Source organism: Rhodophyticola sp., assembly GCF_965284195.1.
In the GTDB taxonomy this organism is placed as follows: domain Bacteria; phylum Pseudomonadota; class Alphaproteobacteria; order Rhodobacterales; family Rhodobacteraceae; genus Rhodophyticola.
On sequence record NZ_CBDIRM010000001.1, the window covers coordinates 2299792 to 2355466 of the forward strand.

Genomic DNA, 55675 nt, shown 5'->3' on the forward strand with positions numbered 1-55675 from the left:
GAGAAACGGGTTCATGAAGGCACCGCAGTAATAACCGCAGGCGCCCACCCATGTGGCACCCGCATCGGTACGCCCCTCCAGAACGATGGTGTTGCGCCGTTCCAGATCGGGGAAGGCGTGACCAAGCCTGCCAAGCGCATCCTCGAAAAACGCGCCGGGCCCGTCCATCGTGCCGAACGGGTGGGCCAGATGCACGATCGCGCCGTCCTCGAACACCGACTGGGCGGCGGTCCAGTCGGTCAGGTCAAGCAAGGGGGCAAGGCCGCGTTTGAGATCCAGCATGGGGTTTTCGTCGGCCTACTCCGCCGCCTCCCGGTAAGGTGCGCCTTTTCCATAAGGCACGCTCAGCCCACCATAGCGCCGCACACGGATATTGCACTGCTCCGCATGACCAACGAACCCCTCCAGCATACACAGCCGGGAGCCGTATTCGCCCACAAGCGTCGCGGCCTCGTCACTGACGATACGCTGGTAGCTGTGTGTTTTCAGGAACTTGCCGACCCACAGACCGCCGGTGTAACGCCCGGCCTTCTTCGTCGGCAGGGTGTGGTTGGTCCCGATCACCTTGTCGCCATTGGCCACATTTGTGCGCGGGCCCAGAAAAAGCGCGCCGTAGCTGGTCATGTTTTCCAGAAACCAGTCGTCGCGATCGGTCATCACCTGGACATGCTCCGATGCGATATCCTCGGACACCGCCAGCATCTCGTCATAGCAGTCACAGAGGATGACCTCGCCGTAGTCGGTCCAGCTCACCCGCGCCGTCTCTGCCGTCGGCAGGATTTGCAGCAGCCTGTCGATCTCCGCCAGCGTCTCCTCCGCCAGTCTGCGGGAGTTGGTGATCAGCACCGCGGGGGAGTTGTAGCCGTGTTCCGCCTGCCCCAGCAGATCGGTGGCGCAGATCTCGCCATCCACGGTGTCATCGGCGATCACGCAGGTTTCCGTGGGGCCTGCGAACAGGTCGATGCCCACACGGCCGAAAAGCTGTCGCTTGGCCTCGGCCACGAAGGCATTGCCCGGCCCGACCAGCATGTCCACGGGCCTGATGCTTTCCGTGCCAAGCGCCATCGCGCCCACCGCCTGAACGCCGCCCAGCACCAGGATCTCGTCCGCCCCACCTTCATGCATCGCCGCCACGATTGCCGGGTGGGGCTTGCCGTTCACCGGCGGCGCGCTCGCCACGATGCGTTTGACGCCCGCCACCTTGGCGGTCAGCACCGACATATGCGCCGACGCGACCATCGGGAACTTGCCGCCCGGCACATAGCAGCCCACGGAATTCACCGGGATGTTCTTGTGCCCCAGGATCACGCCCGGCATCGTCTCGATCTCGATATCCGTCATCGAGGCGCGCTGCGCCTCCGCAAAACGGCGGATCTGGGTCTGGGCGAAGCGGATATCCTCCATCTCACGGGCCGAAACCTGGCTCATCGCCGCCTCGATCTCCGACGCGGTCAACCGGAAGGCCTGTGGCTCGTAGCCATCGAATTTCGCGGACAACTCCCGGACCGCCGCGTCGCCGCGCGCCTCGATCCCGGCCAGCAGCCCCTCCACCGTCTCGCGGGTCCTCGCGTCATCCTCCGCGCGCTCCGCCTCAGGCTTGCCACGCTTGAGGTACTCGGCCATCTTGATCCTCCCTCAGATCTTCGTCGATGAGGATACCGGGGACCCTGCGCATGACAAGGGGAAACTGCATACGTTTGCAGTTCCAATCGGCGGCATCGTCGATGCCGGCTGGCTAGCGCAGGGCGATCCCGTCCGCGTCGAAGAAATGCAGCTTGCGGTCCTCGAATGTCAGGCCGATGGGGTCGCCCGGTCTCAGCGAGGTTTCCCCGTCGGTGCGCACGGTCAGCTTGCCCGATGCCCCGCAATCGACGATCAGATAGGCGTCCGCGCCCAGATATTCGGTCACATCGACCGTGCCATCCACATGCCCGCCGCCGGGCGCTCCGATCCCGATCGCCTCCGGCCGGATCCCCAGTTGCGTGGCCCCCGCGGCCCCGGTGGCCGGCCCGCCCCCGCCGCCGGGCAGAGAGAATGCGTCCTCCGCCACGGTGCAGGGCAGGATGTTCATTTTCGGGCTGCCGATGAATTGCGCCACAAACAGATTGGCGGGGTGTTCGTACAGCTCCCGCGGGCTGCCGACCTGCTCGATCCGGCCCGCGCTCAAGACCACGATCCGGTCGGCCAGCGTCATCGCCTCCACCTGATCATGGGTCACGTAGATCATCGTGGCATCCAGCGCCTGATGCAGCTTCGCGATCTCATAGCGCATCTCGACGCGCAGCGAGGCATCGAGATTGGACAGCGGTTCATCGAACAGAAACGCGGTCGGGTCGCGCACGATGGAGCGCCCGATCGCCACGCGCTGGCGCTGCCCGCCGCTGAGATCCTTCGGGCGGCGGTCCAGATACTCCTCCAGCCGCAGGGCGCGGGCGGCCTCGGCCACCTTCTCCTCCTGCTCCGCCTTGGGCGCCCCCGCGGTTTTCAGGGAGAACCCCATATTGTCCCTGACCGACATGTGCGGATAAAGCGCGTAGGACTGGAACACCATCGCCAGACCGCGCTTGCTCGGCGGTTCCGCCGTCGCGTCGCGCCCGTCGATTATGACCTGCCCGCGCGAGGTTTCCTCCAGCCCCGCGATCATCCGCAACAAGGTGGATTTCCCGCAGCCAGAGGGGCCGACGAAAATCACGAATTCGCTGTCGTCGATGGTCAGGTCGACACCCTTTATCACCTGCGCCTCGCCATACCATTTCTCGACCGCTTTCAGCTCGATCTTGCCCATGTCCTACACCTCCCCGGCGGATGGCGATGCCCAGGCCAACCAGATCGCCGCCGTCCATGTGAATGTCGCGCCCCCCGCGGGCGTGCCGTCTTCCGGGCTGAAATACTCCGCAAATCCGTTTTCCGTGATCAGCGCGGCGGTATCGGCACGGATGCGCGCCGCCTCCGCGCTCAGCCCCTGTTCGGCCAGCCCGATGGCGGCCATCATGTTCATCACGCCCCAGACTGGGCCGCGCCAGTAGCGGAGCGGATCGAACTTGGGATGGGCGGGGTCGAAACTGGGCAGGGCAAAACGCGCCGTGTCCAGAATGCGCGCCAGCGTGGGACGCGACCGGCGATCGTCCAGCCCGCCCCACCAGCACAGGAAGGACGCGTTGGAAACGGCGCCGGCCAGTTGCCCGCTGCGCAGGTCGTAGCTGTCATAGGCGCCGGTTTCGGGGTTCCACAACGTCTCGGCCCCGGCCTCAAGACGGGCGATCCAACCGTCGATTTCCGCGCACTCCTCGCCCAGCACCCCGGCGGCAAGACGCAGATCGCGACAGGCCCGCATCAGCGTGAAGGTCAGCGTCGGCTCGGCCACGCGAAACGGGCTTTCCGCGGCAATGGCCGCATCGTCCCAGCCGCGCTCGCGCCCGAACTGGACCAGCCAGATATAGCGGTCGTAATCTTCCTTGGTCGGGCGCATCCGCGGGTTCACATGGCCCGTATCGCGGCGGGTATAGGGCGCCACGCCCTCGGGCGAGATCCGGGCCATCGCCGCATCCCAATCCGGCGCGTTATCGCGGCCCGCCTCCCAGGGATGGGTGATCGCCACGGCGCCGCTTTCGGCGCGGGCCGCCATGAACCAGCGGTGAAACGCCATCAGGCCGGGAAACATCCGGCGCAACCGCTCGGCCCCGGCCTCGGGGTCGCGCTGATAGATGCGCCACGCAAAGCTGGCCGCGACCGGCGGCTGGCTGATCCCCGAAGAGGCCACACGGCCCGCCCCCTTGCCCGCCGCATCCTGCGTGCCCCAGATATCCGCACCTGGGAAATAGCCCGGATCCGGCCGGTGGAACAGAATATGGGGCACCATGCCGTTTTCCCACTGCCCCGACATCAGCGTTTCCAGCTCGCTCCACGCCCGGTCAACGTCGAAACAGGCAAAGCCCAACCCGGCAAAGGCGCTGTCCCAGTTCCACTGGTAGGGGTAGAGCCCCGCCGTCGGCACCGTATAGCCGCCCTTGTCGTTCAGCCGCAGAATGCGGCGCGCCTCGCCATCGAGGTGGGAAAGATCCGCCGTCATCATCGTCATCCCTTGACCGATCCCGCTGTCAGACCGCGCGTCATGAATTTCTCCAGCCCGAGGAACAGCGCCATCACCGGTACCGTCGCGATCACCGCGCCCGCCATCAGATGCTGGCGCGGGATCTCCGAGGAGTTGAGCGAGGCGATCCCCCGCGTCAGCGTGAATTTCGATGGATCGTCCAGCAGCATGAAGGCGAGCAGGAACTCGTTCCAGGCGATCATGAAGACGTAAAGCGAAACGCTGGCCAGCGCCGGCAGGCTGAGCGGCAGGGTGATCTTCCAGATCACCTGCAACCGGCTCAGGCCATCCATCAGACCGGCCTCCTCCACCTCCGCCGGAAGTCCCCGGAAATAGCCCTGAAGCATGTAAAGCGCGACCGGGATCGTGGTGACCGGATAGATCATCACGATCCCCGCGATGGAGTTTCTGAGCCCCGTCATCGAGAACGCGATATAGATCGGCAGGGCCAGAACGATCATCGGCACCATGTAGATCAGCAGGATCGAGCGGGAGAGCGCCTTTTGCCCCTTGAAGCGCAGCCGCGCCACCGCGTAGGCGCCCGGGATCGAAAAGGCGAGCGTGATCAGCACCGTCAGGATCGAGATATAGAAGCTGGTCCAGAGATAGCTGCCGAAATTGAAGTTCCGGAACAGCTCGTCGTAACTCCGGAACAACTCCCACCCACGGCTCAGGTCGATGGTGAAGTCCAGCGGATTGGCAATCAGTTCGCCCTGCGTTTTCAGGCTGGTCATCACCATCACGTAAAACGGGATCGCGACCGCGGCGGTAAAGAAGATGTACCCGAACCCGGTCAGAAAGCGGATCACCGCTTCCTCCCATTCATGCCGCGTCAGCGGCCCCCTCGGGCAGCCATGCAGGATCACCGACATCGGCCAGCCAAGCGCCAGGGCGAAGCCGATGCCCGCCATCAGATGCGCCCCGAGATCGGCATCACCCGAGACATGGATCGGGCTGATCCCGGTATAGCTGAGCGCGACCGCCAGCGCCGACAGACCGGCCACCAGCATCCAGCCCGCCCGGATCTCCAGCGCTGCAAGCCCGGCCAGCGCGCCCAGTATCAGGCATCCGCTCAATCCGGGCCGAAACGCCGCGCCGGTGACGAAGGATAACAACACCGCCACGGCGGTCGCCACGATCAGGGCCCAGAACACGCCCAGAAGCGGCCCGGTAATGAAACTGTTCCAGAAAACCTTCATGTCCCCGCCTCCCTCTTGACGTCGCCCCTAGGGCGGGCCGCTACGGGGGCCGCGCGCCGGGCGGCACAACGCCAGATCACAGCCCCTCCTCCTTCGACATGAACCGGAAGAAAAACCACGAGAAACACAAAAGGCAGATCAGGATCACCACGGCCACCGCCGCGCCCGCCCCGATATTGCTGAGCGCGAAGGCCTGCTCGTAGACATTCACCGTCAGCGTCCGCGTGCCCGCATTGCCGCCGGTCAGAAGGAAGATGTCGTCGAACTTGTTGAAGGTCCAGATGAAGCGCAACAGGAACAGAACGCTCAGGATGCCCATCAGCATCGGCAGGCTCAGATAGCGGAATTTCTGGAACGGCGATGCGCCATCCACATCCGCAGCCTCGTACATGTCCGTATCGATGGATTGCATCCGCGCAAGGATGAACAGGAAGGAGAGCGGGAAATAGCGCCAGATCTCGAAGACCGTGACCATGATCAGCGCCAGCGGGCGCTCTCCGAAGAAATTGATCGCGTCGTCGGTGACGCCCATCTGGATCAGCAGCGCGTTGACGCTACCCGAAAACGGATCGAAGAGGATGATCCAGGAAAACGCCACCGCGATCACAGGGGCCACATAGGGAAACAGATACAGCCCCCTGAGCACGCCCTGCCCGCGAAACTCCTTGTTCAGAAGCAGCGCTGCGAACAGCCCCACGATCAGCGCGCCGAAGGTGCCGAAAACCGTGTAGAAAAGCGTGGCCCCGATCACCGTCCAGAATTCGCGCGCATCGAACAACTCCGCGAAATTCTCCAGCGTGAACTCCCCGCTGGTCAGCACGTTTTCCGCCGCGCCGCTGATCGCGGGCTGATCGGCCTCTATCGCGATCTCGGCCGCCTCGATATCCCCCGGCACGGCCACGGGAAGTTCCAGCGTCAACCGCCCGCCCGGGTCCAGCAGGTCGAACCGGCAGGTCAGCGCCCGCGCCTCCAGCACGCAGCCTTCGGGCACCTCCAGCAGTTCCACCCCATCGGGGATCATATCGCTCAGCACGATGTCGGAAATCGGATCGGTCTGGCTGGAATTGCGGATCCGGTAGCGAATATAGGGTGCTGCTTCATCTGCATCGCGCAGGTCTTCCCGCACCATCGGCGCCGCCGCGCGCAAATCGGCAAGGTCCACCGGCTTGAAACTAATCCAGAAGATCGCCAGCAGGGGCAGGATCACCACCAGCATCACACTGGCCAATGTGGGAAACAGCAGACCCCAGGCCAGACGCGCCTCGCGACGGGCCAGCGGGCCGGTTCCCTTGGGCGGGATCGCGGTTGTCATCATCGACACTCCGACATCGGGGCGGGGTGCCCCGGGCGGGATGACCCGCCCGAAGCCTCGCAGGAAGGGTTCAGTGCGGGCCGGTCACTCGATCCGCGCCAGTTCCTCGTTCATCAGCGCCACGGTCGCCGCCGCATCGCGCACGCCGTCCATGTATTCGCGGACAAGCCGGTTGATGACCTGGCTGTTGACGATCCGGCTGGCCAGCGCCAGCTGCCCCTCGGCGACGCCCCACCGCTGCGCCACATCGAGGCCGCCGACAATCTCGTCGATCATCTCCTGGGCATAGAGGTCACCCAGGGGCGCGCGCCGGTCGACGCCCACGTCAAGCTGCGCCCAGGCATCGGTGAAAGCGGTCGGGTTATCTGCCGTTCCGCGGCGGATCGGGAACTTGCCCTCGGGCGCGATGGCCAGCGTCTGGGTGTATCCCTCCGCCATGGAGTATTCCACGAAGGCCATCGCCGCATCGGTGTTGGCATCCGCCGTGATCCCGAAATACCGGATATCGGCCCAGGCCGCGCCATCGGGGTTCGACGGGCCGGCGAAATTGGTCACGATCCCGGTGCGCGAGGCCAGTTCGCCACTGGTCGGGTCGTCGGTGATGGTCGGCGGCGCGCTGTCCCGCAGCCCCGCCAGTTCATCCAGAATGAAGGGCGACCAGATGATCATCGCCGCCCGGCCCGCAAAATAGAGTTCCCGCGATTGCTGCCAGAACAGCTCCCCGTCGGGCGATGCCTCCACGATCGCGGCATAGAATTCCAGCACTTCGGTCGTGGCCGCCTCGTCCAGCGGCTGAACCCCGTCCGGCCCCACGGGGCTGACCCCGTTGGCAAGGAACACATGCTCCAGAACCTGGCTCATGAAGTTCTCGTCCACCTTGGTCGCCGCCACGAAGCCGAACATCTCGGGCGGGTTGTGCAGCGCCTCGATGGCGGCCAGCACATTGGCATAGGTGGTCGGCGGCTCCAGCCCGTTCTCCTCGAACAGATCGGCCCGGTAGACGATCATCTGCGTCCAGCCATCCACCGGAACCGAGGCGAACCCGTCCTCCATCGAGGCCATGTTCAGCGCGCCGGGGGCGAAGGTTTCGGCCCCCAGCTCCTCGATCACATCGGTTGCGGCGTCGATATCAAGAATGCCGGCCTCCGCCCAGGGCAGCGCGTATTGCAGCGGGTGGTAGATCACGTCGGGCAGATCGCCCGCCGCAAAGGCCGCCGTCGCCCGCGTGCCCAGATCGCTCTCGGTCACCGGGATCACTTCGACCGAGATACCGGACGCCTCGGTGAACTCCGCCGCCATCGCCTCCTGCAGCGCCAGACGTTCGGGCTGTTCTTCCGTGGTCCAGAACCGGATCGTGTCCTGCGCCGCCGCCACCGAAGCGAGCGCCAGGCTCGACGCGGCGGCCAGCAGGGCCATACGGGTCCCTTTCATCATCATCGTCATGGTCTTTCCTCCCAGTGAGTGTTCAGGTTCCTGCACGGTCCGGCACGGCGGCCGGGTCCGGGTGATACTCCGCAACATCCGATCCGCGCGCGATCAGCTGCGCCGGCACTTCCTCCCGCAGACGCTCCGGGTCGACCCCGCGGATCCGCGCGAAAAGCAGCTTGGCCAGACGCGCGCCGGCGGCGCGGCTGTCCACGGCATAGGTCGTCAGCGGCGGATGCGCCGTCGCCGCCTCGGGGATGCCGTCATACCCGATCACCGCCAGATCCGCCCCGATCCGCAGACCGTGGCGCGCCGCCGCGCGGTAAAGGCCAAGCGCGGCGAGATCGAGCGCGCAGACAACCGCGGTGGGGCGCTCGGCCAGCGTCAGCAGCCGCTCGCCCTCCGTCTCGCCCTGCGCCATCGTGATCGCGCCGCTGGTCATCAACTCGGGCCGCATCTCCAGACCCGCCTCCGCCAGCCCCGCCAGATAGCCCTCGCGCCGCAGATGCGCATAGGTGTAGTCCAGCGCCCCGTTGATGAAGCCGATGCGGGTATGGCCGCGGCGCGCCAGCCGCAGAACCGCGGCCCTCATCGCGCTCTCGCCACTGATATCGTGCCACGCGCAGCCCACGGGCTCGGCGGTGCGCCCGAACAGAACGAACGGCACGTCGCGCGCCCTCAGAAGCGCGATGCGGGCGTCCCGAAGCCGGGTCCGCGGCAGGATGAACCCATCCACCTTCCGCTCGTCGATCAGCCGGGCGAGGGTCGCGACCTCATCGGCCTCGTCCTGCGCCGTGGCCACGGTCAACGTCCAGCTTTCCTCGGAGGCCGCGCGCGAGATGCCATCCAGAAAATCGGTGAGAAACGGTTTATGCGCATCGTCTCCGCCGGCATTCAGCACCAGCCCGAGCGCGCGGGCGCGCCCCGTGCGGATCGCCTGCGCCTGCGCCAGCGGCCGATAGCCCATCCGCTCGGCGGCGCGCATCACCCGGACGCGGGTCGCCTCGGCGATATCCGGATAGCCGTTCAGCGCCCGGCTGACCGTGCCCTTGGCCAGACCGAGCGACCGCGCCAGATCGTTGATCGTGACCCGCGGGTTGCGCATCCGGGATGGCTTTGCGACTGACATTGATCTCTCTCCCCGACTCATAAAGTTTCTTCCGAAACCGGTTTCGGCAAGGGAAAACATCAAAACCCGTTTCTGCAACGCGGCAAGACGGGCGAGATCAGAGGCCCTGCGCCGTCACCCAGTCAAGGATCAGGTCGGTCACCGGCGCGCTCATCGCCGGGCTCAGGATGTCGCCCGCGATCACATGGCTGTAGGGGTCGGCGCCTTCCTCCGGCAGGTCCAGCGGCACGGCCGTCACCGGCCCGCCCCAGCCATCGGCAAAGGCCTGCGCAGCCTCGGCCGAAATCACCTGATCCTCCGGCGAATAGATCGACAGAAGCGGCACGGTGACATCCGTGTAATCCCGGCTCCGCGCCTCCCGCATCAGCGCCGCAAGCGGCACCGCCGCGACAGTCGGATAGGAGGAGGTCCAATAGGTGCCATGTCGGGCGTTCTGAACGTCGAAACTGCGCGTGTCGCCCACAAGCCACGGCACCCAGACCCGTGCGGCGGGCCATTCCAGCAGCACCGCCGCCGGGTTGGCCAGTTCGAAATTGGCGGAAACCATGATCACCCCCACGATCGCCTCGGCCATGTCCGGCTCGGTCACCGCGATCGCGGCAAGGGTGGCGCCGGTGGAGGTGCCGATCACCAGCACCCGCTCGCCCACGGCCCGCGCCACCGCCAGCGCCTCGGCCGTGTCGTCGATCCAGTCGCCCGCACGCGCCTCGGCCATCACGACACCACCACGCCCATGGCCCGTCAGCCGGGGGTAGACCAGATTTGCGCCCAGCTCTGCGGCGACGGTGTCGGGGACGGGGCGGATCTCTTCCGAGGTGGCGGAAAACCCGTGGATGTAAAGCAGGCTCAGCGGGGTCCGCGCCCCCGCCTCCCCCGCCCAGATGATCCGCGCCTCCGTCCCGGGTGTGATATCGTCGAACATCGCCTCTCGGGCCGCGTAGAAAGCCGCCGGGTCGCCCAGATCGCCCGCGAAGGGCCCGGCGCGGTCCACGGGTTCTGCCGGGGCGAAGAGCCAGACCGCCGCAACCAGCAGGACCAGCACCAGAAGCGCCCGGCCAAGCCATCTGCCAAGGCTACGCATGGCCGATAACCTCCTCGACCGCCGTCGTGATCAGCGCCAGACAGGTTTCGTCAGAAAATCGGTGGTCCGCGCCCTTGACCAGTTGCAGCCGGATATCCGGCCCCTCCAGATGGTCCAGAAGGCGCAGCGCAACCGACATGTCCACATCCGCATCCGCCGTGCCCTGAAGCATGCGGACGGGCACACCGATCTCCAATGGCGCGCGCAGAACAAGCTGGTCCCGGCCCTCCTCGATCAGGCGTCGGGTGATGATGTAGGGCTCGCCATACTCAGACGGCAGCGCCACCTGCCCGGTTTCGGCCAGTTCGGCCTTCTGCGTGTCGGAAAACCCGGCCCACATGCTGTCTTCGGTGAAATCCGGCGCCGCCGCGATGGTGACCAGCCCGGCCAGCCTTTCGGGATGCCGCCTTGCCATCAGAAGCGCGATCCAGCCGCCCATGGACGAGCCGACCAGCACTTGCGGCCCCTCCGTCAAGGCATGGATCGCAGCACTGGCATCTGCGGCCCAGTCGCCGATCGTGCCTTCGGTGAATTCGCCCGAAGAGGTTCCATGCCCGGAATAGTCGAACCGCAGGAACGCCCGGCCGCGGGCCCTGGCCCAGGCCTCCAGATGCAAAGCCTTGGTCCCCTCCTTGTCGGATTTGAACCCGCCCAGAAAGACCACGCCCGGCCCCGCGCCGTCGATTCGGTCATAGGCCAGCCGCCTGCCCTGCGGCGTCGTCAACATCCCGTCATCCATGGCGCATATCCTCCCGGAAACCGGCTCTCATTCCTGCACGGACTGCCGTTTCAGACAAGGAAAACCCTGATTCCACTGCAAATAACGCCACGTGAGCATTTTTTAAGTTACCATATTGTCACGTGACTATTTATTCACGTATAAGCCTCTCATGGATGCGATCTTCAAAGCCCTCAACGACCCGACCCGCCGTGCGCTGCTGGACAGCCTGCGGCGCAAAGACGGGCAAACCCTGACCGATCTGGAAGAGCAGCCGGATATGACCCGGTTCGGGGTCATGAAGCACCTCAAGATCCTTGAAGACGCCCATCTCGTCGTCACCCGCCGCCATGGGCGGTTCAAGTACCACTATCTCAATGCCCTGCCCCTGCAGGAGATGCTCGACCGCTGGGTCGCGCCCTTCCTGAGACCGCAGGCCCGGGCTTTGAGCGATCTTAAAACCAAGCTGGAAAGAGAGGGAATTATGGGTAAACCCGACTTCATGATGCAGACGTTCATCCGCTGTTCGCAGGATGCACTATGGGATGCATTGACCAGGGCCGATCAGATGGCCGCCTATCATTTCATGTGCAGCGAGGTGCGGGGGGATCCCAAACCGGACAATGTGACCGAGTTCATCCTGCCCGACGGCAACACGATGTTGCGTCAGGTCACCACCGAGATGGATCCCAAGACCCGTATCGCGATGACCTTCGAGCCTGCCTTCATGGGGCCGGACGCGCCCGCCTCCCACATGGTCTATCTGATCGAGCCCCAGGGCGAGACCTGCATGCTCACGATCGAGCATTACGATATGGCACCGGGTCAGGAAGGCTTCGGCGAGGGCTGGGCACGCCTTGCCTCGTCGCTCAAGTCCTATCTGGAGACAGGCGTGGCCCTGAAAGGAGCGGCCTGATGGAATTCCCCACCGAACTGGGCATTCTGACCTGTCTGATGATCCTCGCGGCGTCGCTCTGGATCCCCTATGTGATCGGCATCTCCTCGGACCCGTCCGAGGAGGAGGCCTTCGCACGGCCCGCCACGATCAGCAATCTGCGCCCCTGGGTGCAGCGTGCCCATCGGGCGCATCTGAACCTGCTGGAACAGGGCATTCCCTTCGCCATCCTGGTTCTGCTGGTCGACCGGATGGACGGGTTCACCGCGCTCACATACTGGACGTCGATCGCCTTCTTCTGGCTTCGCGTCGCCCATGCGCTCGGCATGATCACCGGCGTGGCGGGAATGCCGATCCGGCCCATCATCTTCACCGCCGGATGGCTGTGCTGCATGATCATGGCCTATGCAGTGTTCGCCGCCGGCCTCTAGCGTCAAGACCCCTCGGCCTGTTCCACCTCGTTCAGGCCGAGGGCCACCGCGGCGGCGGCAAGGCTCATCGCCGCAAAGACGCCCACGGCCCAGACCGCGCCAAGGGCCGAGGCCAGCGCCCCGAACGCCCCGCTGGCCAGCAGGATCACCCCGATCACCGTGTTCGACACCGCCGTGTAGGCGGCGCGCTGATCCGCGGGCGCCATGTCGACCAGATAGGTGGATCGCCCCTGCCGGACGCCGTGATATGCGATCATCAGCACGAACAGCACCGACGCCACGGCCCAGGTCTGGGTGAAGAGGCCCGCCAGATGCAGCAGGACGGCCGCCACCAGCGCCGCGCCGCCGGCGCATCCGGCCAGCAGCAGGACCTTGCGGCTGGACCGGTCGGCCAGCCGCCCCCAGATGTAGGAGCTGAGCAGCGACGCCACCGCCGAGGCCAGAACCAGCGCGCCCAGTTGCGCGAAGGGGCCGCCATCGCCGCCGCTGCCCAGAAGCACCAGAAAGGGCGGGGCGAGCGCCGTCGCCGTCAGCAGGCCGCGCACCGCGATGAACCGGGTCAGCTGCGCATCGCGCCCCAGAAGCGCCAGATGCCTGAGCGGGTTGCCCGAGGGCTCCGCCGTCTCCTCGCTCGGGCGCTCCGACAGGGTGGAAAAAAGCGTCGCCGCCAAAAGCCAGAACGCCGCCGCCAGCACCAGCGCGCCGATCACCAGCGTCAGCCGGGGCGCGGGCTCCCAGATCAGCGCAAGCGCAAACGCCACCACCCCCACCGACGCCACGGAGGAGGCAAGCCCGGTCACCGTCCCGCGCCGGGTCTTGGCGACCGTCTTGCCCAGAATGTCCTTGTAGGAGACCGAACACAGGCTGCGCGCCAGCGCCAGCACCGCCAGCAATGCGCAGATCGTGAGACCGGCGGCCATGCCCTGCAATGTCAGACCGGCCAGAACGATACCGCCCGCCGCCGCCCCCTGCACCGCGCTTCCGCCCACCCAGACCCATTTGCGGACGCGCAGGGCGTGAACCCGGTCCGCGGTCCAGAGCTGCGGCAAGAGCGCCCCGGCCTCGCGGATCGGCACCAGCAGCCCCACAAAGAGCGCAGGCGCCCCCAATGTCGTCAGCAGCCATGACAAAACCAGTTTCGGATCGATCAGCCCGTCCGCGACCTTGGTCATCGACAGCGATGCAGCATGGCGCAGCGCGTTCCCGGCTTCGGCGCCCTCCGCGCCCTCGGGAAGATCCGACGCGGAGGCATCGGCATCGAACACGGCCTCGAAGACCGTTTCCTCGAATGTATCGTTCATCAGAGTCCCTGGCGTTGACTTGGGTCTGCGAGGAAGGCACATAGCACACAGACCCAAACCCGCAACCGGGCGTTTTGTAGGCGCCAGACCGACGAGGAGATGGCCGATGGCCCAGATTTCCCTGACATTCCCCGATGGCAATTCCCGCGACTACGCCGCTGGCGTCACCCCGGCGGAGGTTGCTGAAAGCATCGCCTCCTCCCTTGCGAAAAAGGCGATTTCGGCCTCGGTGAACGGCGCCCACTGGGATCTGTCCTGGCCCATCGAGGACGATGCCGAGATCGCCATCCACACGATGAAGGATGCCGAACCGGCGCTGGAACTGATCCGCCACGACTGCGCCCATATCATGGCCCGTGCGGTGCAGGAGATCTGGCCCGAGGTGAAGGTCACCATCGGCCCGGTGATCGAGAACGGATTTTACTACGATTTCGACCGCGCGGAGCCATTCACGCCCGAGGATCTGGGCGTGATCGAGGCGAAGATGAAAGAGATCATCAACCGCCGCGACCCGGTCACCACCGAGATCTGGGAGCGCGACCGCGCCATCGGCTTCTACAAGGCCAATAACGAGCCCTACAAGGTCGAACTGATCGAGAGCATTCCCGGCGACGAGCCGCTCAGGATGTACTGGCACGGTCACTGGCAGGATCTCTGCCGCGGCCCCCATCTTCAGCATACCGGGCAGGTGCCCGCGGATGCCTTCAGGCTGATGAAGGTCGCCGGCGCCTATTGGCGCGGCGATTCAAACCGGCCGCAGCTTCAGCGGATCTACGGCGTCGCGTTCCAGAACCGGGAGCAGCTGAAGGCCCATATGACCTTTCTGGAGGAGGCCGAAAAGCGCGATCACCGCCGCCTCGGCCGCGAAATGGAGCTGTTCCACTTTCAGGAAGAGGCGCCCGGCATGGTCTTCTGGCACCCCAATGGCTGGTCGATCTACCGCGAACTTGAGGACTACATGCGCCGCAAGCTCACCAAGGCCGGCTATAAGGAGATCAAGACCCCGCAGGTCGTCGACCGCAAGCTGTGGGAGGCCTCCGGTCACTGGGACAAATACCGTGAAAACATGTACATCACGGAGATCGACGAAGAGCACGCGAACGAGAAACGCACCAATGCGCTCAAGCCGATGAACTGCCCCTGCCACGTGCAGATCTTCAACCAGGGCATCAAATCCTACCGCGATCTGCCGCTGCGTCTGGCCGAGTTCGGCTCGTGCCACCGCTACGAGGCCCATGGCGCGCTGCACGGGCTGATGCGGGTGCGCGGCTTCACGCAGGATGATGCGCATATCTTCTGCACCGAAGACCAGATCGAGGCGGAATGCGCGCGCTTCATCGATCTGCTGTCCAGCATCTACCGCGACACCGGGTTTTCGGAGTTCGACATCAAACTCTCCACCCGGCCCGAAATTCGCGTGGGCTCCGACGAGATCTGGGACAAGGCGGAAAGCGCACTGGAGAAAGCCATCCTCAGCGTCCGTAACGATTACGAGATCGACCCGGGCGAAGGCGCCTTCTACGGCCCGAAACTCGATTTCAAGCTGACCGACGCGATCGGCCGCGAATGGCAATGCGGCACCTTCCAGGCCGATTTCAACCTGCCCGGACGGCTCGACGCCAACTATATCGGTGAGGACGGGGCGAAGCACCGGCCCGTCATGCTGCACCGCGCGATCCTGGGCTCGTTCGAGCGCTTCATCGGTATCATGATCGAAAACTACTCCGGCAAGCTGCCGTTCTGGCTGGCCCCGCGTCAGGTGGTCGTGGCCGCCATCGTCTCGGAGGCGGACGACTATGTGCAGGAGGTGACGCAGATGCTCAAGGATGCGGGCATCCGCGCCGAGGCCGATATCCGCAACGAGAAGATCAACTACAAGGTCAGGGAGCATTCGGTGGGCAAGGTACCCGTGATCCTCGCCATCGGTCGCAAGGAGGTGGAGGACCGCACCGTCACGCTCCGCCGTCTGGGCGAGAAACAGACCAGCGTGCTGCCGGTGCCGCAAATGCTGGACGATCTCACCAAAGAGGCCGTGCCCCCCGATCTGCGGTAATCGCCCCGGCGCCTCTTCGGCGACAGGCAGGAACCCGCCCGGCAAAACGGGCGGCAAAGGCAACCGGTGACAAGGCCCCGCATGCGCCCTATAGTGTTCGCGGGCGATGGGTAAGCGCAATTTTTTGCGCATCTGTGTGTTGTAGTATCAGGTTGCCCAATGCCCGTTTTTTCCTTGTCTGCATGGCAGATTTCCGACTTTTCCGGCCCGCTTGGCGACCCGGATAACGCCTCCCAAACCACTCCCCGATTTGCGAATGGAACGCGCAGCAGGCTCGATGCCGACGCGTCCGAGGTGCAGGTGAGCATCTCCGACGACGACAGCCGGTTGCAGGATGCGTTTCTGGAAGACGGGGTTATATCCACGCTGGCCGCGCCGCTTACGGTCAACGGCACCACCTTTCCCGCCGGCGCCAGCATCGAGCTTGAACTGGCGCTTGTCACCCGCGGGAACGATCCGATCACCTTTTACGTCGGCCGCATCGGGACGGGGGCATCGAATTCCGGCACCAATCAGCTTGTGTTCACCGACAAACCCATCACCCCCGGCACGCTCTACCGGTTCGGCAACAACGGGATCGACGGCCCCGAAGTGCCCTATGACGTCATCTGCTTTGCCAGCGGCACCCAGATCGACACGCCGGACGGCCCCCGCGCCGTTGAAACCCTCGATCTCTGGGATGAGGTCCTGACACAGCGGCACGGCGCCCAGTTACTTACCTGGATCGGGCACCGCTGGCTGAGCGCCGAAGACCTGCACCGCGCGCCGCATCTGGCCCCGATCTCCATCGGCCCCTACAGTCTCCGGAACGGGCCGAACCGTACCCTGATGGTCTCGCCCCAGCATCGGGTGCTGCACAGATCGGCCGCGGCGGAGATGGCCTTTGGCAGCAATCAGGTTTTGGTCCCGGCCAAGGCGCTCTGCAACGGGGAGACGATCCGCCAGATCTTTCCGCCCGGCGGCGTCCATTATTATCACCTGATGTGCCGAAATCACGAGATAATCCGCAGCAACGGCATCTGGAGCGAAACACTCCTGCCCGGCCCCGAAGCCTTGCGCAGCCTTGATCCCATGCAACGGGCGGAGCTTCTGTCTCTGTTTCCCGAACTCTCGGACGCCCCGGTCGAGGCCGCCCACCCGGTTCTCAGCGTCCGGGAATACCGCGCGCTGTCGGTCTAGCGGGCGCGGCGCTCAAAATGCGCCACCTCCTCGTCCGGCCTGCCCGCGGCCAGCGCCAGAACGCCGCCCAGACCGCAAAAGGCGATGGGGAACATCGTGGCCACGTTGAAGCCGAACGCATGATACATGCCCGCCGCCGAGATCAGCAGCAGGACGCCACCCCACAGCGCCCGGGCGCGCGCCATCGCACCGCCCGCAACGGCCAGAAGCGGCGCGAGGATCGCGACGGTCTGGAACAGTTCCGGGCGGTCCACCTGCCGCGCCAGATCCGGCACCTCCCCGAAATACTCGATGAACGCCACATATCCGTAGACGAAAAAGCCGACGATCATTCCCAGAACGCCGCCGATTATCCCAAGGACCAAGGCCGCATTGCGCATGTTCAAACCCTATCTGCTGCACGAATCCCCACCGATATGGCCCCTCATCGCCGGCAATCCAAGGCGGGCGCGCGCCGGGCTTGCGGTGAAACAATTGCCCCGTTTCCCCGTTACAGCCGCAAATCGCGGCTCTTGGCGCGCATGCGCCGGCAATCGGCGAAACCGCCTTGTTTTTCGCACCCTGCCCCCTGCCGCACCCGGACCCCGGCGGGCTCACAGGCGTCTCGCAAATGCTCACGGGCTCGTGGGCCACGGGTCTGTGATTGGCCAGTGAGCGGCCCCGCCCGCTAGCTGTTGGCCCATCGCAGCTAGTTGCGATCTTGCCGTCTAACCAATCCTGGAGAGTTACCGACATGTCGACCCACGTGAAATCCCTGGCGCTTCTGGGCGCCGCCGCCGCCGCTCTGACGGCCCACGCCACCGCGCCGGCGCAGGCCCAGGCGCAGGAAAAATGCTTCGGCGTAAGCCTTGCGGGCGAAAACGATTGCGCCGCGGGCCCCGGCACCACCTGCGCCGGCACCTCGACCGTCGATTATCAGGGCAACGCCTGGACCCTGGTGCCCGCGGGCACCTGCGCCGATATCGAGTTGCCCGATGGCCGCATGGGCGAAACCGAGGCGTCGCTGGAAGCCGACGGGTTCGAAGGCCTGGCCCGCGACCTGCCCGAAGGCACCGACGCCTCGATCCTGCGCCCGGTCTGAAATCAGGCCCGCTTCCGGCACCCCGGCGCCGTGCAAACCGCGCCGGGGTGCCCGCCTGCCAGAAATCGGTGTATCATGCGCGACATGTCCGTTCCGTCCCGTCTGCCCCATGCCATCGGCATCGGGTACAAGTCCCGGCACTACGCCGATCTTCTCGCCGATCCCGGCCCGGTCGGGTGGCTGGAAATCCATGCCGAAAACTACATGGGCGACGGGGGCCGCCCCATCGCGCAACTCCGCGCCCTGGCCGAGCGGTTCCCGATCTCGGTGCACGGCGTCGGCCTGTCGATCGGCGGCGAACGACCGCTCGACCGCGATCACCTGAACCGCCTCCGGCATCTGTGCGACTGGCTCGACCCGGCAAGCTTTTCCGAACATCTGGCCTGGTCCACCCATGATACGGGCTATCTGAACGATCTGCTTCCCCTGCCTTACACCGATGCCACGCTGGCGCGCGTCGGTGCCCATATCGGGCAGGTGCAGGATGTGCTGGGCCGCCGGATGCTTCTGGAAAACCCCTCCACCTATCTGGCCTTCGACGAAACCACGATGGAGGAGGTGGATTTCCTGTCCGAACTGGCCCGCCGCACCGGGTGCGGTCTGCTGCTCGACATCAATAACGTCTTCGTCTCCGCCACAAATCAGGGCACCGACGCACGCGCCTATATCGACGCCTTCCCGCTCTCCCATGTGGGGGAGGTGCATCTGGGCGGCCATGACGCGGATGTGGATGATACGGGCCGCCCGCTGCTGATCGACAGCCACGGATGCGCGGTCGTGGATCCGGTCTGGACGCTCTATCGCTACACGATCGCGCAATCGGGCCCGCGGCCCACGCTGATCGAATGGGACACCGACGTGCCCGCCTTCGCCACGTTGCGGGCCGAGGCCGCGCGCGCGGACGCGATCCTGTCGCCGGTCACCGCGTGAGCCCGGCCATGCACCGTCAATCCAGCTTCACCGATGCGGTTCTGGATCCGGACCGCGCCGCGCCCGGCGGGGTGAACGACGGGTTCGGCGGCCCGGCGGGCAAGCGGTTCGATGTCTATCGCAACAATGTGGTCGTGTCCCTGACGGAGGCGCTGGAAACCGGGTTTCCGGTCCTGCGCAAACTGGTGGGCGATGCGTTCTTCAAGGCCATGGCGGGGGTGTTCGTGCGCGCCCATCCGCCCGCCAGCCCCCGGCTTCAGCTTTACGGCCAGCGCCTGCCGGGCTTTCTGGCAAGCTTTCCGCCCGTGGCCCATCTGCCCTATCTGCCGGATATCGCGCGGCTGGAGCTTGGCCTGCGCCAATCCTACCATGCCGCCGATGCCGCCCCGCTGGATGTGGGCGGTCTCGACCCGGATGCGATGCTGGCCCTGAAACCGCTGGTCGCGCCGGCCACGCTGGTCGTTCAGTCGCGCTATCCGATCTTCGCGATCTGGCGCGCGAATACCGACAGCACAGCCCCCGGACCGGCAGCCGGCGCGCAGGATATCCTGATCACGCGGCCGGGGTTCGATCCCGCGCCGCATCTTCTGCCCAGGGGCGGCGTCGCCCTCGCCCGCCTGCTGAAAGGCCGCATCAGCCTGGCCGAGGCGATGGCGGCAACCCTCGCGGCCGAACCCGAGGCCGATATCTCCGCGCTGCTCTCGCTTTTCATCTCCAGCGGCGCCCTCACCCTCGAACGGAAAGACCCATGACCGCCCTGATCCAGCTCCATCACCGCATCTTCGGCGCCCTCGAAGCGCTCGCCCCCGCCCTGATCCCCACGCTCGCGCGGCTTATCTTCGCCGGAACGCTGCTGATCTACTACTGGAACTCCGGCCAGACCAAACTGGGCGACGGGATCCTCGGCTTCTACAATGTCGATTTCGGGGCCTATACCCAAATCACGCCGCGCCTGTTCGAAGCGGCGGGTTACGACCCCGGGCAACTCGGCATCATGGCCCATGCGATGGTGGTCTCCGGCACGATCGCCGAATTCGTCCTGCCGTTCCTGATCCTCGTCGGATTTCTAACCCGGCTCGCCGCTCTGGGCATGATCGGCTTCGTCGTCGCGCAAAGCTGGGTCGATATCTACGGCCATGGCATCGGGGCCGAGGATATCGGCCGCTGGTTCGACGGCGCCTCCGGCAGCCTGATCCTCGATCAGCGCGCGTTCTGGGTGTTCCTGCTGCTGGTGCTGGTGTTCCGTGGCGCGGGCCCGCTTTCGGTCGATGCCCTGCTCGGCCGCGCGCAGCGCGCCTCTAGATGACCGCCGCCTGAACCGTGGCGTCCCAGCCCAGATAAAGCCGCCCGTCCGCGTCGATCACCGGGCGCTTCATCAATGCCGGATGCGCCCGCAGCAAGGCGTCGGGCGCGGCCGCGCGCTCGGCCTCGGACAGGCCCCGCCACGTGGTCGACCGGCGATTGACCAGATCCGCGCCGAAAGCCTCCAGAAACCGGGCCAGTTCCTCCGGCGACAGCGGCGCGGCGCGGATGTCGCGCAACACCGGCTCCCGCCCCGCCGCGGCAAGCGCCTTCACCGCTTTCCGGCAGGTGTCACATGTCTTCAGCCCGTAAACGATCATCTTTTCCGCCCTTTGCCCGATTGCCATGCGAATTGATGCCAAAGCGCCCGGTGCCGCAACCCACCCCTTGCCTTTTTCCGATTTCGCCCCACAATTTTTGTCGTGACAACAGGTTTACGCTGAACCGCCCTCTCAAGAAGGCACTCCAACAGGACGGCCCTGACGACACCGCGCCGCCGCACTACCGCGGGCGGGACTGACTGAGAAGGAAAGACGACGACGATGCCCACAGGCACTGTAAAATGGTTCAACACCACCAAAGGCTACGGGTTCATTGCCCCCGATGATGGCGGCAAGGACGTATTTGTGCATATCTCGGCTGTGGAACGCGCTGGCATGACCGGCCTCGCCGACAATGAAAAGATCAGCTACGAGCTGCGCGAGGGCCGCGACGGCCGCGCGTCGGCGGTGGAGCTGGAAAAACTCTGAACCGACCCCCGCCCGGGCGGGGTCTCATGCGCTGCGCGGGCCATCCCGGGCGGCGCTTTTCTGCTTTGCAGCATTTTTCGGCCAGGCGCCCGTTTCCCGGGCGGATCCCCCCGTTTCGGGCCTCCGTGGCGGGGCCGGCCGGGCCATTAACGATATTTTCGAACATATCGGGCTAGATTCGGTCCCAGACCAAAACCGGGAGGTGACGGCCGCTATGGGGCGGCCCCTCCCCGACGCCCCGTTCCGCCGCACCGCCGCCTCCCGTCCCGATCCAAGGGGGAGAGGAGCAGTATCATGTCCGAATTTCTGGCCGTTCTGGCCCTTTACTACGCCTGCGACGCCACCGCCGCGACGCGCCCGATGAGCCCGCAGGAAATGCAGGCCTGCACCGCCACATACGATACGGTCAAAACCTATTTCGTCACCGGCTTCGATCTGGCCCCGCGCGGCACGCTGGAACGGTTCGCACAGATGACCGCGGCCTATGCGGCCTTCAAGGACTGGGAAGACAGCAATTCCGATCTCGTCGCGGCCATGCGCGCCGATGCGATGAACCGGGTCCGGGGGCTGGTGCCCGTGGACGGTTAGGCGGCGAAGGCGCGGGCCACCATCACCCCGCCCCAGGCCGAACCGGCCGTCAGCACCGTGCCCCAGGCCATGTCGACCACCACCATCTGCGGATGCCAGTCGCGCATCACCGCCCAGGAGGTCAGTTCATAGGTGCCATAGGTCACGAAACCCAGGATCGCCCCGTTGATCAGCGCGGTATGGGGCGTCCCGTCCCGCAACGCGGGCCAGCCTGCGAAATAGAGAATGCCCAGCATCGCCACGAGGTAGAAGAGGATCGCCGGCACCATCCGAAACCCGCCATAAAGCCCGTCCCCCAGATGGCGCTGGAAGATCGGCTGGATCACCGTGGACAGCATGATCGCATCGGCGATGAGGAAGATGAGCGACGTGGCGAGAAAGAGGATCAGAAGGGACATCGGGCGCGGCTCCGGTTGGCGTGTTCCGAAAGACATAGAGCGTAAGGGGCCGCTCGGCGAGGATTGTGCGTGGATGCAATGAACCTCGCCTCGCGACGGCCTCACCAGAACAGTCCGGGACCGAACGGGCGGAGCCCGCGGGGGAGCGTGTCACAGAGGGTAGCGCCCGAGCACGGGGGATCATGATCTTATGACTTATCCGACCGAAAGGCTTCTACGATGGTACTCATCTGCGTGAACATCGAACCGAAGAAGAACCCCATGACCATACCTCCCCAATCCCTGAGGGTTGATAGGGTTTCTGTTCTGTCTTCGCCAGTCCCATCGGCACCCAGGTAGACAACTGCGCCAATTACAAAGCCACCTATTGCGATCGACGCAAGAACCTGAAGTTGCACAAGGCGAAGTAATCTGCTTTCTGTTTCGCGACGATGAGTTTGCAATTGTTGTTCGTCTGCGCCTGTTGCTGTAGTATCAGTCATTTTACTCCTCCGTACCAAAACAGATCGACGCTTCGACGCCACAGGCTATATCGCCCTGGCAAGTCTGCTGGGCAATCGGTGTAAGTAAGTCCTGGACCTGTAGCCGAGCGTTCAGAAGCTCGGTGTTCTCCGGCACGCTGCGACAAAGCAACATGCCTGCCATTCTGGAAATAATGTTCTCTATCTCGAACTCGGGCAGTCTTGAAAGCGGTATGTGCTCTCTCAACTCACCGAACGCGGTAAGACAAGCAATAGCATATTTTGAGTTTTGGGTCTGATGATTAATGCAGCTGTCAAGGTATTCACGAATTGGTGTCGAGTATGTGTTATTTGCCCCTAAGAAGATGGATACCAAATTGACACTTTCATTCTCAGAACCCCGCCGCTCAATATCCCAAAGGCTCATTGCAACAGCTGCTCTAAGAAGCTGATAGTAATACTCATTGAGTTCAAAAGCGGGGAAACGTTCGGCATAGACCTCTGGAGGGATTCCCAGATGCTCCCGATAAATCTGCCGGATTCGTGTCACAAATGCGGTCGGTGAACCGGTTGCACTATCACTATCATCTATCTCCATGGCGTCGGAAAACAACCATCTATGCATCATCGCGGGAAACGAGCTGCTGTTATACGCGACTTGCATTGCGATTGAGTTCTCTTCGTCCACCAATAGAGGGAGGATCAATACATCCGCGTTTCCGATGAGGCCTCGCGACCCGTATTCATCGATAGCTTGCGCCCAAAGATCGAGGTCGCTCCAGTGCAACATGCCTCCTTGAGCACGGAAGAGATCGGAGAAAACCGCTTCAACCGCGGACCAGTCCTGAGGGGTCTCTATCAAACTCTTCGCATCTGCTCGCAGGTTGAAGAGGAGCGTCTCGTAAGGAACTACTGTGCGTTCGAAAAGGATCTCGGCTTCCTGCAAGAAGCTTGCTTCTTCGGGTCGAATACACTCTAGGTAAACCCGATAATCAGCATTTTGGACACGAAAACAGAGCGACGCCGCCGAGCGCAGTTGGTCGCGGTCGACATAGTAGACAAATCCCTCAGTTACAGATCTGTCTGGCGGTATCTCACTTGACGACTCAACGCCTGCCGGGAATAGGTCGATTAGAACACTCACGCCCAGCTCTTGAAGCGACCCGAGGGGAGATGTCAACTCAAGCTGAATCTCACTCTGAGCCGAAACGGTGCCAGCCGAAACTGCCAAAACGACTGAAGCAACAAGAAGTCTATGCAATATACAGATCCTCGGATCTTCATCTTAATAAAGAATAGGATCATAGCATAGAAGGTCCGATTCGTTCACCCAAACACTCCTTCAAACTCCCGCCATTCCCCCTTGCTCATCCCTGAGGCCTCCTGCGTCACCGTCTCCCCGGCGAGCCGGCGTTTCAGCACCTCGACCGCCTTGCCGCTCAAGTTCACCCCGCCCATCCGGTAATCCTCGAACGCGCCGTAAGCGGCGGGCACCCAGTCCTTGACCATCTCCGCGATGGCCTCCGCATAGACCCGGATCTCGTATTGCGCATGGGCATCCGCGCGCAGCCGCAGGAAGTGGAACAGGTTGTGCAGGTCCACCTTCCAGTACCATTGCGTGTAGACATTGGCGGGCAGGTTCATCCGTGCCAGTTCGCGGGCCAGCCCCGCCTGCCCCTTCTGGCTCAGCATCTCCTCGTAATGGTCATAGGCGCGCGCGCTGTCGGCCTTCAGCACTTCCAGCACCCGCGCGGCCTCGGCGCCCTGCAACACCTCGCCGCGCCCCTGATTGTTCACCGTCGATTGCGCCGCCAGATGTTCGGGCGCGGGGATGTAGAATTCCCGGTCCAGAATCGAATAGCGCGCGGAATACTCGTTCACATTCGCCGTGCGGTGCCGGATCCATTGCCGCGCCACGAAGACCGGCAGTTTCACATGCAGCTTGATCTCGCACATCTCGAACGGGGTGGAATGCCAGTGCCGCATCAGGTAGCGGATCAAGCCGCTGTCATCGCGCGCTTTTTTCGTGCCCGCGCCATAGCTCACCCGCGCCGCCTGCACGATCGCCGCATCGTCGCCCATATAGTCGATGACCCGCACGAACCCGTGGTCCAGCACCGGCTGCGCCTTGTAAAGATGCTGTTCCATCCCCGGGGCCACGGCGCGCAGGGTCGGTTGCGGGTTCTGGCGGCTGGCATCGATGTCGGCCAATTGCTCGGGGGTCAACGGCATGGGAGGGACTCTTTCATTCTGAAGATTCGGGATCTACAACATCTTGCATCAGCCCGGGCGGAACACGCAAGATAAAGGGGGCCGCCAGGGATCCATGGGGCCATTTCCGCATCGCCGCGACCGCTTGCCCTACCAGCCGCCCCCGCCCAGGGCGCGGCCCTTCTGCCTGGGCGGCCTCCGCCATGGGCGCCGATCCGCCCGGTTTTGCCCCGCGCACGGGAAGTTTACCGAACTCAGAGGGTGTGATTGCATGAAACCCGCGCTAGGCTGTCGCAAAAGGCAAGCAGGGAGATACCGATATGGGACTGAAATACCTCCACACCATGGTGCGCGTGAAGGATCTGGAGGCCAGCATGACCTTCTACCAGCAGCTCGGCCTGCGCGAGACCAAACGCATGGAAAACGAGGGCGGGCGCTTCACGCTGGTCTTCATGGCCCCCCCGGGTCAGGAGGAATGCCCGATCGAGTTGACCTATAACTGGGACGGCGACGAGGGCCTGCCTTCGGACAGCCGCCATTTCGGCCATCTGGCCTATCGCGTGGATAACATCTACGACCTCTGCCAGAAACTGATGGATACGGGCATCACCATCAACCGGCCCCCGCGCGACGGGCACATGGCCTTCGTCCGCTCCCCCGACAACATCTCGATCGAGCTGTTGCAGGAAGGGGAGCGTCTGGCCCCCACCGAGCCCTGGGCCTCGATGCCCAATACCGGGCACTGGTGATCCGCCCGGCCCTGACAACGTTGGCCGTTGTCGCGGCCACCGCCTTGCCCGCCCATGCGCAGGAGCAGTGCAGGCTGGCGCTGCTTCTGGCCATGGATGTCTCCGCCTCAGTGGACGAAGCCGAATATGCTTTGCAGATCAACGGCCTTGTCTCCGCCCTGCTGTCGCCCGAAGTGCAGAACGGGTTTTTCAACGGCCCCGGCCCCGTCGCCCTTGGCATCTACGAATGGAGCGGCCGGTTTCAGCAGGATATCCTCGTCGACTGGACGCTGATCGAAACGCAGGAGGATCTGGTCGGCGTGACCGAACAGATCGCCGCCGCCACCCGCAGCCACGCGGATTTCCCGACCGCGCTCGGCTATGCCATCGGCTATGCCGCCGAACGCTTCGCCGAGGCGCCGCCCTGCCTGTTCCAGACCCTCGACATCTCCGGCGACGGCCAGAACAACGACGGATTCCCCCCGGCGGCCGCCTATGAGCATTTTCCGCTCGACAACATCACCGTGAACGGCCTCGCCATCGGCGGCGCGTCCCGGGAAATCGAGCTCTATTACGAACAGGAGGTGATCCGCGGCCCGGGTGCCTTCGTCGAGCACGCGATCAATCACGAGCATTTCGAAGAGGTCATGCGCCGCAAGCTGGAGCGGGAACTCAGGGTCATGATCCTGGGCGAACTGGAGCCCTGATCCGAGACCGGCGGGACCGCGCCGCCGCTCAGCCGGTCTCGCCCGGAACCGGCAGGATTGCCGCGCCGATCCGCCGCCCCTCCGCCAGCAGAACGTTGTAGGTCCGGCAGGCCGAGGGCGAGGCCATGACCTCAAGACCGACCCCCGCCCCCTCCAGCGCGTCGCGCAGCTTGGCCGGAATATGGGCAATCTCCGCCCCCGTCCCCAACAGCAGCACATCGATCTCCGGCGCCGCCGCCAGCAGTGGCGCGCTGGCCTCGTACCCGTCCCATGGCGACACGCCCGAGGGCAGCAGCAACACGCCCCCCTCGATCACCACGCCGCCGACGCGGAAAAACCCGGGGCCATATCCGTCGACCGGTTTGCTGTCGTCATAATGCACTTCATTCAGCCGCATCGCGCTTGCCCTTCATTGCCAGACCGGCAGGCCCATGACACCCGCCAGGGCGATTATGCCATAAGCGACACGCCGGTACAGGACATCATAGGCAGGGTCGAACAACGCCTGCCCGCACCGGGTGCCGATTGCATAGACCGGCATCATCAGCACGCCCAACCACAGGGCGCTGACACTCAACATGCCCTGAAACGCCATCTGCGGCAGAACCAGAATGGTGATGATCGTTAGAAACAGCAACGTGTTGGCCCGCATCACATCGGCCCGGTTGCCCGCGCCCAGATTGAACAGGATCACGATCGGCCCCATCAGCCCGGTCAGCCCGCCCAGAACACCGGTCGCCGCGCCCACCCCGGCGCGTGCGGCGAAACCCGGCCGCGTGGCATAGCGCCAGCCCGCCATCAGCGCCGCCAGCGTGCCCAGAACCGTGCCCGCCACCGCGGCCCGGATCAGGTCCACATCCAGCACTCGCAACAGGTAGATGCCGAAGGGCGCGCTCAGAAACGCCGCTCCGATCATGGTGAAGGTGGCCGGTTTGTCCGCCACGCCCCAGGCCCGCGGCACCACCGTGAACAAGGAGACGACCGCAGACAGCGAAAAGGCCGCTATCGCGAAGGCGGGCTCCAGCCAGATCGTGGCCAGCGGCATGAAAATCAGCGCCGATCCGAAACCGGCAAATCCATAGATCACGCCGGCCAGCGCGGTCACCCCCAATATCCATACCAGCCCGTCAAGGGCCAGCACGGCGCTCAGCGCATCAGGCATCTATGTTGGAAAACTGGGTTCCCGCATTCGCGTCGGGCTTCGACCAGTCGCGCTTCACGCCGATCATCAACACCACATTCTTGGCCACATAGATCGACGAATAGGTGCCCACGATCACGCCCCAGAAGATCGCGAAGACGAAACCGCGGATCACGTCGCCACCCAGGATCAGCAGCGCCAGAAGCGCCAGAAGCGTCGTTCCGCTGGTCATCAGGGTCCGGCTCAGGGTTTCGTTCGCGCTCAAGTTCATCACGTCCTGCAACGGCATTTTCTTGTATTTCCGCAGGTTTTCCCGCAGCCGGTCGAAGATCACCACCGTGTCGTTGATCGAATAGCCGATGATCGTCAAAAGCGCCGCGATGGTCGCCAGATCGAAGCGGATCTGAAGCAGGCTGAACACCCCGATCGTCAGCACCACATCATGGATCAGCGCCGCCACCGCGCCCAACGAAAACTGCCATTCGAAGCGCAGCCAGATATAGATCAAGATCGCCGCCAGAGAGACACCCACCGCCAGCAGGGCGGTCATGATCAGCTCGCCCGACACTTTCGGCCCGACGCTTTCCACCGAGGGGAAGGTCATCCCGTCATAGGCGAAGGACACGCCCGATCCGGTTGGCTGGTCCGTGCCCAGCACATCCACGATCTGTTGCCAGCTTCCCACCGGCAAACCCGCCGGAAGCCGCAGGGCGGAGGTGTCCCCGGTGGAGATTTCGGCCGCGATGCCGGCGTCCGCCAGCGCGGCGGCCGCGGCCTCCTGCGTCCATGTTCCGGTGTCGAAGGAGACCGACAGGGCGCCCCCGAAGGCCGATCCAAGCGCCTCCTCCACGGCGTTCACCGTGTCCGCCGCCACGCTTTCCTGCCCTTCCTGGGCCTGGATGCGCACCATCGCCACGTTGCGGCCCGCCTCGAAGGTCGGGTCGAACACTTCGGTGATCGCGACATCGCCAAGGCCGAGCGGTTCCAGCGCGGCGCGGTAATCGGCCACCACCACCTCCTGGCTGCTTTCCACGCGCAACGTGGTGCCGCCCAGGAAGTCGATCCCGAAATTCAGCCCCATGGCCAGCCAGATACCGATCGACAGCACCATGGCCACGACCGACGCCCCGAAGGTCGCGCGGGCATATCGGAAGAAGTTGAAATTCGTCTCGTTGGGAACCAGGCGCAGGCGCATCTTGTCAGACCTCGATTGTCTTGGGACGCCGGCGGTCGAACCAGGTCACGATCAGCAGGCGGGTGACGTAAATGGCCGTGAAGACCGATGTCATGATCCCGATGCCCAGGGTCACCGAAAAGCCCCGCACAGGGCCCGAGCCAAGCGTGAACAGGATCACGGCGATGATGAAGGTCGTCAGGTTGGCGTCGATGATCGCGCTCAGCGCGCGGCTGTATCCCAGCTCGATCGCGCGGGCGGGGCCCTTGGCCGTCTTCAGCTCCTCCCGGATCCGCTCGAATACCAGCACATTGGCATCCACCGCCATCCCGATGGTCAGCACGATCCCGGCGATCCCCGGCAGGGTCAGCGTCGCCCCGATCAGCGACAGGATCCCGAAGATGAGGCCCACATTCAGGATCAGCGCGACGCTCGCGAAAATCCCGAACAGCCCATAGCTCAGCACCATGAAGACCAGCACCGCGGCAAAGGCCACCAGCGCCGCGATCTCGCCTGCCGCGATACTGTCGGCACCCAGTTCCGGCCCGATGGTCCGCTCTTCGAGGAAGGTCATCTCCGCCGGCAACGCACCCGCCCGCAGCAGCACCGCCAGATCGGTGGATTGCTGCACGTTGAAATTCCCGGTGATCTGCCCCGACCCGCCGGTGATCGCCTGCCGGATCGTGGGCGCGGAAATCACCTCGTCATCCAGAACGATGGCAAAGGGCGCGCCCACATTGGCGGCGGTGTATTCGCCGAAGGCACGCGCGCCGTTGGGGTTGAACCGGAACGTCACGCTCGGCTGGCCGGTCTGCGCATCGAAGGCGGGCTGCGCGTCGACCAGATCGTCGCCGGTCACCACGGGCGTCTGCTCCAGAATGTAGTACACGCCCTCCTCGTCCAGCAACGGCAGGACCATCTGGCGGGACCCGGGCACCTCGTCGGCCGATCCCGCACGCCCCACGACCGGGTGGAATGTCAGCCGCGCGGTCGTGCCGATCAGCAGCTTCAACTCCTCCGCCGACCCGATGCCCGGCACCTGGATCAGGATCCGCCGGTCCCCCTGCCGCTGGATCGTCGGCTCCCGCGTGCCCACCTCGTCCACCCGGCGGCGGACGATCTCCACCGATTGCTGCATGGTCCGGTCATTGGTCGCCTGCTGCTCGGCCGCGCTCAGCGTCACGATCAGCACGTCGTTCTCGCCACGTACGTCCAGCGTACTCTGGGCGATGCCGGTCAGGCTGACCACGGGCTGCGCCACCGCGCGCACCGCGGCCACCGCCGCCGCCATCCCCTCGGGCTGGGAGATCTGTACCCGCAACTCGCCCGCGGGCGCCTCCTGCCGGCGGATCGTGCCCACCACGTCGCGCTCCAGCCTCAGCGCGTCGCGCACCTCGGGCCACAGCGCATCCATCCGCTGCTCATAGACGTCCTCGACCCGCACCTCGGCCAGCAGATGCGCGCCGCCGCGCAGATCCAGCCCCAGATTGACCAGCGTCCCGGGCAGGAACTCGGGCCAGCCGGCCCGATCCGCCTCCAGCGCGTCGGTGGTCGCCCCCGTCTCCTCGATCACGGCCACCGCATCGTTGTGCCGCTCCACCCGGTCGTAAAACAGGTTCGGCATCGCCAGCGCGAGGCCGATCACGACCACGCCCCAGATCAGCACCCGGTTCCAGATGGGGATGTTCAGCATCGCGGGCGGCTCCCAGAACGGATGATCAGGCCTTCTCGGCGGGTTCGGTCTTGGAAACGACCTGCGCGATGGTCGGGCGCGCCACGCGCACCTTCACACCCTCGGCGATCTCCACCTCGATCTCGCTGTCATCCTTGACCTTGGTCACCTTGCCATAGAGCCCGCCCTGGGTGATCACCTGATCGCCGCGGCGCAACCCGGCAACCATCGCCTGATGCTCCTTCACCTTCTTCTGCTGTGGCCGGATCAACAGGAAATACATGATCGCGAAAATCAGGATCAGGGGGAGAAACTGGGCGAAAGCGCTGTCCATGGACGGTCCTCTTGTCGGGTCATGCGGGGCTACCCGCTTGGGTCTGGCGGGCCATCCCGCGAAATCGGCGGCACGATACGGGCGGGCGCGGACGAAGGCAATGGCCCGCGCCCCCGCGATTTCCGGTTTCCCTGCATCGGCCTTCTGCGGCATATGGGAAGGAGGGGACCGATGGCAACCGGGAAAGACGTTTTGGATCGGGGGATCTGAATGAACGGAAACAGCGAAACCGCCACGGCGTCGGGCCTTGGCCGGCTCTGGCAAGGCCTGTCCTCGGGAGAGCAGATCGCCACCCTCATCATCCTGACTGCACTGGTCATCCTCCTTCTCTATATCTGGGCCGACCGCGCGCGGGCGGATGCGACAGGCGCCTCCCACCTCGTCGGCTGGATCGGCATCCGCGACCTTCCGCCATGGCAGGCGAGGATTCTCGGCCTTGTCTTCCTCGCCTTCGCGGTCCTCTTTGTGCTTGCCCTTCTCACATCCTTCCGTGTGGTGGGCGGGGTTTTCCTCGCGGGCTTTTCCGGCACCACCCCTGCGCAAAGCTTCAGCATCGGCGCGCTCCTCGTCGCGCTGCTCGGCGCGCCCTTCCTGATCTGGCGCAGCGTGGTGGCGCAGAAAACCGTGGATGTTACCGAACAGGGCCTGATCACCGACCGGATCAACGCCGCCGTGGCCAGTCTGGGAGAGGAGAAAACCCGCGGTACCGGCGATGCGGTCGAAACGGTCCCCAATATGGAGGTCCGCATCGGCGCGATCTACGCGCTGGAACGCATCGCCCGCGAAAACCTCGATTTCCACGTCCAGATCATGGAGATCCTCTGCGCCTATATCCGAGAGAACAGTCCTCTCCAAGACGCTATCCAAAGCCCCCATGAGGTCTTCGATCGGCTGACCATGAGCGACAAAACGGGGCAAGGATTAACGGATGAGGAAGCCTTTGCGCATGAGGACTACGGGGCAGCTAATCCTTTTGGCTGGAATCCAACCGAGCTAACCATGGATAACTTGAAAGAATGGACCAAGAACCTGCCACCTCTAAGGTCAGATATTCAAGCTGCCTTGACCGTGATCGGGCGTCGTCGACCCAATCAAAAGCGAGCAGAAAAAGTCAACTCAACCTCGGACTCAGATTTCTGCATCAATCTGCGTCGCACCAATCTACAACGTGCACGCCTCATTGGCGATTTTGAACATTCAATTCTTGATGGCGCAAGACTTTGCGGAGCTTGGTTAGAGGGCAGTTTCACTCATGCGTTGATCCTTGACGCAAGCCTCAGAGCATTGAATGCTCGAAAAAGCAATTTTGTCGATAGCGATTTCTCTGGATCTACTCTAGACGCGGCCACCGTGATTGGATGTGATCTTTCAAGAACACGCTTTTGGTATTGCAATCTTAAAGAAACCAACTTCAACGGCGCCACCGTACGAGATTCCGATTTTTTTATGGCAGGATTCAAGAATGCCTTCTGTTATGATAGTGCTGATTTTTCATATTCTAGACTACCAGAAAACCAGTTAGATGATTTAAATGGCCTACTGGATGGTTGTAGTATATCGGTATTTATATTTTCAGAAGATGGAACGAGCCGCAGCAAATCCATTGAAGCGGCACTTCAGAATGGACGGCTCTTAAGACTTGCGGCAGGCTCGGAGATAGATACAAGGATGGAATGGTCGGACAGTCTTTCACGGGCTGGCCGCAGTATGGGCGACTTCAGCCGGACCTATGGCGTTGATGGGCATGCCTGACCAATTGAGAACGGCCCACAGTCATCTGCAACTGCCTGCCAACCCCGCCTACACCCCGCCCGATCCGCCCGATCCTCCCGCGCGCTGACCCGCGTCTTGGATATACCGGTTATATACCGCGGATATACCGGGTCTATATGCTCCATTTCCCCTTCAAACCCGCCGCCGGATCGGGCATACCCCGCCCGAACCACCTGCCCGACCAGAGGCCCGACCCATGCACGATATCCGCGCCATCCGCGACAACCCGGACGCTTTCGATACCGCCCTCGCCCGCCGGGGTCTTGCGCCGCAATCGGCCGCCATTCTGGCGCTGGACGAGGCGCGCCGCGCCTGCATTCTGGCCGCCGAGACCGCGCTGGCCGACCGCAACGCGGCCTCCAAAGAGGTGGGCCGCGCCAAGGCCGGCGGCGATGAGGCGGAGTTCGAACGTCTCCGCGCGCTTGTAGCTGAAAAGAAAGAGGAAATCGCCCGTCTGGAGGAGGAGGCGAAGGCGAGGGACGCGGCCCTGACCGAGGCGCTGGCGGCCCTGCCGAACCTGCCCTACGGCAGCGTGCCCGATGGCGAGGACGAGGACGATAACGAGGAGATCCGACGCTGGGGCAGCCCGCGCAATTTCAGCTTCACGCCGAAGGAGCATTACCAGCTGGCGGCTACGCAGGACGGCATGGATTTCGAGACGGCGGCCAAGCTGTCGGGCAGCCGGTTCGTGCTCCTGAACGGCGCCGTCGCCCGTCTGCACCGGGCCCTGGCGCAGTTCATGCTCGACACCCACACAACCGAAAACGGCCTCACCGAAGTCAACGCCCCCGTCCTCGTCCGCGACGAAATGATGTATGGCACCGGGCAGTTGCCCAAGTTCGGCGAGGACAGCTATCAGACCATCAATGGCTGGTGGCTGATCCCCACCTCCGAGGTCAGCCTGACGAATATCGTCAACGACACGATCATCGAGGAAGATTATCTGCCGCGCCGCTATACCGCGCATTCGCTCTGCTTCCGGTCCGAGGCCGGCAGCGCGGGCCGCGACACTTCCGGCATGCTCCGTCAGCACCAGTTCGAGAAGGTAGAGATGGTCTCCATCACCCATCCCGATCACTCCGATGCGGAGCTGGAGCGCATGACCGGATGCGCCGAAGGCATCCTTGAAAAACTCGGCCTGCCCTACCGCACGGTGATCCTGTGCACCGGCGATATGGGGTTCGGGGCGCGCCGCACCCACGATATCGAGGTGTGGCTGCCCGGGCAGAACACCTATCGGGAGATCAGTTCCTGCTCCACCTGCGGCGATTTTCAGGCCCGGCGCATGAATGCCCGCTTCCGCCCCGCGGGCGGCGGCAAACCCGAGTTCGTGCATACGCTGAACGGCTCCGGCCTTGCCGTGGGCCGCACCCTCATCGCCGTGCTGGAAAACGGGCAGGAGGAGGATGGCTCCGTCACGCTGCCCGCAGCCCTCCATCCCTATCTGGGCGGCAAAACCCGTATCGACGCGGAGGGACATCTTGTCTGAACTGGAAAACCCCGACGACCCGCAGGACGGCGCCAAGCTGAAGGCGATCCTTCTGACCTGCGCCGCACTTGCCTTTGCCGCGGCCCCGCTGATGACGGAGCCCTTCACCGGCTTCGACCCGGAGCAGTTCCCCAACCCGACGCCGCCCCTCGCGCTGCAACCGGCGGGATATGCGTTTTCGATCTGGGGGGTGATCTATGCCTGGCTGATCGTCTCGGCGTTTTACGGCCTGATCAAGCGGGATACCGATCCGGGCTGGGACAGAACCCGCTGGCCGCTTTTCCTGAGCCTCGCGGTCGGGTCGGCCTGGATCGGCGTGGCGCTTCTCAACCCGCTGATCGCAACGGTCCTGATCTTCGTGATGATGGGCGGGGCGGTTCTGGCGATGGCCCGGGCGCCGATGGCGGATATGTGGCTTTGCGCAGCACCCATCGGGCTTTACGCGGGCTGGCTCACGGCGGCCAGTTTCGTGGCGGGCGCCACCACGCTCACGGGCTGGACCGGGCTCGGCCCGGACGCCGCCAGCTGGATCGGCCTGATCGGCGTCGGCGCGCTTGGCCTTGCCATCCTGCGGCTTCGCCCGCCGGTCACCTATGCGGTGGCGCTGGACTGGGCCCTCGTGGGTGTCGCGGTGTCTGTCTTCACAAGCCAGCCGCTCAACCTGCCCTTCGCGGTCGGGGTGATCCTGGCCTTTCTCGCCATCGCCCTCGGCTTTGCGCGCGGCCTGCGCCGGGGCTGATCAAGGCGCAGGCCGCCGGGATGGCGCGGCCTGCATCTCTCAACTGCAACACCTCACCGGCCGCGACCACCGCGCCGGCCTTCCGGCCTTTACCCCGCCCCATCGGAAAAGCTATTGCAGGCCAGAACACAGGCACCGCAGGATCAGGGGCAGCAGATGCGCATTCTCATCACCAATGACGACGGCATCAACGCGCCCGGCCTGAAGGTGCTGGAGGCCATCGCCGCCGAGGTCGCCGGCCCCGATGGTGAGGTCTGGACCGTGGCGCCGGCCTTCGAGCAATCGGGCGTCGGCCACTGCATCTCATACGTCCACCCGACAATGATCGCCGAACTTGCGCCCCGCCGCTACGCCGCCGAAGGCACGCCCGCCGATTGCGTTCTGGCCGGGCTCTACGATGTCCTGTCGGACAACCGGCCCGATCTGGTCCTCTCGGGCGTGAACAAGGGCAATAACGCGGCCGAAAACGTGCTCTATTCCGGCACCATCGGCGGCGCGATGGAAGCCGCGCTGCAAGGCCTGCCCGCCATTGCGCTGTCGCAGTATTACGGCCCGGCCAACGCGCATCTGGACAACCCGTTCGAAGCCGCCGCCAGCCATGGCGCGGCCGTGATCCGCGCCCTTGTCGATCAGGGCCACTGGGACAAGGCCGATTACCGGATCTTCTACAATGTGAACTTCCCGCCCGCGCCTGCCGCCGATGTCCGGGGCCGCAAGGTCACCGCGCAGGGGTTCCGCACCGATACCGGGTTCGGCATGGCCCCTCACACGGCTCCGAACGGCCGGCGGTTTCTCTGGATCACGGGCGGGCCGCAGCATATTCCGACCGCACCCGGCACCGACGCCCACGCCAATCTGGAAGGTTACATCTCGATCACGCCGCTGCGCGCCGATCTGACCGCGCATGAGGCGCTGGACGATCTGAAGGCCGCCCTGGAATGACCTGCCGATGACCCTTGATGCCGAGCGCAAGATGCAGTTCCTCTTCGCCCTCCGCTCCAAGGGCGTCACCGATGCACGCACGCTCGACGCGATGGAAAAGGTCGACCGGGGCGAGTTCGTGCGCGGCCATTTCGAAACCCGCGCCTATGACGACATGCCGCTGCCCATTTCCTGCGGGCAGACGATCTCGCAACCCTCCGTAGTCGGGCTGATGACGCAGGCGCTCAACGTGCAGCCCCGCGACAAGGTGCTGGAGGTGGGCACCGGCTCGGGCTATCAGGCCGCAGTGCTCAGCCATCTGGCGCGACGGGTCTACAGCATCGACCGGCACCGGACCCTGATCCGGGAAGCCGAGAAACGCCTTGCGGCGCAGGATATCCACAATGTGACGGTGATGACCGGCGATGGCTGTTTCGGCCTGCCCGAACAGGCCCCGTTCGACCGCATTCTGGTGACCGCCGCTGCCGAGGACCCGCCGGGCCCGCTTCTGGCGCAACTCAAGGAAGGCGGCATCATGGTCGTGCCCGTGGGGCAGTCCGACGCGATCCAGAGCCTGATCAAGGTCACCCGTGGCCCCGACGGGCTGCAGTATCACGAACTTCTGCCCGTCCGCTTCGTGCCCCTGATCGAAGGTGTCGCGCCCGACTGATGCGCACCGGGGCTGGCATTGACCCGCCATTGTGGTGTAAAACCTGACATAACGACGCGCGAGACCCCGGGCCAACCGGCGCAGACGCGCGCATATGGCGAACCGATCTTTTTGAGGACACCCCGAGCAATGCCCGCCCCAAGACCTCTTCTGCTTGGCCTCTGCCTGCCGCTTCTGGCCGGCTGCGTCAGCAACAGCGCCGATTTCGATTTCGACTTTCGCGGCAATGCGATCGCGAACAGCGCGCTGGACGCCGAAACCGCCCCGCGCCCGGAACCCGATGCAAACGGGCTGATCACCTATCCGACCTATCAGGTCGCCGTTGCGCGCCGGGGCGACACGCTGTCCAGCGTCGCAAGCCGCCTCGGGCTCGATGCGCAGGAACTGGCGTCCTTCAACGGGCGCAACCTCGGCGACCCGCTGCGCGCGGGTGAAATCATCGCCCTGCCCCGCCGGGTCAGCCCCACCGGCATCGGGACGGACATCACCTCCATCGCATCCGCCGCCATCGACGAGGCCGATGCCAACCGCCCCGCGACACCCGTCGCCGTCCAGACCGGCGCGGAACCCGTGCGCCATCGCGTGACCCGTGGCGAAACCGCCTATTCCGTGGCCCGCCTCTACGGCGTTTCGGTGCGGGCGCTGGCCGAATGGAACGGGCTTGGCCCGGACCTCTCGGTGCGCGAAGGCCAGTTCCTGATCATTCCTCTGGTGATCCAGGAGGCCGGCGCGCTGAACGACGCGGGCGCGCCCGGCCAATCGGTCACACCGGTCCCGCCATCGGCAGCGGACCCGCTGCCCGAGCCGATCACCACCGCGCCGCTTCCGGATGCGCCCGATCTCCGCGACACATCGCAACCGGCCGCCGCCCCGGCGCCGGCGCCGGCCCCCGCCGCCTCCAGCGCCCAGATGCAGCGCCCGGTGGCCGGTACGATCATCCGGCCCTTCTCCTCCAGCAACGAGGGCATCGATATCGCCGCCGCAACCGGCACCGCGGTCCGCGCCGCGGCCGATGGCGAGGTGGCGGCGATCACCCGGGATACCGACCAGATCCCGATTCTCGTGATCCGCCATCCGAACAATCTTCTGACGGTCTACGCCAATATCCAGAACATCCGGGTCAGCCGCGGCGACCGGATCAGCCGGGGCCAGACCGTGGCCGATGTGGGCCCGGGCGACCCTGCCTTCCTGCATTTCGAGGTGCGGCGCGGGTTCGAAGCGGTCGACCCGACCGATTTCATCGACTGAAGAGGAAACGGCCCCGCCCGGGCCTCGTCTCCCGCGCGCCCGCCAGCCGAGGCCCGCAGCCCCCTGGCACAGGTATCCGGGGTGTGGGACCGTCGGGAAAACCGGTACCCGCCGGACGCCTCCGGCGGCCATATTTGCGGGATAGAGAAGACAGGACTTCAGGCGGAGACCGGCCCCCCGCGGCTATCCTTTCGGCTTCACCGGAGGGGCCTTCTCCATCCACGGTCATCGGCATGGCTGCCTGTACCGTGGCAAAATCCTAAGGTCGGGATCTTTTCCAAGGGTTAACGCGCCCCTTCTCTATCCCGCAAATATGGCCGTCGGAGACATCTTCGCCCAAGAAGGGCCCCCGGAACGGGGGCGTGACGCGGGCGAACCCCGCCGCAGGTCAACCGGTCCGGACCATCTCGAAGCGACAGGCATCGGCCCCCTGAGCGCAGCAATGCATCTCGACGCAGCGCCAGCCCGGCCCGCAGAGCGCGGAAAACAGGCGCGCGAACACCGCCGCGTGCCAGTGGCAAAGCGGCGTTGCCGTATGCTCGCCCCGGACGACCGGATTATCCGCGATCTCGAACACCACCGGCCAGGTTGAGACCAGCCGAAACACGCCCGAGCCGCAGAAGGTCCAGGCATGCTTCGCCACGGCTTTCGCAAGGATCGGGGCAGCCAGTCTGGCGGGCAGACATTTCAACACCGCCTGCGCCGCGGGCGGGATGCGGTTGGCGAGAATGTAGTCGCCCGTGCGCCGCCCGGCGGCGTCGGCCAGCATCGGGGCCACGTCGGGCATCTCCGCCCGCATCACCTGATGCAGCCGGGCGGCGGGCGCCTCCTCCATCAAGCCTGCCTCCGGGTCGGGCAGATCGGACACGCCCGCCAGTGCCAGCATATGCGCCACCGCATCCGGCCCGGCGGCATCTTCCAGTACCGGAACCAGTTGCAGGATCGCATTGGGGCCGATCTTGGCCATCCGCTCACTCCGCCGGGATCACGTCATCCATCTGCTTGTCGCCACCGCCGCAGGCCTTTACCTCGGCCCCGTTCGGCATCTTGAACGAGGTATCGCGGGACACCTTCTGCGCCCGTTTCTGCGCCGCGATGTCCTGGGTCGACTGCCAGTCGTCCATCTGCGCCTTGGCGATCGTTCGTGTCCGGTCGAAGTTGAAATTCACCTTGTCCTTCGATTGCGGGCCCCAGTAATTCGCCTTGCCCAGATCGTAGAAGGTTCGCGCGAACCCGGCCTTTGCGAAGGCTTTCAGACAGCCAAGCAGGTATTTCCGCCGATATCCGTTCCCGCGCCAGGGATAGTAGAACAGCGCCTTGCGGGAGTAGAAGCGCCGGTAATTATGCATCACCCGGTCCAGAAGCGTGGCGCGGTCCATCGCCTCGGGCGCCATGATCGGCGTGACGAAATTGTATTTGGAGAAATCGAAGATCTCGACCTTGTCCTTGAGTTCCTGAAACAGCGGCGTGAAGGGCCAGGGCGTGTACATCGCCCAGTTGGCCAGATCCGGCTGCCAGTCCCAGGCCATCTGGAAGGTCTCTTCCAGCGTCTCTGGCGTCTCGTTGTCCAGACCGACGATGAACTGCGCCTCCACGAATATATCCGCCTCCCGCAGCAGGCGGATCGCTTCCTTGTTTTCCTCGACCTTGGTTTCCTTGTTGAACTGATCCAGTTTCAGCTGCGCCGCCGCCTCGGTGCCGAGGCTCACATGCACCAGCCCCGCGCGCCGGTAAAGCGGCAGCAGCTCCTTGTCGCGCATGATATCGGTGACCCGTGTGTTGATCCCCCATTGCACCCGCCGCGGCAGATCACGCCTGATCAGCTCCTCGCAGAACTGGATGAATTTCCGCCGGTTGATGGTCGGTTCCTCGTCGGCCAGGATGAAGAAGCCCACATCGTGTTCGTTCACGAGCTGCTCGATCTCGTCGACCACCTTCAGCGGGTCCCGCACCCGGTAGTCGCGCCAGAATTTCCACTGCGAGCAGAACGAGCAGGTAAACGGACAGCCGCGCGCCAGATTGGGGATCGCCACGCGGCGCCCAAGCGGCACATAGATGTAGTTCTCCCATTCCAGCAGCGACCAGTCGGGCGTGATCGCATCGAGGTTCTTCACCGTGGAAGCCGCCTGCGTCGCCTTGATCGTCTCGCCGTCCTTGAAGGCAAGCCCCTTGATCCTGTTCCTGTCGGCGGGCCAGCGTCCGTCGCGCACCGCCTCCATCAGCTCCACGATGATCTCTTCGCCTTCGCCGCGCACGATCACATCCACGCTGTCGCATTCGCTCAGCACCTGCTTGTACATGAAGGTCGCATGCACCCCGCCCAGAACCCGCAACGCGTTCGGCACCACTTCCTTGGCCACCTGCAAGGTCTGCTCGGCCACATAGATCGACGGGGTGATCGCGGTCGTGCCCACCACGTCGGGCTGCAACTCCGCCAGTCTGACACGCAGATCGCCCTCGCTCAGATCATGGGTCATCGCGTCGATGAACTGAACGTCGTCGAATCCCGCCGATTTCAGCGACCCCGCCAGATAGGCAACCCAGGCCGGCGGCCAGTTGCCCGCGATCTCTGCCCCACCGGAGTGATAATTCGGATGTATCAACACAATCCGCATGGCCCGTCTCCCTGCTTATCTGTCAACCCAGACCACACGCAAATATGTCAATCTGCCTTGACACAGATCAATCCTCGCCGGTTTCGACCCGTTAACCTTTTCTTTTCCGCACGGGTCTGGCACAATCCGATCCCCGAGGGCTTCGGATCGACCTTGTCATGATGAGGGAGGCGAGAAGATGTGGGACCGGCTTCTGGATCACATGCTCGGTGGGTTCATCACCACCGGTGCGCTTGATGTTACCTATCCCGATGGACAGGAACGGAAATATGGCGCAGCGGACGCCTCGCCCGTCCGTATCCGGTTCCACGATGAAGACCTTCCCCGGCGCCTTGTCCTGAGTACCGAAATGGCTCTGGGCGAGGCCTATATGGATGGCGGAATGACCATCGCCCAGGATGATCTGGAGGGTTTCCTGACCCTGATCATACGCAACGCGGTCGCATCAGAACATCTCTGGTGGCGGAAAACTGCTCTTGGATTGCGCCGCGCCCGGCGCATCTTCGACCAGTGGAACCCCGCGCACCGCGCCCGGCAGAACGTCGCCCATCACTACGATCTGTCCTCCCGGCTCTACGATCTCTTCCTCGACGAGGACCGGCAGTATTCCTGCGCCTATTTCAGCCGGCCCGACATGTCCCTCGAAGAGGCGCAGGAGGCCAAGAAACACCACATCGCCGGCAAGTTGCTGTTGCAACCGGACATGGAGGTGTTCGAGATCGGCTGCGGCTGGGGCGGGTTCGGCCTGACGCTGGCCCGCGATTACGGTGCGCGCGTTCTGGGCGTCACCCTGTCGGAGGAACAGCACCGCATCGCCACCGATCGCGCCGCCCGGGCGGGGCTGGCCGGCCGGGTCCGCTATGAACTGCGCGATTACCGCTCGGTCACGGGGCAGTTCGACCGCGTGGTCTCGATCGGCATGTTCGAACATGTGGGCGTGCCCCATTACCGGGAATACTTCACCCATGTGAACGACCGGCTGAAACCCGACGGGGTGGCGCTGATCCACACCATCGGCCGCGCGGCACCCCCGGGCAGCACATCGCCATGGATCACCAAGTACATCTTCCCCGGCGGCTATGTGCCGGCGCTGTCGGAAATGTCGAGAGCGATGGAAAAATCCGGCCTCTACCCCACCGATCTGGAGATCTGGCGGCTGCATTACGCCGAAACCCTGCGCCATTGGTATGACCGGTTCACCGCCCGCGAGACGGAGGCGCGAGCGCTCTACGACGAGCGGTTCACCCGGATGTGGCGCTACTATCTCAAGGCCTCGGAACTGACCTTCCGCCATCACCGGCAATGCGTGTTCCAGCTGCAACTGGCCAAGCATCAGCAGGCCGTGCCGCTGACGCGGGACTATCTCTATGCCGACGGCCCCGATGCGCGGCAGCACGCGGCGGAATAGGCGGAGCGCCTTCGGGAATCGGATGCCTTTTCGCAACCCGGCCTGACCGCACCCTCCGGTGCCGCGCCGCGCACGGAGGCATATCCCCCAATGCCCAGACGCGCAGGCCGCCCCCCGGAGCCTATCCCGCATCGGGGCTTCGGGCCGGGGGCCTTCATCGCCTGCGGTCATCGGCGTGCCCGCCTGTACCGCAGCCTCGATGTCACCGGTCCGGTATGAAAACGGGGTTAACGCGGCTTCATTGCCTTGCAAATATGCCCGCCGGAGGCATCGGGCCGCGGACCACCCTGCCCACCCGTCGAACCGGCGCGGCCCGGGCAGGCATGTGCCCCCGCGGGCCCTGCCCTGCGCGCGGCGCGGCGACGGTTCGCGCGCAGGGGCGCGCGGGCCCAAGCCGCGCCGCCCGACCGATATGGGTTGCGCCCAAGGCCCCCAAGTCTATAACGCCGACAGTTTGCTTGGGCCTTGGGGGACGAGATGCCAAAAAGAACCGATATCAGCTCGATCATGATCATCGGCGCGGGCCCCATCGTCATCGGGCAGGCCTGCGAGTTCGACTATTCCGGCGCCCAGGCCTGCAAGGCGCTCAGGGAGGAAGGCTACCGGGTTATCCTGGTCAACTCCAACCCCGCCACGATCATGACCGACCCGGGCCTGGCCGATGCCACCTATATCGAGCCGATCACGCCCGAAGTCGTCGCCAAGATCATCGAGAAGGAGCGCCCGGACGCGCTTCTGCCCACGATGGGCGGGCAGACCGGCCTCAACACGTCCCTCGCACTGGAGGAGATGGGCGTGCTGGAGAAATTCGGCGTGGAGATGATCGGCGCCAAGCGCCCCGCGATCGAGATGGCCGAAGACCGCAAACTTTTCCGCGAAGCGATGGACCGGATCGGGCTGGAAAACCCCAAGGCCACCATCGTCGCCGCCCCGAAGCTGGAAAACGGCAAACACGATATCGCCGCGGGTCTCCAGCAGGCTATCGACGCCATCGAATATGTGGGCCTGCCCGCCATCATCCGCCCCGCCTTCACCCTTGGCGGCACCGGGGGCGGCGTGGCCTATAACCGGGAGGAGTACGAGCATTTCTGCCGCAGCGGGCTAGAAGCCTCCCCGGTCGCGCAGATCCTGATCGACGAAAGCCTGCTCGGCTGGAAGGAATTCGAGATGGAGGTGGTCCGCGACCGGGCCGACAACGCCATCATCGTCTGCGCCATCGAAAACGTCGATCCGATGGGCGTGCATACCGGCGACTCGATCACCGTGGCCCCGGCGCTGACGCTGACCGACAAGGAATACCAGATCATGCGCAACGGCTCCATCGCCGTGCTGCGCGAAATCGGGGTGGAAACCGGCGGCTCCAACGTGCAATGGGCCGTGAACCCCGCCGATGGCCGCATGGTCGTGATCGAGATGAACCCGCGGGTCTCGCGGTCCTCGGCACTCGCCTCCAAGGCCACAGGCTTCCCCATCGCGAAAATCGCCGCGAAACTCGCCGTGGGCTACACGCTGGACGAGCTGGACAACGACATCACCAAGGTCACACCGGCGAGCTTCGAGCCCACCATCGATTATGTCGTCACCAAGATCCCCCGCTTCGCCTTCGAGAAGTTCCCGGGCAGCAAGCCGGAACTCACCACCGCGATGAAATCCGTGGGCGAGGCCATGTCCGTCGGGCGGACCTTTCACGAGTCCGTGCAAAAGGCGCTGGCCTCGATGGAAACCGGCCTGACCGGCTTCGACGAGATCGACATCCCCGGCGCCCCCGACCCCGCGGCCATCACCAAGGCGCTCAGCCGGCAGACCCCCGACCGGCTGCGCGTCATTGCGCAGGCGATGCGTTTCGGGCTCAGTGACGACGAGATATATGCGGTCACCCGGTTCGACCCGTGGTTCCTCGCCCGGATCCGGGAGATCATCGAGGCCGAGGACGGGGTTCGTGCGAATGGCCTGCCGACGGATGAAAAAGGCCTCCGCGCGCTCAAGATGATGGGCTTCACCGATGCCCGCCTCGCCCGGCTCACCAACCGGTCGGAGGCCAGCATCCGCGCCGACCGGCTGAGCGCCGGCGTAACGGCCGTCTTCAAACGGATCGACACCTGCGCCGCCGAGTTCGAGGCGCAGACCCCCTACATGTATTCCACCTACGAGACCCCGGTCATGGGCGATGTGGAATGCGAAGCCCGCCCCTCGGACGCCCGGAAGGTCGTGATCCTCGGCGGCGGTCCCAACCGGATCGGCCAGGGGATCGAGTTCGACTATTGCTGCTGCCACGCCTGTTTCGCCCTCACCGACGCGGGCTTCGAGACGATCATGGTCAACTGCAACCCCGAAACCGTCTCCACCGATTACGACACCTCCGACCGGCTCTATTTCGAGCCGCTCACCTTCGAACATGTGATGGAGATCCTCCGCATCGAGCAGGAGAACGGCACGCTCCATGGCGTCATCGTCCAGTTCGGCGGCCAGACACCGCTCAAGCTCGCCAACGCGCTGCATGACGCGGGCATTCCGATCCTCGGCACCACGCCCGACGCCATCGACCTCGCCGAAGACCGGGAGCGGTTCCAGCAGCTTGTCCAGCGTCTCGACCTGAAGCAGCCGAAGAACGCCATCGCCACCACCGATGCGGAGGCCAGGGCCGCGGCCGAAACCCTTGGCTATCCGCTCGTCATCCGCCCGTCCTATGTGCTTGGCGGCCGCGCCATGGAAATCGTCCGCGACGCCGCACAGCTCGACCGCTACATCGCCGAAGCCGTCGTCGTCTCGGGGGACAGCCCCGTCCTGCTCGACAGCTACCTCTCCGGCGCCGTGGAGGTCGACGTGGATGCGCTCTCCGACGGCGAGGACGTCCATGTGGCGGGCATCATGCAGCATATCGAGGAGGCGGGCGTTCATTCCGGCGACAGCGCCTGCTCCCTGCCGCCACACACGCTCTCCGACAGCATCATCGACCGGATCACCGAACAGACCGTGGCGCTGGCCAAGGCGCTCCGCGTGGTGGGCCTGATGAATGTCCAGTTCGCGGTCAAGGATGACGAGATCTACCTGATCGAGGTCAATCCCCGCGCCTCGCGCACCGTGCCCTTCGTCGCCAAGGCCACCGACAGCGCCATCGCGTCCATCGCCGCGCGCCTCATGGCGGGCGAAAAACTGTCCGGCTTTCCGATCGCCACGCCCCATCAGCCCGTGGATGACGCCACGCCGATCATCCCCAACGACCCGATGTCGCTTGCCGATTTCCGCACGCCCTGGTTCTCCGTCAAGGAGGCCGTGCTGCCGTTTGCCCGTTTCCCCGGCGTCGACACGCTGCTTGGCCCCGAAATGCGGTCGACCGGCGAGGTCATGGGCTGGGACCGCACCTTCCCCCGCGCCTTCCTCAAGGCGCAACTGGGGGCCGGCACCACGCTTCCCGACGCGGGCACCGTGTTCCTGTCGATCAAGGACGCCGACAAGACCCCGCAACTGCTGGAGGCCGCGCGGATCCTCACCGATCTGGGCCTGACCATCCTCGCCACCCGCGGCACCGCCGCCTTCCTGTCGGAGCATGACATCCCCTCCGATGTGGTGAACAAGGCCTATGAAGGCGGGCGCACCATCGTCGACATCATGAAGGATGGCCATGTGAGCCTTGTCCTCAACACGACAGAAGGCGCGCAGGCAGTGGAAGACAGCCGCTCCATGCGCGCCGTAGCACTTTACGACAAGATCCCCTATTTCACCACGCTGGCGGCCAGCCACGCCGCCGCGCTGGCGATGAAAGCCGCGCGCGAAGGCGAGCTGGGGGTTAGGTCGTTGCAGGGGTGAGAACGAGCTGCCCAAACTGCGCCACTACGGCTTGAGGGCCGCGCGTCTATCGTTGGACCACAATTTGTGTTCTAGGCGACAGCATCAACCAAATGTGGCAAGGAACCTGTGGATAAGCACTACATTTCCTGTTGACGGCTACCCGATGTTGTGAGAACCTATGGGCAACCCTGCGAGATGTGGGGTCAATCCCCTTTCAGTCGTAAAAAAACCGTTGACCTGTCCGCAGGTGGTAGACATGCTTGCAGTGATCTCTGGATAAAAAGACGACGCCGTCGCGGCGGCAACCACGACGGCGTCTAAATCCAGAGCCGCCATTGATTGAAGGTCGCGGCGGGCACTGCAGATCGTAGCTGAACTGAATCAGTTCTAGCGTGGTGAGTCAACATGCGGCCTTCGCTCATGCTGAAAGGGCCGAAAAATGGCTTCCTATTTTGTAAACAATACTGCGCAACCGAACGGTGATCATGAGGTCCATCAACAGGGCTGCTACTGGTTATCGTTGGCCAAGAATGTGAGCTATCTTGGCGAATTTGTCGGGTGTCGAGATGCGGTTTTCGAAGCCAAACGCAAACACCATCGGCAATCCAACGGGTGTGCGACCTGCTCACCATCATGTCATACGTCTTGAGGGCGCAACCGATGGCTACCAATCCTCCTTCTGGCGACGGAAAGCGCAACGGAATGGTGCGCGGGCGGTCTCAAACAAAGGCGCCCAACGGCAATTGGACAAAGCGCGACACGAAAACGGGCCGCTTCATGGACCAGAAGACGTCCTCGAAAACTCCCTTCAAGGGTGTTCGTAAGGAAAAGTGAGCATAAGGCGAGGGCGGCACGTGCCGCCCTCGTTATAACTTTGTAACGACACTTGGCCCCGCCTCACTCCCCAACGCCCGCTTCCGCTCCTCCCGCTCCCGTTCCGTCACGCCCCAGTCCGGCATCGGCTGGCGCGACTGCCAGTTCTCCCGGAACGGCTCGATCGTCGCGTCCTCGTGCAGCAGCCCCGACAGCTTGGCATGCATGAAGGCCCTCAGCACGTCGTTCATCCGCGGCTGATACCCCGGCCCCATGGATTTGAACCATTTCACCACATCCTCATCGACCGAGAAGCAGATCTTCGTCTTCCTGCGCTCCCGCCGCTGGCTGATTTCGTGCCAGTCCTGCGGGATGCGCAGATGTGTGGCGATCTTGTGGTGCATGTCCCACTCGAACCTCCGCATCGCCTCCATCATGTAATAGTGGTCGTAGCGCTGCCTCTTGGTCAGCGGCTTGTCGTCGAACGGGTCCATGATCCTGCTCCTCACCCTCGGGGGAGGCCCAGACTCTCGCAAATTTGCTAAAATTGCGTGGATACCCGGAGGATATACCGGATCTATACCGAGGATATACCGGGTCTATATCTTGACCTCGGGCCAAAATCCGGCCCATCTGGGCGCCCAGGGGAGGGCCAGGATGCACCAGCCAGCGATCACCGGAACGGGCGTGTTCACGCCCAGCCAGATCATCACCAATGACGAGCTCGTGGCCGCGTTCAACGCCCATGCGGACCTCTACAATGCTGAAAACGCAGAGAAAATCGCCGCCGGCCTGCTTGAGCCCAAGCCCTATTCCTCCTCCGAGTTCATTCACGCCGCCTCCGGCATCGAGCAGCGCTATGTGCTTGACAAGACAGGCGTTCTCGACCCAGAGGTGATGCATCCCTGGCTGCGGGAGCGGGACGACGACGAACCCGGCCAGATGGCCGAAATGGCGCTGGAAGCCTGCACCCAGGCCCTTGAGATGGCAGGGAAAACCGCCGGCGATGTGGATGCCGTTCTGTGCGCCGCCTCCAATCACGAGCGCGCCTATCCCGCCGTGGCCATCGAGATACAGGATCTCCTTGGAATTCAGGGCTTTGCCTTCGATATGAACGTCGCCTGTTCCTCCGCCACCTTCGGCATTCAGGCCGCCGCCGACATGATCCGCTCCGGCAGCATCAGAAGCGCATTGGTGGTGAACCCGGAAATCTGTTCGGCCCATCTGGAGTGGCGCGACCGCGATTGCCATTTCATCTTCGGCGATGTCTGCACGGCGGTCCTGATCGAACGCGCCGAGGACGCCAAGGGCCTGCATTTCCTGATAAAATCCACGCGCTGCGCGACGCAGTTCTCCAACAATATCCGCAACAATAACGGCTTTCTGCGCCGCACCCGCAAGGACCATATGGAAGATCGCCGCGACATGCAGTTCATGCAGAACGGGCGCAAGGTCTTCAAGGAGGTCCTGCCCCTCGTCTCCAAGCATATCGCCGATCACATGGCCGACGAAGGCGTCGCCGCGACCGACCTGAAACGCCTCTGGCTTCATCAGGCAAACAAGACCATGAACGACTATATCGGCAAGAAAGTCCTCGGGCGCGACCCTGCCGACGGCGAACAGCCCAACATCCTGCAGGATTACGCAAACACGTCATCCGCAGGCAGCATCATCGCTTTTGCCAAGTATTCCAAAGACCTGCAGCCCGGCGACACCGGCCTGATCTGTTCTTTCGGCGCCGGGTATTCGGTGGGCTCGGTGATCCTGGAACGTGCTTGACGCGCCGTTCACCTCTGCCGTGCTAGGAGGATGTCTCGTCTTCCAGGTGCAGTTTCATCTCCAATAGCACCTTCTGGATCTCCAGCGTCTCGCGCAGCAGGCGTTTGGCCTCGTTGATGGTTATCACGCCGTCCGCGATTGACTGGTGATACTCCGCCATCAGCATCGCGAACCGCTGGCTCAGGGCGACCACGTCGGAATTCACCCCGCCCTCACGGCCCTCGTTGGGCCGTGGTTCGTCATAGCTGAGCGTGATGCCCTGCAACTCCGCCAGGGCGGTCGTCACATGGGGGAACCGCGCGGCCGTTTCCAGCGCCGCCACCGCGTCGATCGGGATGAACCGGTCCGCGTGTTCCGGCGCGTCCGAGAAGTAGCGGCCAAGCGTTGCCTTGGATTTGCCCGTGACGTCGCATGCGGCGGCAAAGCCCACATCCTTGATTAACGCCTCGGTATGTTTCTTCAGGTAACTTCCCACGGATCCGTCCTTGCTCGAAACTGATTATCCGGGGGAAATCAAATCGCTTTTTCCCATGATGGTCAATCGCGTCGGATGGCAGGGTGATCCCGCCTCCCAAGTCGGGAGGTGCTTAATCAGTAATCGGCCGTTGTACCTGGCCGATCGGGTGGGGGTTCGTCGCCATGGCCGATCCGGTCTGGCCGGGGTTCGCGCCATTGTGCGGCGAACCCTGTCGCCGGTGTCCATCCCCCGTGACACCGGCAGGGTCCGACCGGGCTCACGGAACCGGCCCGATGCCGGCGCCCCCACCCGCCATGTCTTGCACCGCCGCCCGGGCTGGGGCAAATCTGTCAAATGGCCAAGCTCTACTTCCATTACTCAACCATGAACGCGGGCAAATCGACCCTGCTGCTTCAGGCATCCTACAACTATAACGAACGCGGAATGCAGACCTATCTTCTGACCGCAAACTTCGATGACCGGTCCGGGGCTGGCCGCATCGGCAGCCGGATCGGGATTGCCGCCGAGGCCGACACCTATACGCAAACCGATGATCTGCATGCCAAAATCGCGACCCGCCTGGAACAGGGGCCATGCGCCTGCGTGTTGATCGACGAGGCGCAGTGGATGACCCGCGACCAGGTCTGGCAGCTGGCGCGCGCGGTCGACGATCTCGGTGTGCCGGTCATGTGCTACGGGCTCCGCGTCGATTTTCAGGGGCAGCTGTTTCCCGGCTCCGCGGCACTTCTGGCGCTGGCCGACGAGATGCGCGAGGTGCGTACGATCTGTCATTGCGGGCGCAAGGCGACCATGGTGATCCGCGTCGACGAAAGCGGCAAGGCCGTGACCCACGGGGCCCAGATCGAGGTTGGCGGGAATGACAGATACGTATCGCTCTGCCGGCGGCACTGGCGCGAGGAAACCGGGGATCGTGGCTGAGCTGACCCTCGTCTCCGGGTTTCCCGAGGATCAGAGAGAGCGGGTCGCGCGGCTTTACTGGCAGGCGTTCCGGGGCAAGCTGGGCCGGGTTTTGGGGCCGGATGACAAGGCGCTGCGGTTTCTGACGCCGGTTCTGCATGGTTCCCATGCCATATCCGCCCTGAATGCAGACGGCGCGCTTGTGGGTGTCGCCGGGTTTTCGACCCCTCAGGACACGTTTGTCGCCGGAACCGAAGCCGACCTTTGCAAGGTTTACGGACGTTTCGGGGCGATGTGGCGCGGCTTGCTGCTGGAGATGCTGGACCGGCCCAGATCGACGGAGATCCTCGTGATGGACGGGATTTTCGTGGCGCCCGAAGCCCGTGGGCAGGGCGTCGGCTCGGCGCTCCTTGACGGCATCGTCGAGGAGGCGAAAGCGCGCGGCTTGGCGGGCGTGCGTCTGGATGTGATCGACTCCAATCCGCGGGCAAAGGCGCTTTACGTGCGCAAGGGCTTCGTCGCCTGCACACCGCAAAAGCTGGGAGCCCTGAAATGGGTCTTCGGCTTCTCGTCGGTCACGCCGATGATCAAGCCGGTCTAAACCGGGTTCGGCAAGGGCTGGCCATCCGCCAGGGCGATGACATTGGCCAGCGCCATCCGCCCCATCGCCTCGCGCACCTCCAAAGCCGCCGTGCCGAGATGCGGCAACAGGGTGACGTTCTCCATCCGTGTCAACGCTTCGGGAACCGCAGGCTCGAACTCGTAGACATCAAGCCCCGCCCCGCCGATCCGGCCGGATTGCAACGCGGCGACAAGCGCCGTCTCGTCGATGACGTCGCCACGCGAGATGTTCACCAAAATGGCGTGGGGCCGCATCGCCGCCAGCACATCGGCATCTATGTGGTGATGGGTTTCCGCGCCGCCCGGCAAGGCGATCACAACGATATCCGCCGCGCTCACAGCCTCAGGGAGAGACAGGCGGTCGGCCGGAAAATCGAGCGTCTTGGCGGAACGGTTGGCATAGACGATCCGGCAGCCGAACCCGAAATGGCAACGCCGTGCAATCGCCTGACCGATCCGGCCCATGCCGATGATCGCAACGGTCTTCCCGGTGACATGCAGGCCCAGCATCTGGGTCGGGTGCCAGCCCGTCCACCGGCCCGCCCGCACCATTCGCTCGCCTTCACCGGCGCGACGGGCGGTCATCAGGATCAGCGTCATCGCGATATCTGCGGTGGCGTCGGTGACCGCGCCGGGCGTGTTGGTGACCGCGACTCCCGCGGCCTCTGCGGCGGCGGTGTCGATATGATTGTACCCCACCCCGAAATTCGCCAGAAGCCTGCATCGCGGCGATGCGGCGGCAGCGAAAACCTCCGCGCCGAAGGCATCGCCAAGGGTCGGGATCACGGCATCCTGTTCAGTCAGTGCCGCGATGCAGTCCGCCTGCGTCATCGGACCGTCCCCGGCACGGTCAGTAACATCGAAGCGCGCCGCCGCCGCGGCCATGACACTGTCGGGCAGCCGGCGAGAGATCAGCAGTTTCATCAATGCATCCTCTGCCCGTTCTCGACCGGGATATCGGGCGCCAAAAGGACGATCCCACCTTCCGGGTCGGAAACACCGAGGACCAGAACCTCCGACCGCATGGGGCCGATCTGGCGGGGGGGAAAGTTCACGACGGCCATGACCTGCCGGCCGACCAGCGCCTCGGGCGTATAGTGGGCGGTGATCTGGGCCGAGGACTTCCTCTCGCCCAGATCCGGCCCGAAATCGACCCAGAGCCTGATTGCCGGTTTCCGGGCCTCGGGGAAGGGTTCGGCGCGGGTGACCGTGCCTACGCGGATATCGACCTTCAAAAATTCATCGAAACTGATCTCTGGCACCGGCCTACCCTTTCAGCGCGCGGGAACGGTCGGCGGCGGCGGTGACCGTGGCCCGCATCAAGGGGCCGAGCCCCGTTCGAGGATCCATCAAAACCTCCAGCCCGGCCTGGGTTGTGCCATTGGGAGAGGTCACGTTGACGCGAAGCTGTTCGGGGGTTTCCCCGGCGGCCATGGCGAGTGCGCCAGCCCCGGCCACCGTGGCCTTGGCCAGATCCATCGCCATCTCATCGGGCAGACCTTCGGCCCGGGCGGCGGCGGCCAGCGCATCGATCATGTAGAACACATAAGCGGGGCCCGAACCGGACACGCCCGTTACCGCGTCGATCTGGTCTTCGGTTTCAAGCCGGACCACCTGCCCCACAGCCTCCAGCAGGGCCGCGGCAAGATCCATGTCGTCCGCGTCGGATGCCCCGTTGCCGATAATCGCGGTAATGCCCTTGCCGATCGCGGCAGGCGTGTTCGGCATCGCGCGAACCACACGGGTGTTCTCCCCAAACGCGGCCTCGAAGGTTGCAACCGGTGTACCCGCAGCGACCGAAATCACCAGCGTACCTCCACCGCCGTAGCGGGCGAGCCGCGGCAGGGCGTCGTCCATCATCTGCGGCTTCACGGCGACCAGAGCGATTGCGGGATCGGCAGGCAGATCGGCGTTCAGATGTACGCCCCGCGCGCTCAACCAGTCGGATGGGTGCGGGTCAATCACCCACACCTTGCCGGACGGCAAGCCCTTGGCCAGCCAGCCCTCAAGCATCGCCGACCCCATCTTGCCACAGCCCAGCATCACCAGGCCACGGCGCTTTACATCAGTGAAATCCATCATCCCTCCGGCATTCGCCGCAGGTGAGACTAGGCCCGGCCAAAGCTCTCCGCAATGGCGACCTGCATCGCCTCGGACGGGGTTGAATCTCCCCAACAGGCCAGTTGGAAGGCCGGATAATACCGCTCGGCCGCCAGAACCGCCGTTTCCACCATGCAGGAAATCTGTTCGGGCGAGGCGAGTTGCTCCCCGGCCAGAACCAGCCCGTAGCGATACACCATCAGCCGTTGCGCATGCCAGTAGCTGAACGCCCCGGCCCAGCATTTGTCATTGGCAAGGTTCAGCGTTTCGTACAGCTTGCCCAGCATCTCTTCGGGCGGCTCCATATCGAAGGTACAGATCATCCGCAGGGTTTCGTCATAGGACGACCAGGCAAGCGTGACCGAATAGGTGCGCCACTGACCCTCGATCGCCATCGCAATCTGGTCATCGGCGACACGGTCGAAATCCCAATCGTGATGCGTGGCGATCGTCTCCACGATGTCGATTGGGTGGATCTCGTCGGTCTCGAAATACTGCTCGGAAAGTGACATTGCCCAGGCCTCTTTTTTGTTAGCAGCCTCGGCGGGGTCTGGTCTTTTCGACCATGACGCCCACTAGAAGCTGGGTGTCTAACCTATGGGTCGCCGGATTGATCCCGACCCCATACAAGATATGGTGGGCCGTAGAGCCGGGCCTGTAAAGCAGTATTTTCGTGAATTCGCGCGCAAAGCCCCGCGATGCGGCTCTATCCACAGAAATCTGAAAGTGGTCAACAGGCTGCGGTCAGGTGGCCGGGTCCGGCCGATCGTATCACGCGGAGGAGGCCAGTTTTTCGTGGTTGAGGCCCCGCCCCAGGCTTGCCCCGACCCATATCCCGACCGACCCGCAGATCGCCGCGGCAAGCAGCGAGTTCCAGACCGGAAACTGCCCTGCGGAGGCACCGCCCAAAGGCGCGGGAGACAGGATCGGCAGATACGATATCAGCACGCCGATGCCCTGGGTCGACAGCAGGCTGAGCAGGAATGCCGCCAGACAGGCGGAGGCGCCGGTCCAGATCGGCCAGAACCGCGGATGCGCCAGCAGGTCCCGCCGGATCAGGTGGCGGGCGAAAAGGACCGCGACCGTAAGCCCCGGAAGCCAGATGACGAAACTGATGCCAGTGCCGAGGATCAGGCCGAAAAAGGCCGAAAGCACAGCGCCCGAGCCGTAGAAGACGGCAAGGATGAACATTTGCGCGGCGACGATCACCCCGGTCCAGACGGCGCCGACAAAGGCGGCGCGGAAGACCGTATGAGCGACGGAAACAACCGGGTCTTGCGAGGGCAGATTGATGATCATGCCACCCGGTTTAGAGGCCTAATTGGCCAAAAGGATGGTCATGCCGGGATTACTTTTTGGCTTTGCCGGCCTCAAGCGTCTCAATCCGCGCTTTCAGCGCCTCATTCTCTTCCCTTGCCTTCTGCGCCATGGCACGGACGGCATCGAATTCCTCGCGGGTCACGAAATCGCGATCCGCCAGCCAGCGATCCATCATCGACTTCATCGCCGTCTCGGCCTCGTCCTTCGCGCCCTGAGCCACGCCCATCGCGTTGGTCATAAGCTGAGAGATATCTTCCATGATCTTGTTGCGGGTCTGCATCAGAGCCTCCATGTCGCCAAGGACTGATATGGCGGCGCAAGGCGCCTGGATCAAGGTTGACTTCGCCGCAGGCACACCCCATCCACTGGCCAATCACAGGCAACGGAGACCCCATGCAGGCCGCCATTCCCTTCCCCGACATTTCGCCGGAACTGATCTCGTTCACCATCGGAGGATTCGAACTGGCACTGCGCTGGTACGCCCTGGCCTATATCGCGGCCCTTCTGATCGGCTGGCGTCTGGTGGTAATGGCGGTCCGGCGTCCGGCACTCTGGCCGGGCAACACCGCGCCGATGACGCCGGAGCATGTGGAAAACCTGGTCACCTGGGTCATCATCGGGGTCATTCTGGGTGGGCGGCTCGGTTTCGTTCTGTTCTACCAGCCGAGCTATTACCTGCAGAACCCGGCGGAGATTCCGATGATCTGGCAGGGCGGCATGGCCTTCCATGGCGGGCTTCTGGGCGTGGTCATCGCAGGGGCGCTGTTCTGCCGGGTCCACAAGCTGCCGATGGCCAGCGTGGGCGACGCGATGGCGATGGCGACGCCGCCGGGGCTGCTTCTGGGGCGGATCGCGAATTTCATCAATGCCGAACTCTGGGGGCGGCCCACGGACGCGCCATGGGGGGTGATCTTTCCCGGAGAGTACGCGCAAAGCTGCCCCGGCCCGGTCGGTCTGGTGGAACGCGCCTGGGAAACGCTTTGCGCGCGCCACCCTTCGCAGCTTTATGAGGCCGGGCTGGAAGGCCTGCTTCTGGGCGCCGTGATCCTGTGGCTGATCTATCGCTGCGGCTGGCTGAAAATCCCGGGGCAGATCATGGGCCTGTTTCTGGCGGGCTACGGGCTTGGCCGGTTCATCGTCGAATACTTCCGTCAGGCGGACCCGCAATTCATCACGCCGGACAATCCGCTTGGCCACGTGATCTCGCTCAGCCCTGAAATCGGGCTCAGCATGGGGCAACTCCTGTCGCTGCCCATGCTGCTGATCGGCATTGCCATCATCGTCCTCGCCCGCAGGCGCGCCGCGTGACACCGCTTGGGCGTCGATTGATTGCGCGGATCGTCCGGACAGGACCGATTTCCGTCTCGGAATACATGACCGAATGCCTGCTCAATCCGCGCGACGGCTATTACACGACCCGCGATCCGCTCGGCACCAGGGGCGATTTCATCACCGCGCCCGAAATCAGCCAGATGTTCGGCGAAATCCTTGGCCTGTGGCTGGCGCAGGTATGGCTGGATCAGGGGCGTCCCCCCCATTTCGTGCTGGCCGAACTGGGGCCGGGGCGCGGGACGCTGATGGCCGATATCTTGCGCGCCACCGCGATCGTGGAAGGGTTTCACGCCGCGATGCGACTGGCACTGGTGGAGGCTTCGCCGGTTTTGCGGGCCCGCCAGAAGGCCGCCCTGCGGGGGCAGGAGCCGTTCTTTTGCGACCATGTCGGCGATCTCCCGGACGGTCCGCTCTTTCTTGTCGCGAACGAGTTCTTCGATGCCCTGCCGATCCGCCAGTTTCTGCGGGCGGACACCGGGTGGTATGAACGCCAGATCGGGACCGATGGCAGCCGCCTGTTCTGGGGGCTTGGCCCCGAACGGGGGATCGCGGCGCTGGATGACGTTCTGCAGACCAGCCCGCCCGGCCATCTGGTTGAACTGAACGCCCCCGCCCTGCCGCTGGCCGAAGAGATCGGCAGGCGCATCGCCAAGGACGGGGGCGCTGCACTGATCGTGGATTATGGCGATTGGGAAAGCCGGGGCGATACGCTTCAGGCGGTTGCCGGGCACGGCACGGTCGACCCGCTGCAGGATCCGGGCACCGCCGATCTCACCGCACATCTGGCATTCGGGCCGCTGGCCCGCGCCGCGGCGCCCGCGCGCGCCACCACGCTTGTCCCGCAGGGCATGTTTCTCGAACGCCTGGGGATCGGCATGCGCGCCGAAAGACTCGCCGCGAAACTGAGCGGCCCGGCGCGCGAACAGCATATCGCCGCCCACAAGCGGTTGACGCACCCCGATGAAATGGGAACCTTGTTCAAAGTCATGGGCCTTTGCCCGCCCGACGCCCCGCCATTGCCTGCCCTGGAGCCCGCTGCCCCCGATGTCCCCGGTCACGACACGCCTTGAGCCTCTGACCTCCAGCCTGCTGGACGGCGTGAGACATGGCTTCTTCACCCGGAAGGGCGGAGCCTCCTCGGGTGTTTTCGAGGGCTTGAATTGCGGCGGCGGGTCTTCGGATCAGGCGGAAATCGTCGCCATGAACCGGGACCGGGTGGCCGATGCGATGGGCGTCGACAGGAACCGCCTGGTGACGATCTATCAGGTGCATTCGAGCGATGCCGTTCTGGTCACCGATGGGCGCCCCGATCCGGTCCCCCGCGCAGACGGGATCGTTACCGCGACACCGGGCACCGCGATTGCCGTGCTGACCGCCGATTGTCAGCCCGTCCT

58 protein-coding genes (2 of these 58 running past the window's edge) are annotated in these 55675 nt (G+C 64.4%); 26 read left to right on the forward strand and 32 right to left on the reverse strand.

The features are described from left to right. From ACQ651_RS11455 to ACQ651_RS11500, 10 genes are all read right to left on the reverse strand, one after another. Nucleotides 1–282, reverse strand: the start of a protein-coding gene (locus tag ACQ651_RS11455) for an ester cyclase (RefSeq protein ID WP_430449333.1). 672 nt of this gene lie to the left of the window's left edge; only the first 282 of its 954 coding nucleotides appear in the window; the start codon lies at nt 280–282; its stop codon lies beyond the left edge, outside the window. 15 nt (nt 283–297) lie between these two features. After that, on the reverse strand, nt 298–1623 hold the full coding sequence (gene hisD, locus ACQ651_RS11460) for a histidinol dehydrogenase (protein WP_430449334.1): 1326 nt from the start codon (nt 1621–1623) through the stop codon (nt 298–300). A 112-nt stretch (nt 1624–1735) separates the two neighbouring features. Further along, a complete protein-coding gene (locus tag ACQ651_RS11465) occupies nt 1736–2785 on the reverse strand; it encodes an ABC transporter ATP-binding protein (RefSeq protein WP_227285062.1) in 1050 nt (349 codons plus the stop codon). Nucleotides 2786–2788: 3 nt separating this feature from the next. Continuing rightward, on the reverse strand, nt 2789–4069 hold the full coding sequence (locus ACQ651_RS11470; RefSeq protein WP_375551713.1) for an MGH1-like glycoside hydrolase domain-containing protein: 1281 nt from the start codon (nt 4067–4069) through the stop codon (nt 2789–2791). Between the two features lie 5 nt (nt 4070–4074). Beyond that, nucleotides 4075–5289 (reverse strand): carbohydrate ABC transporter permease, encoded by a 1215-nt coding sequence (locus ACQ651_RS11475; RefSeq protein ID WP_430449335.1) that lies wholly within the window; start codon nt 5287–5289, stop codon nt 4075–4077. A gap of 76 nt (nt 5290–5365) precedes the next feature. Beyond that, nucleotides 5366–6601 (reverse strand): carbohydrate ABC transporter permease, encoded by a 1236-nt coding sequence (locus ACQ651_RS11480; protein WP_375551712.1) that lies wholly within the window; start codon nt 6599–6601, stop codon nt 5366–5368. A gap of 84 nt (nt 6602–6685) precedes the next feature. Further along, a complete protein-coding gene (locus ACQ651_RS11485) occupies nt 6686–8032 on the reverse strand; it encodes an ABC transporter substrate-binding protein (protein WP_375552751.1) in 1347 nt (448 codons plus the stop codon). Between the two features lie 34 nt (nt 8033–8066). Next, nucleotides 8067–9155: a LacI family DNA-binding transcriptional regulator gene (locus ACQ651_RS11490; protein WP_430449336.1), complete on the reverse strand. Its 1089-nt coding sequence runs from the start codon at nt 9153–9155 to the stop codon at nt 8067–8069. Between the two features lie 97 nt (nt 9156–9252). After that, nucleotides 9253–10236: an alpha/beta hydrolase gene (locus ACQ651_RS11495; protein ID WP_430449337.1), complete on the reverse strand. Its 984-nt coding sequence runs from the start codon at nt 10234–10236 to the stop codon at nt 9253–9255. Next, the gene (locus ACQ651_RS11500; protein ID WP_430449338.1) at nt 10229–10975 is read right to left on the reverse strand and encodes an alpha/beta hydrolase; all 747 of its coding nucleotides are present in this window, start codon (nt 10973–10975) and stop codon (nt 10229–10231) included. The genes ACQ651_RS11495 and ACQ651_RS11500 overlap by 8 nt, the downstream gene beginning before the upstream one ends. Nucleotides 10976–11126: 151 nt before the next feature. On the opposite strand from ACQ651_RS11500, the gene ACQ651_RS11505 reads away from it, so the two are divergent. Then, on the forward strand, nt 11127–11870 hold the full coding sequence (locus ACQ651_RS11505) for an ArsR/SmtB family transcription factor (RefSeq protein ID WP_227285068.1): 744 nt from the start codon (nt 11127–11129) through the stop codon (nt 11868–11870). Next, nucleotides 11870–12280: an MAPEG family protein gene (locus tag ACQ651_RS11510; protein ID WP_227285069.1), complete on the forward strand. Its 411-nt coding sequence runs from the start codon at nt 11870–11872 to the stop codon at nt 12278–12280. Before ACQ651_RS11505 ends, ACQ651_RS11510 begins: the two co-directional genes overlap by 1 nt. Nucleotides 12281–12282: 2 nt before the next feature. Here ACQ651_RS11510 and ACQ651_RS11515 read toward each other — a convergent pair whose 3' ends face one another. Then, on the reverse strand, nt 12283–13581 hold the full coding sequence (locus ACQ651_RS11515; protein ID WP_430449339.1) for an MFS transporter: 1299 nt from the start codon (nt 13579–13581) through the stop codon (nt 12283–12285). Between the two features lie 106 nt (nt 13582–13687). Between ACQ651_RS11515 and thrS the strand changes: the two genes are divergently transcribed. Further along, nucleotides 13688–15634 (forward strand): threonine--tRNA ligase, encoded by a 1947-nt coding sequence (thrS, locus tag ACQ651_RS11520; protein ID WP_227285071.1) that lies wholly within the window; start codon nt 13688–13690, stop codon nt 15632–15634. A 159-nt stretch (nt 15635–15793) separates the two neighbouring features. Next, nucleotides 15794–16813 (forward strand): Hint domain-containing protein, encoded by a 1020-nt coding sequence (locus ACQ651_RS11525; protein WP_430449340.1) that lies wholly within the window; start codon nt 15794–15796, stop codon nt 16811–16813. Here ACQ651_RS11525 and ACQ651_RS11530 read toward each other — a convergent pair. Next, nucleotides 16810–17193 (reverse strand): hypothetical protein, encoded by a 384-nt coding sequence (locus ACQ651_RS11530; protein WP_375551705.1) that lies wholly within the window; start codon nt 17191–17193, stop codon nt 16810–16812. The two genes, ACQ651_RS11525 and ACQ651_RS11530, sit on opposite strands and share 4 nt — an antisense overlap. A gap of 353 nt (nt 17194–17546) precedes the next feature. Between ACQ651_RS11530 and ACQ651_RS11535 the strand changes: the two genes are divergently transcribed. From ACQ651_RS11535 to ACQ651_RS11550, 4 genes are all read left to right on the forward strand, one after another. Then, the gene (locus ACQ651_RS11535) at nt 17547–17894 is read left to right on the forward strand and encodes a BufA1 family periplasmic bufferin-type metallophore (RefSeq protein WP_375551704.1); all 348 of its coding nucleotides are present in this window, start codon (nt 17547–17549) and stop codon (nt 17892–17894) included. Between the two features lie 75 nt (nt 17895–17969). Next, nucleotides 17970–18824: an MNIO family bufferin maturase gene (bufB, locus tag ACQ651_RS11540; RefSeq protein WP_430449341.1), complete on the forward strand. Its 855-nt coding sequence runs from the start codon at nt 17970–17972 to the stop codon at nt 18822–18824. An 8-nt stretch (nt 18825–18832) separates the two neighbouring features. Beyond that, nucleotides 18833–19576, forward strand: a complete 744-nt coding sequence (locus ACQ651_RS11545) for a DNA-binding domain-containing protein (RefSeq protein WP_375551702.1) — start codon at nt 18833–18835, stop codon at nt 19574–19576. Continuing rightward, nucleotides 19573–20130, forward strand: a complete 558-nt coding sequence (locus tag ACQ651_RS11550) for a DoxX family protein (RefSeq protein ID WP_430449342.1) — start codon at nt 19573–19575, stop codon at nt 20128–20130. Before ACQ651_RS11545 ends, ACQ651_RS11550 begins: the two co-directional genes overlap by 4 nt. On the opposite strand, the gene ACQ651_RS11555 is transcribed toward ACQ651_RS11550, so the two are convergent. After that, entirely contained in the window at nt 20123–20446 is a 324-nt protein-coding gene (locus ACQ651_RS11555; protein WP_227285216.1) for an arsenate reductase family protein, read from the reverse strand. The genes ACQ651_RS11550 and ACQ651_RS11555 overlap by 8 nt on opposite strands. 222 nt (nt 20447–20668) lie before the next feature. On the opposite strand from ACQ651_RS11555, the gene ACQ651_RS11560 reads away from it, so the two are divergent. Together ACQ651_RS11560 and ACQ651_RS11565 are read left to right on the forward strand one after the other, a co-directional pair. Further along, nucleotides 20669–20875, forward strand: a complete 207-nt coding sequence (locus ACQ651_RS11560; protein WP_227285077.1) for a cold-shock protein — start codon at nt 20669–20671, stop codon at nt 20873–20875. A 294-nt stretch (nt 20876–21169) separates the two neighbouring features. Continuing rightward, nucleotides 21170–21463, forward strand: coding sequence for a hypothetical protein (locus ACQ651_RS11565; RefSeq protein ID WP_430449343.1), 294 nt, complete (start codon nt 21170–21172; stop codon nt 21461–21463). On the opposite strand, the gene ACQ651_RS11570 is transcribed toward ACQ651_RS11565, so the two are convergent. From ACQ651_RS11570 to thyX, 4 genes are all read right to left on the reverse strand, one after another. Further along, on the reverse strand, nt 21460–21861 hold the full coding sequence (locus ACQ651_RS11570) for a DUF2177 family protein (RefSeq protein WP_121899206.1): 402 nt from the start codon (nt 21859–21861) through the stop codon (nt 21460–21462). The genes ACQ651_RS11565 and ACQ651_RS11570 overlap by 4 nt on opposite strands. A gap of 188 nt (nt 21862–22049) precedes the next feature. Continuing rightward, the gene (locus ACQ651_RS11575) at nt 22050–22343 is read right to left on the reverse strand and encodes a hypothetical protein (RefSeq protein WP_375551698.1); all 294 of its coding nucleotides are present in this window, start codon (nt 22341–22343) and stop codon (nt 22050–22052) included. Between the two features lies 1 nt (nt 22344). After that, complete coding sequence (locus ACQ651_RS11580; RefSeq protein WP_430449344.1) at nt 22345–23583, reverse strand: hypothetical protein; 1239 nt, start codon at nt 23581–23583, stop codon at nt 22345–22347. Nucleotides 23584–23648: 65 nt separating this feature from the next. After that, nucleotides 23649–24554, reverse strand: a complete 906-nt coding sequence (gene thyX, locus ACQ651_RS11585; protein ID WP_430449345.1) for an FAD-dependent thymidylate synthase — start codon at nt 24552–24554, stop codon at nt 23649–23651. Between the two features lie 299 nt (nt 24555–24853). Between thyX and ACQ651_RS11590 the strand changes: the two genes are divergently transcribed. Beyond that, nucleotides 24854–25282 carry a VOC family protein gene (locus tag ACQ651_RS11590; protein ID WP_430449346.1) on the forward strand — a complete coding sequence of 143 codons (429 nt, stop codon included), beginning with the start codon at nt 24854–24856 and terminating at the stop codon, nt 25280–25282. After that, nucleotides 25279–25968, forward strand: a complete 690-nt coding sequence (locus ACQ651_RS11595) for a DUF1194 domain-containing protein (protein WP_121899202.1) — start codon at nt 25279–25281, stop codon at nt 25966–25968. The genes ACQ651_RS11590 and ACQ651_RS11595 overlap by 4 nt, the downstream gene beginning before the upstream one ends. Before the next feature lie 28 nt (nt 25969–25996). Here the strand turns inward: ACQ651_RS11595 and ACQ651_RS11600 are convergent, their stop codons facing one another. The 5 genes from ACQ651_RS11600 to yajC form a co-directional block, all read right to left on the reverse strand. Next, entirely contained in the window at nt 25997–26365 is a 369-nt protein-coding gene (locus ACQ651_RS11600) for an Mth938-like domain-containing protein (RefSeq protein WP_227285082.1), read from the reverse strand. A gap of 12 nt (nt 26366–26377) precedes the next feature. After that, nucleotides 26378–27130, reverse strand: a complete 753-nt coding sequence (locus ACQ651_RS11605; RefSeq protein ID WP_227285083.1) for a sulfite exporter TauE/SafE family protein — start codon at nt 27128–27130, stop codon at nt 26378–26380. Next, nucleotides 27123–28220 (reverse strand): protein translocase subunit SecF, encoded by a 1098-nt coding sequence (gene secF, locus ACQ651_RS11610; RefSeq protein WP_430450327.1) that lies wholly within the window; start codon nt 28218–28220, stop codon nt 27123–27125. The genes ACQ651_RS11605 and secF overlap by 8 nt, the downstream gene beginning before the upstream one ends. Before the next feature lie 88 nt (nt 28221–28308). Beyond that, on the reverse strand, nt 28309–29976 hold the full coding sequence (secD, locus tag ACQ651_RS11615; protein ID WP_430449347.1) for a protein translocase subunit SecD: 1668 nt from the start codon (nt 29974–29976) through the stop codon (nt 28309–28311). A 25-nt stretch (nt 29977–30001) separates the two neighbouring features. Then, nucleotides 30002–30289 carry a preprotein translocase subunit YajC gene (gene yajC / locus ACQ651_RS11620; RefSeq protein ID WP_121899234.1) on the reverse strand — a complete coding sequence of 96 codons (288 nt, stop codon included), beginning with the start codon at nt 30287–30289 and terminating at the stop codon, nt 30002–30004. A gap of 210 nt (nt 30290–30499) precedes the next feature. Here yajC and ACQ651_RS11625 point away from each other — a divergent pair, with 210 nt between their 5' ends. The 6 genes from ACQ651_RS11625 (at nt 30500) to ACQ651_RS11650 (ending at nt 37129) form a co-directional block, all read left to right on the forward strand. After that, on the forward strand, nt 30500–32041 hold the full coding sequence (locus tag ACQ651_RS11625; RefSeq protein ID WP_430449348.1) for a pentapeptide repeat-containing protein: 1542 nt from the start codon (nt 30500–30502) through the stop codon (nt 32039–32041). Between the two features lie 217 nt (nt 32042–32258). Then, nucleotides 32259–33551 (forward strand): serine--tRNA ligase, encoded by a 1293-nt coding sequence (serS, locus tag ACQ651_RS11630; protein WP_430449349.1) that lies wholly within the window; start codon nt 32259–32261, stop codon nt 33549–33551. Beyond that, nucleotides 33544–34290 (forward strand): hypothetical protein, encoded by a 747-nt coding sequence (locus tag ACQ651_RS11635; protein WP_375551690.1) that lies wholly within the window; start codon nt 33544–33546, stop codon nt 34288–34290. The genes serS and ACQ651_RS11635 overlap by 8 nt, the downstream gene beginning before the upstream one ends. Nucleotides 34291–34446: 156 nt before the next feature. Then, nucleotides 34447–35232, forward strand: a complete 786-nt coding sequence (gene surE / locus ACQ651_RS11640) for a 5'/3'-nucleotidase SurE (RefSeq protein WP_227285089.1) — start codon at nt 34447–34449, stop codon at nt 35230–35232. Nucleotides 35233–35239: 7 nt separating this feature from the next. Then, nucleotides 35240–35881, forward strand: a complete 642-nt coding sequence (locus ACQ651_RS11645) for a protein-L-isoaspartate(D-aspartate) O-methyltransferase (protein WP_375551689.1) — start codon at nt 35240–35242, stop codon at nt 35879–35881. A 129-nt stretch (nt 35882–36010) separates the two neighbouring features. Further along, complete coding sequence (locus tag ACQ651_RS11650; RefSeq protein WP_227285091.1) at nt 36011–37129, forward strand: peptidoglycan DD-metalloendopeptidase family protein; 1119 nt, start codon at nt 36011–36013, stop codon at nt 37127–37129. Nucleotides 37130–37517: 388 nt separating this feature from the next. On the opposite strand, the gene bchJ is transcribed toward ACQ651_RS11650, so the two are convergent. Together bchJ and bchE are read right to left on the reverse strand one after the other, a co-directional pair. After that, entirely contained in the window at nt 37518–38096 is a 579-nt protein-coding gene (gene bchJ, locus ACQ651_RS11655) for a bacteriochlorophyll 4-vinyl reductase (protein WP_227285092.1), read from the reverse strand. A 4-nt stretch (nt 38097–38100) separates the two neighbouring features. Continuing rightward, nucleotides 38101–39744, reverse strand: a complete 1644-nt coding sequence (gene bchE / locus ACQ651_RS11660; RefSeq protein ID WP_227285093.1) for a magnesium-protoporphyrin IX monomethyl ester anaerobic oxidative cyclase — start codon at nt 39742–39744, stop codon at nt 38101–38103. A 178-nt stretch (nt 39745–39922) separates the two neighbouring features. Here bchE and ACQ651_RS11665 point away from each other — a divergent pair, with 178 nt between their 5' ends. Continuing rightward, nucleotides 39923–41152 (forward strand): class I SAM-dependent methyltransferase, encoded by a 1230-nt coding sequence (locus ACQ651_RS11665; protein ID WP_430449350.1) that lies wholly within the window; start codon nt 39923–39925, stop codon nt 41150–41152. A 477-nt stretch (nt 41153–41629) separates the two neighbouring features. Then, nucleotides 41630–44959 carry a carbamoyl-phosphate synthase large subunit gene (carB, locus tag ACQ651_RS11670; protein WP_430449351.1) on the forward strand — a complete coding sequence of 1110 codons (3330 nt, stop codon included), beginning with the start codon at nt 41630–41632 and terminating at the stop codon, nt 44957–44959. 848 nt (nt 44960–45807) lie between these two features. Here carB and ACQ651_RS11675 read toward each other — a convergent pair. After that, entirely contained in the window at nt 45808–46248 is a 441-nt protein-coding gene (locus tag ACQ651_RS11675) for a BrnA antitoxin family protein (RefSeq protein ID WP_430449352.1), read from the reverse strand. 163 nt (nt 46249–46411) lie between these two features. On the opposite strand from ACQ651_RS11675, the gene ACQ651_RS11680 reads away from it, so the two are divergent. After that, entirely contained in the window at nt 46412–47533 is a 1122-nt protein-coding gene (locus ACQ651_RS11680; RefSeq protein WP_430449353.1) for a beta-ketoacyl-ACP synthase III, read from the forward strand. Nucleotides 47534–47555: 22 nt separating this feature from the next. On the opposite strand, the gene ACQ651_RS11685 is transcribed toward ACQ651_RS11680, so the two are convergent. Next, nucleotides 47556–48008: a hypothetical protein gene (locus ACQ651_RS11685; RefSeq protein ID WP_227285100.1), complete on the reverse strand. Its 453-nt coding sequence runs from the start codon at nt 48006–48008 to the stop codon at nt 47556–47558. 336 nt (nt 48009–48344) lie between these two features. On the opposite strand from ACQ651_RS11685, the gene ACQ651_RS11690 reads away from it, so the two are divergent. Beyond that, a complete protein-coding gene (locus tag ACQ651_RS11690; RefSeq protein WP_430449354.1) occupies nt 48345–48929 on the forward strand; it encodes a thymidine kinase in 585 nt (194 codons plus the stop codon). After that, a complete protein-coding gene (locus ACQ651_RS11695; protein WP_430449355.1) occupies nt 48922–49509 on the forward strand; it encodes a GNAT family N-acetyltransferase in 588 nt (195 codons plus the stop codon). The genes ACQ651_RS11690 and ACQ651_RS11695 overlap by 8 nt, the downstream gene beginning before the upstream one ends. On the opposite strand, the gene ACQ651_RS11700 is transcribed toward ACQ651_RS11695, so the two are convergent. The 6 genes from ACQ651_RS11700 to ACQ651_RS11725 all read right to left on the reverse strand — a co-directional run bounded on the left by ACQ651_RS11700 (nt 49506) and on the right by ACQ651_RS11725 (nt 53229). After that, nucleotides 49506–50453 (reverse strand): 2-hydroxyacid dehydrogenase, encoded by a 948-nt coding sequence (locus tag ACQ651_RS11700; RefSeq protein ID WP_375551680.1) that lies wholly within the window; start codon nt 50451–50453, stop codon nt 49506–49508. The genes ACQ651_RS11695 and ACQ651_RS11700 overlap by 4 nt on opposite strands. Further along, entirely contained in the window at nt 50453–50791 is a 339-nt protein-coding gene (locus ACQ651_RS11705; RefSeq protein ID WP_227285104.1) for a tRNA-binding protein, read from the reverse strand. The genes ACQ651_RS11700 and ACQ651_RS11705 overlap by 1 nt, the downstream gene beginning before the upstream one ends. A gap of 4 nt (nt 50792–50795) precedes the next feature. Continuing rightward, the gene (proC, locus tag ACQ651_RS11710; protein ID WP_430449356.1) at nt 50796–51608 is read right to left on the reverse strand and encodes a pyrroline-5-carboxylate reductase; all 813 of its coding nucleotides are present in this window, start codon (nt 51606–51608) and stop codon (nt 50796–50798) included. Between the two features lie 29 nt (nt 51609–51637). After that, nucleotides 51638–52141 carry a YbjN domain-containing protein gene (locus tag ACQ651_RS11715; RefSeq protein WP_227285106.1) on the reverse strand — a complete coding sequence of 168 codons (504 nt, stop codon included), beginning with the start codon at nt 52139–52141 and terminating at the stop codon, nt 51638–51640. Between the two features lie 259 nt (nt 52142–52400). After that, nucleotides 52401–52928, reverse strand: coding sequence for a hypothetical protein (locus ACQ651_RS11720; protein ID WP_227285107.1), 528 nt, complete (start codon nt 52926–52928; stop codon nt 52401–52403). A 49-nt stretch (nt 52929–52977) separates the two neighbouring features. Continuing rightward, the gene (locus ACQ651_RS11725) at nt 52978–53229 is read right to left on the reverse strand and encodes an accessory factor UbiK family protein (protein ID WP_227285108.1); all 252 of its coding nucleotides are present in this window, start codon (nt 53227–53229) and stop codon (nt 52978–52980) included. A 113-nt stretch (nt 53230–53342) separates the two neighbouring features. Here ACQ651_RS11725 and lgt point away from each other — a divergent pair, with 113 nt between their 5' ends. The 3 genes in view from lgt to pgeF are tightly spaced (each overlapping or abutting the next) and all read left to right on the forward strand, a layout consistent with a single transcriptional unit that may run on beyond the window. Beyond that, nucleotides 53343–54257 (forward strand): prolipoprotein diacylglyceryl transferase, encoded by a 915-nt coding sequence (lgt, locus tag ACQ651_RS11730; RefSeq protein WP_430449357.1) that lies wholly within the window; start codon nt 53343–53345, stop codon nt 54255–54257. Further along, complete coding sequence (locus ACQ651_RS11735) at nt 54254–55351, forward strand: class I SAM-dependent methyltransferase (RefSeq protein ID WP_430449358.1); 1098 nt, start codon at nt 54254–54256, stop codon at nt 55349–55351. Before lgt ends, ACQ651_RS11735 begins: the two co-directional genes overlap by 4 nt. Beyond that, on the forward strand, nt 55326–55675 hold the start of the coding sequence (pgeF, locus tag ACQ651_RS11740; RefSeq protein ID WP_430449359.1) for a peptidoglycan editing factor PgeF. The gene runs 424 nt beyond the window's last position; only the first 350 of its 774 coding nucleotides appear in the window; the start codon lies at nt 55326–55328; the stop codon falls past the right edge of the window. The genes ACQ651_RS11735 and pgeF overlap by 26 nt, the downstream gene beginning before the upstream one ends.

Coding starts and splice junctions, on each gene's coding strand:
- hisD (WP_430449334.1), bottom strand. CDS start 1,623: ATGGCCGAGTACCTCAAGCGTGGCAAGCCTGAGGCGGAGCGCGCGGAG.
- ACQ651_RS11465 (WP_227285062.1), bottom strand. CDS start 2,785: ATGGGCAAGATCGAGCTGAAAGCGGTCGAGAAATGGTATGGCGAGGCG.
- ACQ651_RS11470 (WP_375551713.1), bottom strand. CDS start 4,069: ATGACGGCGGATCTTTCCCACCTCGATGGCGAGGCGCGCCGCATTCTG.
- ACQ651_RS11475 (WP_430449335.1), bottom strand. CDS start 5,289: ATGAAGGTTTTCTGGAACAGTTTCATTACCGGGCCGCTTCTGGGCGTG.
- ACQ651_RS11480 (WP_375551712.1), bottom strand. CDS start 6,601: ATGACAACCGCGATCCCGCCCAAGGGAACCGGCCCGCTGGCCCGTCGC.
- ACQ651_RS11485 (WP_375552751.1), bottom strand. CDS start 8,032: ATGAAAGGGACCCGTATGGCCCTGCTGGCCGCCGCGTCGAGCCTGGCG.
- ACQ651_RS11490 (WP_430449336.1), bottom strand. CDS start 9,155: ATGTCAGTCGCAAAGCCATCCCGGATGCGCAACCCGCGGGTCACGATC.
- ACQ651_RS11495 (WP_430449337.1), bottom strand. CDS start 10,236: ATGCGTAGCCTTGGCAGATGGCTTGGCCGGGCGCTTCTGGTGCTGGTC.
- ACQ651_RS11500 (WP_430449338.1), bottom strand. CDS start 10,975: ATGGATGACGGGATGTTGACGACGCCGCAGGGCAGGCGGCTGGCCTAT.
- ACQ651_RS11505 (WP_227285068.1), top strand. CDS start 11,127: ATGGATGCGATCTTCAAAGCCCTCAACGACCCGACCCGCCGTGCGCTG.
- ACQ651_RS11510 (WP_227285069.1), top strand. CDS start 11,870: ATGGAATTCCCCACCGAACTGGGCATTCTGACCTGTCTGATGATCCTC.
- ACQ651_RS11515 (WP_430449339.1), bottom strand. CDS start 13,581: ATGAACGATACATTCGAGGAAACGGTCTTCGAGGCCGTGTTCGATGCC.
- thrS (WP_227285071.1), top strand. CDS start 13,688: ATGGCCCAGATTTCCCTGACATTCCCCGATGGCAATTCCCGCGACTAC.
- ACQ651_RS11525 (WP_430449340.1), top strand. CDS start 15,794: ATGCCCGTTTTTTCCTTGTCTGCATGGCAGATTTCCGACTTTTCCGGC.
- ACQ651_RS11530 (WP_375551705.1), bottom strand. CDS start 17,193: ATGCGCAATGCGGCCTTGGTCCTTGGGATAATCGGCGGCGTTCTGGGA.
- ACQ651_RS11535 (WP_375551704.1), top strand. CDS start 17,547: ATGTCGACCCACGTGAAATCCCTGGCGCTTCTGGGCGCCGCCGCCGCC.
- bufB (WP_430449341.1), top strand. CDS start 17,970: ATGCGCGACATGTCCGTTCCGTCCCGTCTGCCCCATGCCATCGGCATC.
- ACQ651_RS11545 (WP_375551702.1), top strand. CDS start 18,833: ATGCACCGTCAATCCAGCTTCACCGATGCGGTTCTGGATCCGGACCGC.
- ACQ651_RS11550 (WP_430449342.1), top strand. CDS start 19,573: ATGACCGCCCTGATCCAGCTCCATCACCGCATCTTCGGCGCCCTCGAA.
- ACQ651_RS11555 (WP_227285216.1), bottom strand. CDS start 20,446: ATGATCGTTTACGGGCTGAAGACATGTGACACCTGCCGGAAAGCGGTG.
- ACQ651_RS11560 (WP_227285077.1), top strand. CDS start 20,669: ATGCCCACAGGCACTGTAAAATGGTTCAACACCACCAAAGGCTACGGG.
- ACQ651_RS11565 (WP_430449343.1), top strand. CDS start 21,170: ATGTCCGAATTTCTGGCCGTTCTGGCCCTTTACTACGCCTGCGACGCC.
- ACQ651_RS11570 (WP_121899206.1), bottom strand. CDS start 21,861: ATGTCCCTTCTGATCCTCTTTCTCGCCACGTCGCTCATCTTCCTCATC.
- ACQ651_RS11575 (WP_375551698.1), bottom strand. CDS start 22,343: ATGACTGATACTACAGCAACAGGCGCAGACGAACAACAATTGCAAACT.
- thyX (WP_430449345.1), bottom strand. CDS start 24,554: ATGCCGTTGACCCCCGAGCAATTGGCCGACATCGATGCCAGCCGCCAG.
- ACQ651_RS11590 (WP_430449346.1), top strand. CDS start 24,854: ATGGGACTGAAATACCTCCACACCATGGTGCGCGTGAAGGATCTGGAG.
- ACQ651_RS11600 (WP_227285082.1), bottom strand. CDS start 26,365: ATGCGGCTGAATGAAGTGCATTATGACGACAGCAAACCGGTCGACGGA.
- ACQ651_RS11605 (WP_227285083.1), bottom strand. CDS start 27,130: ATGCCTGATGCGCTGAGCGCCGTGCTGGCCCTTGACGGGCTGGTATGG.
- secF (WP_430450327.1), bottom strand. CDS start 28,220: ATGGTGCTGTCGATCGGTATCTGGCTGGCCATGGGGCTGAATTTCGGG.
- secD (WP_430449347.1), bottom strand. CDS start 29,976: ATGCTGAACATCCCCATCTGGAACCGGGTGCTGATCTGGGGCGTGGTC.
- yajC (WP_121899234.1), bottom strand. CDS start 30,289: ATGGACAGCGCTTTCGCCCAGTTTCTCCCCCTGATCCTGATTTTCGCG.
- ACQ651_RS11625 (WP_430449348.1), top strand. CDS start 30,500: ATGAACGGAAACAGCGAAACCGCCACGGCGTCGGGCCTTGGCCGGCTC.
- serS (WP_430449349.1), top strand. CDS start 32,259: ATGCACGATATCCGCGCCATCCGCGACAACCCGGACGCTTTCGATACC.
- surE (WP_227285089.1), top strand. CDS start 34,447: ATGCGCATTCTCATCACCAATGACGACGGCATCAACGCGCCCGGCCTG.
- ACQ651_RS11645 (WP_375551689.1), top strand. CDS start 35,240: ATGACCCTTGATGCCGAGCGCAAGATGCAGTTCCTCTTCGCCCTCCGC.
- ACQ651_RS11650 (WP_227285091.1), top strand. CDS start 36,011: ATGCCCGCCCCAAGACCTCTTCTGCTTGGCCTCTGCCTGCCGCTTCTG.
- bchJ (WP_227285092.1), bottom strand. CDS start 38,096: ATGGCCAAGATCGGCCCCAATGCGATCCTGCAACTGGTTCCGGTACTG.
- bchE (WP_227285093.1), bottom strand. CDS start 39,744: ATGCGGATTGTGTTGATACATCCGAATTATCACTCCGGTGGGGCAGAG.
- ACQ651_RS11665 (WP_430449350.1), top strand. CDS start 39,923: ATGTGGGACCGGCTTCTGGATCACATGCTCGGTGGGTTCATCACCACC.
- carB (WP_430449351.1), top strand. CDS start 41,630: ATGCCAAAAAGAACCGATATCAGCTCGATCATGATCATCGGCGCGGGC.
- ACQ651_RS11675 (WP_430449352.1), bottom strand. CDS start 46,248: ATGGACCCGTTCGACGACAAGCCGCTGACCAAGAGGCAGCGCTACGAC.
- ACQ651_RS11680 (WP_430449353.1), top strand. CDS start 46,412: ATGCACCAGCCAGCGATCACCGGAACGGGCGTGTTCACGCCCAGCCAG.
- ACQ651_RS11690 (WP_430449354.1), top strand. CDS start 48,345: ATGGCCAAGCTCTACTTCCATTACTCAACCATGAACGCGGGCAAATCG.
- ACQ651_RS11700 (WP_375551680.1), bottom strand. CDS start 50,453: ATGAAACTGCTGATCTCTCGCCGGCTGCCCGACAGTGTCATGGCCGCG.
- proC (WP_430449356.1), bottom strand. CDS start 51,608: ATGGATTTCACTGATGTAAAGCGCCGTGGCCTGGTGATGCTGGGCTGT.
- ACQ651_RS11715 (WP_227285106.1), bottom strand. CDS start 52,141: ATGTCACTTTCCGAGCAGTATTTCGAGACCGACGAGATCCACCCAATC.
- ACQ651_RS11720 (WP_227285107.1), bottom strand. CDS start 52,928: ATGATCATCAATCTGCCCTCGCAAGACCCGGTTGTTTCCGTCGCTCAT.
- ACQ651_RS11725 (WP_227285108.1), bottom strand. CDS start 53,229: ATGCAGACCCGCAACAAGATCATGGAAGATATCTCTCAGCTTATGACC.
- lgt (WP_430449357.1), top strand. CDS start 53,343: ATGCAGGCCGCCATTCCCTTCCCCGACATTTCGCCGGAACTGATCTCG.